General features: G+C 74.7%; 50 protein-coding genes and 1 pseudogene (1 of these 51 cut by a window edge). 30 read left to right on the forward strand and 21 right to left on the reverse strand.

The window, feature by feature from the left end:
* Positions 1 to 49: 49 nt before the first annotated feature.
* Positions 50 to 247, forward strand: coding sequence for a hypothetical protein (locus ACFYWG_RS22640; protein WP_383500330.1), 198 nt, complete (start codon positions 50 to 52; stop codon positions 245 to 247).
* A gap of 511 nt (positions 248 to 758) precedes the next feature.
* Positions 759 to 1,448, forward strand: coding sequence for a helix-turn-helix domain-containing protein (locus ACFYWG_RS22645; RefSeq protein WP_383500327.1), 690 nt, complete (start codon positions 759 to 761; stop codon positions 1,446 to 1,448).
* On the opposite strand, the gene ACFYWG_RS22650 is transcribed toward ACFYWG_RS22645, so the two are convergent.
* The gene (locus ACFYWG_RS22650; protein ID WP_376325335.1) at positions 1,419 to 1,832 is read right to left on the reverse strand and encodes a VOC family protein; all 414 of its coding nucleotides are present in this window, start codon (positions 1,830 to 1,832) and stop codon (positions 1,419 to 1,421) included. The two genes, ACFYWG_RS22645 and ACFYWG_RS22650, sit on opposite strands and share 30 nt — an antisense overlap.
* Before the next feature lie 117 nt (positions 1,833 to 1,949).
* On the opposite strand from ACFYWG_RS22650, the gene ACFYWG_RS22655 reads away from it, so the two are divergent.
* The gene (locus ACFYWG_RS22655) at positions 1,950 to 2,594 is read left to right on the forward strand and encodes a ThuA domain-containing protein (protein ID WP_383500324.1); all 645 of its coding nucleotides are present in this window, start codon (positions 1,950 to 1,952) and stop codon (positions 2,592 to 2,594) included.
* A 198-nt stretch (positions 2,595 to 2,792) separates the two neighbouring features.
* The gene (locus tag ACFYWG_RS22660) at positions 2,793 to 4,400 is read left to right on the forward strand and encodes a carboxylesterase/lipase family protein (RefSeq protein WP_389203117.1); all 1,608 of its coding nucleotides are present in this window, start codon (positions 2,793 to 2,795) and stop codon (positions 4,398 to 4,400) included.
* Here the strand turns inward: ACFYWG_RS22660 and ACFYWG_RS22665 are convergent.
* The gene (locus ACFYWG_RS22665; protein WP_389203119.1) at positions 4,323 to 5,405 is read right to left on the reverse strand and encodes a GNAT family N-acetyltransferase; all 1,083 of its coding nucleotides are present in this window, start codon (positions 5,403 to 5,405) and stop codon (positions 4,323 to 4,325) included. The two genes, ACFYWG_RS22660 and ACFYWG_RS22665, sit on opposite strands and share 78 nt — an antisense overlap.
* Before the next feature lie 130 nt (positions 5,406 to 5,535).
* Positions 5,536 to 6,450: a homocysteine S-methyltransferase gene (gene mmuM / locus ACFYWG_RS22670; RefSeq protein WP_385417582.1), complete on the reverse strand. Its 915-nt coding sequence runs from the start codon at positions 6,448 to 6,450 to the stop codon at positions 5,536 to 5,538.
* 207 nt (positions 6,451 to 6,657) lie between these two features.
* On the opposite strand from mmuM, the gene ACFYWG_RS22675 reads away from it, so the two are divergent.
* Together ACFYWG_RS22675 and ACFYWG_RS22680 are read left to right on the forward strand one after the other, a co-directional pair.
* Complete coding sequence (locus tag ACFYWG_RS22675; RefSeq protein WP_389203122.1) at positions 6,658 to 7,773, forward strand: aminoglycoside phosphotransferase; 1,116 nt, start codon at positions 6,658 to 6,660, stop codon at positions 7,771 to 7,773.
* A 324-nt stretch (positions 7,774 to 8,097) separates the two neighbouring features.
* Positions 8,098 to 9,192 (forward strand): family 43 glycosylhydrolase, encoded by a 1,095-nt coding sequence (locus tag ACFYWG_RS22680; protein ID WP_389203124.1) that lies wholly within the window; start codon positions 8,098 to 8,100, stop codon positions 9,190 to 9,192.
* A gap of 188 nt (positions 9,193 to 9,380) precedes the next feature.
* Here ACFYWG_RS22680 and ACFYWG_RS22685 read toward each other — a convergent pair whose 3' ends face one another.
* The 6 genes and pseudogenes from ACFYWG_RS22685 to ACFYWG_RS22710 all read right to left on the reverse strand — a co-directional run bounded on the left by ACFYWG_RS22685 (position 9,381) and on the right by ACFYWG_RS22710 (position 13,034).
* Entirely contained in the window at positions 9,381 to 9,956 is a 576-nt protein-coding gene (locus ACFYWG_RS22685) for a TetR/AcrR family transcriptional regulator (protein ID WP_383500306.1), read from the reverse strand.
* A 210-nt stretch (positions 9,957 to 10,166) separates the two neighbouring features.
* Positions 10,167 to 10,670 (reverse strand): hypothetical protein, encoded by a 504-nt coding sequence (locus ACFYWG_RS22690; RefSeq protein WP_385417591.1) that lies wholly within the window; start codon positions 10,668 to 10,670, stop codon positions 10,167 to 10,169.
* A 43-nt stretch (positions 10,671 to 10,713) separates the two neighbouring features.
* Positions 10,714 to 11,040, reverse strand: a complete 327-nt coding sequence (locus tag ACFYWG_RS22695; RefSeq protein WP_383500300.1) for a DUF2795 domain-containing protein — start codon at positions 11,038 to 11,040, stop codon at positions 10,714 to 10,716.
* Between the two features lie 209 nt (positions 11,041 to 11,249).
* Positions 11,250 to 11,627, reverse strand: a complete 378-nt coding sequence (locus ACFYWG_RS22700) for a DUF2267 domain-containing protein (protein WP_383500297.1) — start codon at positions 11,625 to 11,627, stop codon at positions 11,250 to 11,252.
* Positions 11,628 to 12,207: 580 nt separating this feature from the next.
* Positions 12,208 to 12,440: pseudogene (locus ACFYWG_RS22705) on the reverse strand (transcriptional regulator); the annotation flags it as partial.
* 63 nt (positions 12,441 to 12,503) lie between these two features.
* Positions 12,504 to 13,034, reverse strand: a complete 531-nt coding sequence (locus ACFYWG_RS22710; protein ID WP_383500294.1) for an STAS domain-containing protein — start codon at positions 13,032 to 13,034, stop codon at positions 12,504 to 12,506.
* 131 nt (positions 13,035 to 13,165) lie between these two features.
* Between ACFYWG_RS22710 and ACFYWG_RS22715 the strand changes: the two genes are divergently transcribed.
* Positions 13,166 to 13,516, forward strand: a complete 351-nt coding sequence (locus ACFYWG_RS22715; protein ID WP_376325365.1) for a helix-turn-helix transcriptional regulator — start codon at positions 13,166 to 13,168, stop codon at positions 13,514 to 13,516.
* Between the two features lie 21 nt (positions 13,517 to 13,537).
* On the opposite strand, the gene ACFYWG_RS22720 is transcribed toward ACFYWG_RS22715, so the two are convergent.
* Positions 13,538 to 14,794, reverse strand: a complete 1,257-nt coding sequence (locus ACFYWG_RS22720) for a D-arabinono-1,4-lactone oxidase (RefSeq protein ID WP_383500291.1) — start codon at positions 14,792 to 14,794, stop codon at positions 13,538 to 13,540.
* Between the two features lie 393 nt (positions 14,795 to 15,187).
* Between ACFYWG_RS22720 and ACFYWG_RS22725 the strand changes: the two genes are divergently transcribed.
* The 5 genes from ACFYWG_RS22725 to ACFYWG_RS22745 all read left to right on the forward strand — a co-directional run bounded on the left by ACFYWG_RS22725 (position 15,188) and on the right by ACFYWG_RS22745 (position 21,757).
* On the forward strand, positions 15,188 to 16,510 hold the full coding sequence (locus ACFYWG_RS22725) for a radical SAM protein (protein ID WP_383500288.1): 1,323 nt from the start codon (positions 15,188 to 15,190) through the stop codon (positions 16,508 to 16,510).
* A gap of 232 nt (positions 16,511 to 16,742) precedes the next feature.
* Entirely contained in the window at positions 16,743 to 18,233 is a 1,491-nt protein-coding gene (locus ACFYWG_RS22730) for a cellulose binding domain-containing protein (RefSeq protein ID WP_389203129.1), read from the forward strand.
* A gap of 197 nt (positions 18,234 to 18,430) precedes the next feature.
* A complete protein-coding gene (gene rsgA / locus ACFYWG_RS22735; RefSeq protein WP_385417604.1) occupies positions 18,431 to 19,537 on the forward strand; it encodes a ribosome small subunit-dependent GTPase A in 1,107 nt (368 codons plus the stop codon).
* A gap of 313 nt (positions 19,538 to 19,850) precedes the next feature.
* Complete coding sequence (locus ACFYWG_RS22740; RefSeq protein WP_385417607.1) at positions 19,851 to 21,266, forward strand: DNA-3-methyladenine glycosylase 2 family protein; 1,416 nt, start codon at positions 19,851 to 19,853, stop codon at positions 21,264 to 21,266.
* Positions 21,263 to 21,757: a methylated-DNA--[protein]-cysteine S-methyltransferase gene (locus ACFYWG_RS22745; RefSeq protein WP_383500276.1), complete on the forward strand. Its 495-nt coding sequence runs from the start codon at positions 21,263 to 21,265 to the stop codon at positions 21,755 to 21,757. The genes ACFYWG_RS22740 and ACFYWG_RS22745 overlap by 4 nt, the downstream gene beginning before the upstream one ends.
* A gap of 55 nt (positions 21,758 to 21,812) precedes the next feature.
* Here the strand turns inward: ACFYWG_RS22745 and ACFYWG_RS22750 are convergent, their stop codons facing one another.
* A complete protein-coding gene (locus ACFYWG_RS22750; protein WP_389203132.1) occupies positions 21,813 to 22,295 on the reverse strand; it encodes a DUF456 domain-containing protein in 483 nt (160 codons plus the stop codon).
* 211 nt (positions 22,296 to 22,506) lie between these two features.
* Between ACFYWG_RS22750 and ACFYWG_RS22755 the strand changes: the two genes are divergently transcribed.
* The 3 genes from ACFYWG_RS22755 to ACFYWG_RS22765 all read left to right on the forward strand — a co-directional run bounded on the left by ACFYWG_RS22755 (position 22,507) and on the right by ACFYWG_RS22765 (position 27,363).
* On the forward strand, positions 22,507 to 24,369 hold the full coding sequence (locus tag ACFYWG_RS22755; RefSeq protein WP_389203134.1) for a protein phosphatase 2C domain-containing protein: 1,863 nt from the start codon (positions 22,507 to 22,509) through the stop codon (positions 24,367 to 24,369).
* A 66-nt stretch (positions 24,370 to 24,435) separates the two neighbouring features.
* Entirely contained in the window at positions 24,436 to 26,178 is a 1,743-nt protein-coding gene (locus ACFYWG_RS22760; RefSeq protein ID WP_389203136.1) for a pyruvate dehydrogenase, read from the forward strand.
* A gap of 219 nt (positions 26,179 to 26,397) precedes the next feature.
* Positions 26,398 to 27,363: a LysR family transcriptional regulator gene (locus tag ACFYWG_RS22765; protein WP_389203138.1), complete on the forward strand. Its 966-nt coding sequence runs from the start codon at positions 26,398 to 26,400 to the stop codon at positions 27,361 to 27,363.
* A 37-nt stretch (positions 27,364 to 27,400) separates the two neighbouring features.
* Here ACFYWG_RS22765 and ACFYWG_RS22770 read toward each other — a convergent pair whose 3' ends face one another.
* Positions 27,401 to 29,056 (reverse strand): helix-turn-helix domain-containing protein, encoded by a 1,656-nt coding sequence (locus tag ACFYWG_RS22770; protein ID WP_389203140.1) that lies wholly within the window; start codon positions 29,054 to 29,056, stop codon positions 27,401 to 27,403.
* Between the two features lie 231 nt (positions 29,057 to 29,287).
* Here ACFYWG_RS22770 and ACFYWG_RS22775 point away from each other — a divergent pair, with 231 nt between their 5' ends.
* Entirely contained in the window at positions 29,288 to 29,911 is a 624-nt protein-coding gene (locus ACFYWG_RS22775) for a hypothetical protein (protein WP_389203142.1), read from the forward strand.
* A gap of 423 nt (positions 29,912 to 30,334) precedes the next feature.
* A complete protein-coding gene (locus ACFYWG_RS22780; RefSeq protein ID WP_376325624.1) occupies positions 30,335 to 30,829 on the forward strand; it encodes an ATP-binding protein in 495 nt (164 codons plus the stop codon).
* A gap of 52 nt (positions 30,830 to 30,881) precedes the next feature.
* Here the strand turns inward: ACFYWG_RS22780 and ACFYWG_RS22785 are convergent, their stop codons facing one another.
* Together ACFYWG_RS22785 and ACFYWG_RS22790 are read right to left on the reverse strand one after the other, a co-directional pair.
* Entirely contained in the window at positions 30,882 to 31,919 is a 1,038-nt protein-coding gene (locus ACFYWG_RS22785; protein ID WP_376325399.1) for a DUF2637 domain-containing protein, read from the reverse strand.
* A gap of 303 nt (positions 31,920 to 32,222) precedes the next feature.
* The gene (locus ACFYWG_RS22790) at positions 32,223 to 33,074 is read right to left on the reverse strand and encodes a (2Fe-2S)-binding protein (protein WP_389203145.1); all 852 of its coding nucleotides are present in this window, start codon (positions 33,072 to 33,074) and stop codon (positions 32,223 to 32,225) included.
* A gap of 189 nt (positions 33,075 to 33,263) precedes the next feature.
* Between ACFYWG_RS22790 and ACFYWG_RS22795 the strand changes: the two genes are divergently transcribed.
* Positions 33,264 to 34,064, forward strand: a complete 801-nt coding sequence (locus ACFYWG_RS22795; protein WP_385417627.1) for a GntR family transcriptional regulator — start codon at positions 33,264 to 33,266, stop codon at positions 34,062 to 34,064.
* Positions 34,065 to 34,378: 314 nt separating this feature from the next.
* Here the strand turns inward: ACFYWG_RS22795 and ACFYWG_RS22800 are convergent, their stop codons facing one another.
* Complete coding sequence (locus ACFYWG_RS22800) at positions 34,379 to 35,143, reverse strand: hypothetical protein (protein ID WP_389203147.1); 765 nt, start codon at positions 35,141 to 35,143, stop codon at positions 34,379 to 34,381.
* Positions 35,144 to 35,309: 166 nt separating this feature from the next.
* A complete protein-coding gene (locus ACFYWG_RS22805; protein ID WP_389203149.1) occupies positions 35,310 to 36,983 on the reverse strand; it encodes a PucR family transcriptional regulator in 1,674 nt (557 codons plus the stop codon).
* A gap of 380 nt (positions 36,984 to 37,363) precedes the next feature.
* On the opposite strand from ACFYWG_RS22805, the gene ACFYWG_RS22810 reads away from it, so the two are divergent.
* From ACFYWG_RS22810 to ACFYWG_RS22830, 5 genes are all read left to right on the forward strand, one after another.
* On the forward strand, positions 37,364 to 38,254 hold the full coding sequence (locus ACFYWG_RS22810; protein WP_383506792.1) for an FAD binding domain-containing protein: 891 nt from the start codon (positions 37,364 to 37,366) through the stop codon (positions 38,252 to 38,254).
* Positions 38,254 to 38,835, forward strand: coding sequence for a (2Fe-2S)-binding protein (locus ACFYWG_RS22815; protein WP_376325414.1), 582 nt, complete (start codon positions 38,254 to 38,256; stop codon positions 38,833 to 38,835). Before ACFYWG_RS22810 ends, ACFYWG_RS22815 begins: the two co-directional genes overlap by 1 nt.
* 2 nt (positions 38,836 to 38,837) lie before the next feature.
* Positions 38,838 to 41,225 carry a xanthine dehydrogenase family protein molybdopterin-binding subunit gene (locus ACFYWG_RS22820; protein ID WP_389203152.1) on the forward strand — a complete coding sequence of 796 codons (2,388 nt, stop codon included), beginning with the start codon at positions 38,838 to 38,840 and terminating at the stop codon, positions 41,223 to 41,225.
* Between the two features lie 202 nt (positions 41,226 to 41,427).
* Positions 41,428 to 42,885, forward strand: a complete 1,458-nt coding sequence (locus tag ACFYWG_RS22825) for an NCS2 family permease (protein WP_389203153.1) — start codon at positions 41,428 to 41,430, stop codon at positions 42,883 to 42,885.
* Between the two features lie 47 nt (positions 42,886 to 42,932).
* Complete coding sequence (locus tag ACFYWG_RS22830) at positions 42,933 to 44,084, forward strand: XdhC family protein (RefSeq protein ID WP_383506784.1); 1,152 nt, start codon at positions 42,933 to 42,935, stop codon at positions 44,082 to 44,084.
* 27 nt (positions 44,085 to 44,111) lie between these two features.
* On the opposite strand, the gene ACFYWG_RS22835 is transcribed toward ACFYWG_RS22830, so the two are convergent.
* Positions 44,112 to 44,552, reverse strand: coding sequence for an SRPBCC family protein (locus tag ACFYWG_RS22835; RefSeq protein ID WP_389203156.1), 441 nt, complete (start codon positions 44,550 to 44,552; stop codon positions 44,112 to 44,114).
* A 94-nt stretch (positions 44,553 to 44,646) separates the two neighbouring features.
* Entirely contained in the window at positions 44,647 to 45,435 is a 789-nt protein-coding gene (locus tag ACFYWG_RS22840; protein WP_385417639.1) for a polysaccharide deacetylase family protein, read from the reverse strand.
* A 104-nt stretch (positions 45,436 to 45,539) separates the two neighbouring features.
* Between ACFYWG_RS22840 and ACFYWG_RS22845 the strand changes: the two genes are divergently transcribed.
* The 3 genes from ACFYWG_RS22845 to ACFYWG_RS22855 are packed head-to-tail and all read left to right on the forward strand — an operon-like array spanning position 45,540 to position 48,309.
* Positions 45,540 to 46,517, forward strand: coding sequence for a glycosyltransferase family 9 protein (locus tag ACFYWG_RS22845; RefSeq protein WP_389203158.1), 978 nt, complete (start codon positions 45,540 to 45,542; stop codon positions 46,515 to 46,517).
* A gap of 17 nt (positions 46,518 to 46,534) precedes the next feature.
* Positions 46,535 to 47,416, forward strand: a complete 882-nt coding sequence (locus tag ACFYWG_RS22850; protein WP_389203523.1) for a glycosyltransferase family 2 protein — start codon at positions 46,535 to 46,537, stop codon at positions 47,414 to 47,416.
* Complete coding sequence (locus ACFYWG_RS22855; protein WP_389203160.1) at positions 47,413 to 48,309, forward strand: glycosyltransferase family 2 protein; 897 nt, start codon at positions 47,413 to 47,415, stop codon at positions 48,307 to 48,309. Before ACFYWG_RS22850 ends, ACFYWG_RS22855 begins: the two co-directional genes overlap by 4 nt.
* A gap of 89 nt (positions 48,310 to 48,398) precedes the next feature.
* Here ACFYWG_RS22855 and ACFYWG_RS22860 read toward each other — a convergent pair whose 3' ends face one another.
* Positions 48,399 to 48,719, reverse strand: a complete 321-nt coding sequence (locus ACFYWG_RS22860; RefSeq protein ID WP_383506769.1) for a DUF3040 domain-containing protein — start codon at positions 48,717 to 48,719, stop codon at positions 48,399 to 48,401.
* A 140-nt stretch (positions 48,720 to 48,859) separates the two neighbouring features.
* Positions 48,860 to 49,768 (reverse strand): polysaccharide pyruvyl transferase family protein, encoded by a 909-nt coding sequence (locus tag ACFYWG_RS22865; protein WP_385417647.1) that lies wholly within the window; start codon positions 49,766 to 49,768, stop codon positions 48,860 to 48,862.
* 94 nt (positions 49,769 to 49,862) lie between these two features.
* Between ACFYWG_RS22865 and ACFYWG_RS22870 the strand changes: the two genes are divergently transcribed.
* Positions 49,863 to 50,705 carry a helix-turn-helix domain-containing protein gene (locus ACFYWG_RS22870; protein ID WP_389203163.1) on the forward strand — a complete coding sequence of 281 codons (843 nt, stop codon included), beginning with the start codon at positions 49,863 to 49,865 and terminating at the stop codon, positions 50,703 to 50,705.
* A 62-nt stretch (positions 50,706 to 50,767) separates the two neighbouring features.
* Complete coding sequence (locus tag ACFYWG_RS22875; protein WP_389203165.1) at positions 50,768 to 51,223, forward strand: VOC family protein; 456 nt, start codon at positions 50,768 to 50,770, stop codon at positions 51,221 to 51,223.
* 22 nt (positions 51,224 to 51,245) lie between these two features.
* Here the strand turns inward: ACFYWG_RS22875 and ACFYWG_RS22880 are convergent, their stop codons facing one another.
* A complete protein-coding gene (locus ACFYWG_RS22880; protein ID WP_376325628.1) occupies positions 51,246 to 52,775 on the reverse strand; it encodes an MFS transporter in 1,530 nt (509 codons plus the stop codon).
* 295 nt (positions 52,776 to 53,070) lie between these two features.
* Between ACFYWG_RS22880 and ACFYWG_RS22885 the strand changes: the two genes are divergently transcribed.
* Both ACFYWG_RS22885 and pntB read left to right on the forward strand, forming a co-directional pair.
* Entirely contained in the window at positions 53,071 to 54,627 is a 1,557-nt protein-coding gene (locus tag ACFYWG_RS22885) for a Re/Si-specific NAD(P)(+) transhydrogenase subunit alpha (RefSeq protein ID WP_383506757.1), read from the forward strand.
* A 6-nt stretch (positions 54,628 to 54,633) separates the two neighbouring features.
* On the forward strand, positions 54,634 to 55,844 hold the 5' portion of the coding sequence (gene pntB / locus ACFYWG_RS22890; RefSeq protein ID WP_376325446.1) for a Re/Si-specific NAD(P)(+) transhydrogenase subunit beta. It continues 223 nt past the right edge of the window; the window shows 1,211 of its 1,434 coding nt (coding positions 1–1,211); its start codon is at positions 54,634 to 54,636; the stop codon falls past the right edge of the window.

A 55,844-nucleotide genomic window follows, 5' to 3' on the forward strand; every position in this document is an offset into this window, starting at 1 on the left:
CCCGCTCTGGAATGATCAGGCCGATCTTCTGAACAGTGAGGTGGGGGACATGGCCGTGGTGGTGCTCCTGGGGGTGCTCGCGCTCGTCGTGGGCGGGTGCGTGTGCGTGGTGTGGGCCGAACGGGGAGGCCCCCGCTGGGTCCGTGTGGTGGCGGCTCTGACGCGGGGCGCGGGCGCGCTGCTGCACACCGCGGGGAAGGGCAGCCGGAGAGGCGGCGGCAGCAGCTCCGCCGACGACGGCGACTAGGACGACGACCGGAAACCCCGCACGCACGGCCCGGCCCCGCCCGCGGCGGGACCGGCGGCGGGGGCTGCTCGCCGGGGGACGGTGGCCGTGGCTTCTCGCCGTGCAGGCCCGGCCCGCCGCTCCCGGCCGTGCGAGGCCCGGCCCTGCGCTCCCCGCCGTGCGAACGGTGGCCGGGGCTGCCCGCCGTGAAGGTTGCCGGGGCTCCCTGCGGCGCGAGGGGTGGCCGGTCACCCGCGGCGCGCATGGCGGCAGGGACTCCCGCCGTGCGAGCGCCGGACCGACCTCCCTGCGCGCGAACGGCGGCCGGGACCCCCTGCCGAGGGGACGGCGACAGGGATCCCCTGCCGGGTGGGTGGCGGCTGGGACCCCGTCGCGTGAGTCGTGGGCCGGCATCCTGCCCCGCGCGCCCGACAGGCATCCCCTGCCAGGTGGGTGGCGGACGGGGCCCCGCCGCGCGGAGTCGTGGGCCGGCCCCCTGCCCCGCGCGCCGCGGCGGTCGTAGGCTTTCGGCGTGTACGCCGAGCGCCCCTCCCGGCTCGCCGGTGCCGTGGTGTGGACGAACACCCCGGCCGACGGCGGTGCGGGGCGCGTGCTGCCCGACGGGTGCATGGACCTGCTCTGGCACGAGGGACGGCTGCTGGTCGCCGGTCCGGACACCCACGCGCACGTCACCGCCGGTGAGCAGGGCGCCTGGGCGGGCGTCCGCTTCTACCCCGGCACCGCGCCCACGCTCCTCGGCGTGCCCGCGCACGAGCTGCGCGACCGCCGGGTGGCCCTCGCCGAGCTGTGGCCCGCCTCGCGGGCGCGGCGCCTGACGGACCTGGTGAACGCCGCCGCCGACCCGGTGAGCGGTCTGGAGGAGGCGGCCCTGGCCCGCGCGGCCGGCACCGGCCCCCCGGACCCGCTGCTGCGGCAGGTCGTCGCCGCCCTGGCAGCGGGCCGTCCCGTCGCCGCCACCGCCGACGAACTCGGCATCGGCGCCCGCCGGTTGCACCGCCGCTCGCTCGCGGCCTTCGGCTACGGGCCCAAGACCCTGGCCCGCGTCCTGCGGCTGCGCCGCGCGCTCGTCCTGGCCCGGGACGGGGTGCCCTTCGCGGACACGGCCGCCCGGGCCGGCTACGCCGACCAGGCCCATCTCGCGCGCGACGTCCGGGAGTTCACGGGGCTGCCGCTAGGCGAGCTGCTCGCCGGAGGAGGGTAGCGGCGCGAACAGGTCCACCCCGTTGCCGTCCGGGTCGAGCACGACGGCGTACCGCTGTCCCCAGAAGGCGTCCCAGGGCTTGAGTTCGCCGCGGTACCCGGCACCCGTCAGCTCCTCGAACAGCGTGTCCACCTCGCCGGGCGCCTCGCAGCGCAGGGCCAGCGAGGTGCGGCCCCCGCCCGCGGGCGGCCGCCAGGAGGGCAGGAAGGAGCGGACCGTCTCCTCGGTGTCGAGCATCAGGCGCAGCCCGCCCGGCAGTTCTGCCTCGGTGTGGGGCTGGTCGCCGGCGTCCTGCGGGAACGCGAACCCGAGCCGGCGGTAGAAGGCGACGGAGGCGGCCATGTCGGAGACCACCATGCCGATGGCGTCGAATCGTGCAGTCATGGGCCCACCGTAGGCAGGGCCGGGGCAGGGGTCTTGAAGGAAACGGACACCCTCCGCGAGCCGCGTCCGGTCCACCGCCGTGCACGGACGGCCCCGCGTCTTCTAGGTTCGGATGCCATGGCTCCCCGACTGCTCGTCCACACCCGCACCACCGACTACCGGCACGAGTCCATCCCGGCCGGTGTCGCCGCCCTGCGCGGCCTCGGCGGCTTCGACGTCCACGCCACCGAGGACCCGGCCGCCCTTGAGCAGCCGCTGGACGCCTACGCGGCCGTCGTCTTCCTCTCCACCAGCGGCGAGATCCTCACCGCCGCCGGCCGGCGGACCCTGGCCGCGTACGTCGGGTCCGGCGGTGCCTTCGTGGGCGTGCACGCCGCGGCCTGCACGGAGTACGACTGGCCCCTGTACGGCGAGCTGCTCGGTGCGCGGTTCGCCCGCCACCCCCCGTACCAGCCCGGCAGGGCCCTGGTCGAGGACCCCGACCACCCGGCGACCCGCCATCTGCCGGCCGTCTGGGACGTCACCGACGAGTGGTACGACTTCCGCACCAACCCGCGCGGCGGGGTGCACGTCCTGCTCACCGCCGACGAGTCCTCCTACGAGGGCGGCGGCATGGGCGGGGACCACCCCCTGGCCTGGTGCCGCGACCACGGCCGGGGCCGCGTCTTCTACACCGCCCTCGGCCACGCCGCCGAGGCCTATGACGACCCGGCCTTCCGCGCGCACCTCCTGGGCGGCATCACCTGGGCGGCCCGGCTGTAGCGCGGCCCCGGCTCCAGCGGCCCGGCCCCGGCTCCAGCGGCCCGGCTGCGCCGCCGCCCGGCTCAGCCCGGCCCGGCCGATCCACCGGCCCGTCACCCGATCAGCCCTCCCCGCCGTCCGGGCGCCGGAATATCGGGCGACACTGAGGTGCTCTGATCATCACGGTGCACCGGAGCGCGGTGAGGAGGCTGGTGGACCATGACGGCAGCCCGGTCGGACCCCGTGGTGCGGACCCCCCGAGGAGCCCTCCGCGGCCGGTACGAGCGCGGGGTCGCGGTCTTCCGCGGCATCCCGTACGCCGCGCCGCCCTTCGGGCCCCGCCGTTTCCGGCCACCCGTCCCCGCCCCGCCGTGGGACGGTGCCCGCGATGCCGGGGCCTTCGGCCCCACCGCGCCCAAGCCGCCGTACTCCGACGCCTTCGCACCGTACCTGTCCGACCCGGAGATCCCCGGCGACGACTGCCTCAACCTCAACGTCTGGACCCCCGATCCGGCCCCGGGGGCCCGTCTGCCCGTCCTGGTCTGGCTGCACGGCGGCGCCCTGACCCGGGGCTCCTCCGCGGTCCCCGTCTACGACGGCCACGCCTTCGCCCGCGACGGCGTCGTCATCGTGTCCGTCAACTACCGGCTCGGCGTCGAGGGATACGGCCTCTTCCCGGACGCGCCGCCGAACCCGGGCCTGCGCGACCAGATCGCGGCCCTCACCTGGGTGCACGAGACCATCGAGGCCTTCGGCGGCGACCCCGGCCGCATCACCCTGTGCGGCCAGTCCGCCGGGGCGATCAGTGTCGGCGCCCTGCTCGCCGCCCCGCAGACCCAGGGCCTGGTCCGGCGGGCGATCCTGCAGAGCGGACCGCCCGAGGCGGCCGACCGCGCCAAGGTGCGGCGGATGGTCCGCCGGATGGCGAACCGGCTGAAGGTGCCCGCCACCGCCGAGGCGTTCGCCGCCGTCGACCGTGACCTGCTGCTGCGCACCCAGGCCGAGGTGGGCCGGCTCAGCAGTCCCGTCGTCGGCGGCCCCGCCTTCGGTCTCGTCGTCGACGGCGACGTCGTCCCGCGCGACCCCCTGGAAGCGCTCCGCGACGGCGCCGCGCCGGGCGTCGACCTGCTGGCGGGCTGGACGCGCGACGAGCACCGGCTGTGGCTGGTCCCGGGCGGCCTGCTCGAACGCGTCGACCGCCTCGGCGCGGTCGCCCTCGCCGGTGCCATGGCCCGCTGCCACTGCGGCAGCGAGGTGCCCCGCGGCTACCGTGCCCTGCACCCCGGCGCCGGAGCCGCCGAGACCGTCGGCCAGCTCGTCACCGACCACCTGCTGCGCATCCCCCTGCACCGCCTGGCCGACGCCCGCACGGAGGCGTCGTACGTCTACGAGTTCGCCTGGCCCTCGTCCCTGCCCGGGCTCGGCGCCTGCCACGCCCTGGAGCTCGGCTTCGTCTTCGACACCGGGGACGTCCCCGAGTCCCGGAAACTGGCGGGGGAGCACGCGCCGCAGGACCTGGCCGACGCGATGCACGGCGCGTGGGTGCGGTTCGCCGCACACGGCGACCCGGGGTGGGAGCGCTGGGACGCCGCGCACCCGGTCCGGGTGTTCGGGGACCGCGCGCCGGGCGCGGACGACCCCGTGGCGTACACGGCGTACGGCCCGCGCGACCGCGAGATCGCCCTCTGGGCCCTCGACACCCGCACGGCTCCCGGCGACCCCCCTGCCGTGCCGGAGACCACCGAGGTCTCACCCGCTCGCCGTGCCGAGCTGCGGTCCGTCATCGGGCGGCTGCGGCGGACCGGGGCGCTGCGGCGCGACGGCTGACCCCCTCGCCCCGGCGCCGAGGTCGACGCCGTGGACCGTGGCACTGCGGCGGACCGTCATGCCCAGGCGCTCGTACAGCGGCAGGGCGCCCGCCGCCGAGTGGGTCCACAGCACGCAGCCGCGCCCGCCCCGCCGGTGGATCGCGCGGAACGACTCCCGCAGCAGCACGCGCGCGAGGCCGCGGCCCCGGTGGTCCTGCCGGACGGCGACACGGTCGATGAACCCCTCGCCGGAGCCGGGGACGTCCAGCGCCAGCACCGCCCCGACCATCCGCCCGCCGGCGAACGCCACCGTGGACAGGGCGGGGGCGAAGTCCGTGCGGTCCACGGTGAGCCGGGCCCACTCGGCGTACGGCTTGCGCCGCTTCTGCCACGCGCCGAAGGCGTCCTCCGTGAGCCGGTGCGCGGCCCGCTCGTCACCGGGCCGGAACGGCCGTACGGTGACGCCCGCCGGCGCGCGGGGGACCTCGGGCTCGGTGGGCAGCGCGATCTGCAGCAGCCACTCGGTGACGAAGGGCGCGTACCCGCGGGAGCGCAGCAGGCGGGCCCCGGCCGTGTCCGCGTCGGGCAGTGACTGCACCAGGCGCGTGCCGCCCGAGGCGCGGGCCCGGGCCTCGGCCCAGGACAGCAGGGCGCTGCCCAGCCCTCGCCCGCGGTGGCCGGGGTGCACGTCGACCGCGCTGCGGGCCCCGCCGTGCACCCACCCCCAGCCCGCCGGGGCCCCTGCCGCGTCCCGCACGAGCAGGGTGTCGCGGGCCGGGTCCAGTCCGGGCCGGGCCAGCTCGGCGGCGATGTCGTCGGCCCCGGTCGCGACGTGGCCGTACAGCGCGCGCTCGCAGACGGCGACCAGGGCGTGGACCGCGCCGACGTCCCCGCCGGTCACCGGCCGGCCCCGGTAGCCGGCGGGCAGGCCCCCGGGCACCGCCGCCGGCGGACCGGAGCGCTGACCGGAGTGCCGGCCGACGTACGGACCGGGGGGCAGACCGGGGCGCGGAAGATCGGGCACGTACGCATCCTGCGCCGCCGGGACCGCCCTGTCGACCGGGCCCCGGTCGAGTCACCGGCCCGTCGTGTCCGGAGGCCGGGGCGCAGCGCAACGCCCCGGCGCGCCGGCCCGCGGCCCGGGCGGAGGCCGCTCAGGCCGGCGCCCCGACCGCCCCCGCGATCTGCCTGACGGTCTCCGGGCCCACCCGGCAGCAGCCGCCGATCAGGCGGGCCCCCGCCTGCTGCCAGGACCGCACCCGGTCGGGGGTGAACGTGGCCTCACCGGTCCAGGAGCGGGCCCGCGCGTCCCAGGTCTCACCGCTGTTGGGGTAGACGACGACCGGCTTGCCGGTGACCCGGGCGGCGGTCGCGGCGGCGGCCTCCACCTCCTGCGGCGCGCAGCAGTTCACCCCCACCGCGATCACCTCCTCCGCCTCCGCGGCCGGCGCGAAGGCCTCCTCCAGCGGCTGGCCGGCCCGGGTGCGCCCGTCCGCGACGGTGTACGTCAGCCAGGCCGGCACCCCGAGGCCGCGCACCGCCCTCAGCAGGGCCGCCGCCTCGTCCGTGTCCGGGACGGTCTCCAGCGCCAGCACGTCCGGGCCCGCGGCGGCCAGGACCTCCAGACGCGGACGGTGGAAGCGCTCCAGTTCGCCGACCGTCAGTCCGTATCGCCCCCGGTACTCCGAGCCGTCGGCGAGCATCGCGCCGTAGGGACCGGCCGACGCCGCCACCCACAGCGGACGGGAGACGCCCGCCCGCCGGGCCGCCTCCCGGGCCGCCTCCACGCTCAGCGCCATGAGCGCGGCGGCCCGGTCACGGCCGATCCCGCGCCGGGCGAAGCCCTCGAACGTCGCCTGGTAGCTGGCGGTGACGGCCACGTCCGCACCGGCCCGGAAGTAGGCAAGGTGCGCCTCGGTGACGGCCTCCGGCCGCTCGGCGAGCAGCCGGGCGGACCACAGCGCGTCGCTCAGGTCGTGCCCGGCCGACTCCAGCTGGTTGGACATGCCGCCGTCGAGGACCACCGTCCCGGAGGCGAGGGCGTCGGCGAGGGCGGGGGAGCCGGTCATGCGGACGACGGTAGTCCACCTCCCGTGCCGGAACCCAGCCACCGGTGTCCGTTAGATGGACGGCTCGTCCGCTGGGTGGGACGTCCTCTCCCGGCCGGTGCCCCGCGGGCGCAGGCCGGGCGGCCGCCGGGCGGGGCGCACGGGTGCTTCCCCGTGGGACCGAGGGGACGCGGGGACACAGCGAGGGCGGCGGCATAGCATCGGGGGATGCCCGAGGTCGCTGCCGCACATGCCGAAGTACGCGAGGTCCTGGGAGTTCCCGCGGACCGGGCGGTGTTCGAACCGCTCACCCACGATCCGCGCGGCGGCGGCACGGCCGGAGTGTGGAGGGTCGGCGCCGGCGGACGGTCGGCCGTCCTGAAGGTGCTGACCCGGACGCGGGAGACGAGCGTCGCCTGGTCCGCGTCGAACGACCCCCGGCACCCGGACTTCTGGCGCCGCGAGGCCTGGCTCCACCGCTCCGGCCTCGCCCGCCTCTGGCAGCCGCACGGCATCCGGGCGCCGCGCCTGCTGGAGTGCGTCGAACGTCCGGACGGCGACGTCGCGCTGTGGCTGGAGGACGTGCGGGGCGAACCGGCGACGGCCTGGTCGCCCGCCCGGCACACCGACCACGCCCACCGCCTCGGCGCGGCCCAGGGGGCGGTGGGTGCGGGGGAGGACGCCCCCTGGCTGTCGCAGCACTTCCTGCGGGACCGCGCCTCGGACGGGAGGGCCGGCGAGGCCCTGCTCGACGACGAGGCATGGCGGCATCCCCGCGTCCGCGAGCACGTCCCGCCGGGCCTGCGCGAGGACATGCTCCGCCTCCACCACGACCGCGCGTGGCTCCTCACCGTCATGGAGTCGCTGCCCCGCGCGTTCTCGCACCTCGACCACCGGCCGGCGCACCTGGTCCGGGACGGCGCCGGTGCGAGTGTCCTGCTGGACTGGGCCTTCGCCGGCGACGGCGCCCTCGGCGAGGACCTCGGCGCCTACCTCCCCGAGTGCGTCCTCGGCCGGTGCCTGCCCGCCGCCGGACTCCCGGGGCTGGCCAAGACGGCGTACGACGCCTACCTGGACGGTCTGCGCGCGAGTGGCTGGCGGGGCGACGAGCACCTCGTCCGGCTCGGTGTGTGCGCGTCGGCGGTGAGGTACGGCGGGCTCGCCGCGGCCCTGGTGACGGGGACGGACGCCGCACGGGCGGGACACGGCACTGCGGGCCTGCTCGCGGCCGGTGTGCCTCCCCGCGAACTGGCCCTGGTCCTGGCGTACGTGGCCGAGCGGGCGGCCGAGGCCAGGATCCTGGCACCGCAGCTCGGGTTCCCGCAGGCGCCCAGCGGCCGCTGAGCCGCCGGGACGCCACGGAAGGCAGGCCACGGCCCGAATCGCCGAGCTGCCGTACCGCGCCGTCGTGGGGTGCGCCGGGACGTCCGGGCATCGACGCACCGGTCCGGCGCCGCGTCCCGCACCCGTGCGCCGGCCCCACGGCCGTTCCCGTCACCGGGTACCCATCCCGGTTCGTCGCGTCCGAGGCGTTGACCTGCTCGTGCCACCCCCTTACCTTTCCAGCGTTCGGAATGGCAGATGCCGTTCGACATATCGACCCGCCCGCGTCAGACATTCCGTCACCGGCCCGTTCCGCTCGTCCCCCACCGAGAGGCAGCCCCCCGCATGAGCCGCGACCGCGACCACGCTCTGCCCGAACCGCCCAGCCGCAGAACCCTGTTGCTGGGCGCCGCAGCCGCCGGCGCCCTCGCCGCCGCCCCCGCCCCGCCCGGCACCGCCGCGGCCGCCCCGGCCGGACGGCCGCAGCCCGCGCCCTTCGTCAACCCGCTGGTCCGCAACCGCGCCGACCCGCACATCCACCGGCACACGGACGGCTTCTACTACTTCACCGCCACCGTGCCCGAGTACGACCGCCTCGTCCTGCGCCGCTCCCGCACCCTGGCCGGGCTGGCCACCGCCGCCGAGTCCGTCCTCTGGCGCGCGCACCCCACCGGGCCCATGGGCGCGCACATCTGGGCGCCCGAACTGCACCGCATCGGCGGCACGTGGTACCTCTACTTCGCCTCCGCCCCCGCCGAGGACGTGTGGGCCATCCGCATCTGGGTCCTGGAGAACGCCCACCCCGACCCCTTCCGGGGCACCTGGGTGGAGAGGGGGCAGCTGAGAACCGCCTGGGAGACGTTCGCCCTGGACGCCACCACCTTCAGCCACCGGGGCCGGCGCTACCTGGCCTGGGCCCAGCACGAGCCCGGCACGGACAGCAACACCGGCCTCTTCCTCTCGGAGATGGCGAACCCCTGGACCCTGAAGGGCCCGCAGGTGCGGCTGTCCACCCCCGAGTACGACTGGGAGTGCATCGGATTCAAGGTCAACGAGGGGCCTTACGTCCTGAAGCGCAACGGCCGCCTGTTCATGACCTATTCGGCCGGCGCGACCGACTCCCACTACTGCGTGGGCCTGCTGACCGCCGACGCCCGCGCCGGGCTCCTGGACCCCGGGTCCTGGTCCAAGTCACCGGTCCCCGTCTTCACCAGCAACGACACGACCAGGCAGTACGGCCCGGGCCACAACTGCTTCACGGTCGCCGAGGACGGCCGCACCGACGTCCTCGTCTACCACGCCCGGCAGTACAAGGACATCGTCGGCGACCCGCTGAACGACCCGAACCGTCACACCCGCGTGCAGAGACTCGGCTGGAAGGCGGACGGCACGCCCGACTTCGGCATTCCCGTCGCCGACACGGCCCCCCTGCGCGGCTGACCGCGGACGCCCCGCTGCTCACCGCCGTGCACTTGTGCACGGCCCGCCGTCAACTGCCTTGCCCGCAGCGTGAGTACGGTTCCGCACCAGGGGAACCCGGCAAGGTGGGCCGCGGTGCCGACCTCGCTCCGCTCCGAGCCCCTGGGGCGCCCCGACCGGAACCGGGGCGCCCCAGGCCCTGCCGGGCCTCAGCCGCCGCGGGGCCAGTTGCCGAGCAGGACGTGCAGGGCGTCGATCGCCCGGTCCCAGGAGGTCTGGACGTCACGGGGCGCGCCGAAGGCGCCGGTGGACTCCAGCGCGCAGTACCCGTGGAAGGTGCTGCGCAGCAGGCGCACGGCGTCGGTGAGGTCGGGTTCCCGGAGGCCGTAGGCGCGCAGCATGCCGTAGGTGACCTCGGCCGTCCGGCGCATCGCCGGGGAGTCGGCGAGGAGTTCGGGGTCGAGGGTGATCTGGGTGGCGGCGTAGCGGCCGGGATGCCGCAGGGCGTACGCCCGGTAGGCGGCCGCGAAGGCGCCCAGGGTGTCCCGGCCGGGTTCGCGGCCCTCGACCGCCGCCGCGATGCGGTCGATCATCTCGCCGCCGGCCAGAAGGGCCAGGCGGGCGCGCAGATCCGCGAGGCCGCGCACGTGCGTGTACAGGCTCGCGTCCTTCACGCCGAAGCGGCGGGCCAGCGCGGAGAGGGTCACGTTCTCCAGGCCCGCCTCGTCGGCGAGGTCGGCTGCGGCCGCCACGAGGCGGTCGGGGGTGAGGCCGGCTCTGGGCATGGGCGTGTCGGGGTGACCTCTCGGGGCGGCCGGGCGGCTGCGGGCGCAGCCGGGGGACGAGCGTAGTACGCGGCCCCGGCGGGCGCGCTCGACGGGCGGGCCCGGTACACCACCCCAACTGTCGGCCCGACGAACAGCACAGGGCACCGCCGCAGCGCGCGCGGTCGCTACGCGGGTGCGGCGCCGGACGTGACCGGGTGAGTGTGCGGGTCACAGCCGGGGCTTGGTCTCCCAGCGGGGACCCATGTCGGGAGTGTCGGTTCCCGCGAGTTCCGTCACCAGGCGGTGCACTCGCGTCAGATCGTGCAGCAGCGCCCGCGTCTCGTGCGGGGGTATGTCCGCCCGCCGGGCGATGTCGTCCAGGAGCACGGCTTCGCCGTCGTGGGCCGCCTGCGATGCCGACACCGCTTGGAACACCCGCTCGTGCTCCTGGGTGTACTCCTGGCGCTCGTCCTCGACGAAGGTCCGTTCCGCGCCTGCCGCCGCCGGGTCCTTGATCGGCTCCTCCGCCAGATCACCGGGCCGCCACTGCTGCTTGCCGCGGTGCTGTGCCGCGATCCGCTCGTCGTGCGTCTCGGAGCCGCGCAGATGCGTCCGCTGCTTGGAGGCACCCGTGGTCGCGTTGCGGGCGCTGGGCCTCTCGCCGGCGGCCGCCGCCTCACGAGCCGCGGCCCTGCGCTCCTCCTCGTTGCCTTCCATCTTCTTGCCGGCCATGGCGCTCTCCCGTCCTCGTGCTCCGCTGTTCCCGGCGTTCGTGTCAGCCGCCGTCCAGTTCCTCCTGGATGGGCGGCTTCGGCGCGTCCCGCAGGTGCTGGGACTGGCCCGGCCTGCCGCCCTTGCGTGCCTGCTGGGCGCGCTGTGCGGGACTCAGGTCGAGATCCGAGGCGGGGTCCACCCGCACCGACCGAGCCACCTCGTCCTTGTTCGCGTACTCGTCCGGCGGGATGGCGCGCAGCGCCGCGACGACCTCCCGCGATCCGCCGCCCGTCCTGCGGGCGGCCTCGACCAGCTCGTCCTTGGTCGCCGGGAAGTCGACGTCCTTGAGGGCGTCCACGACCTCCCGGGCACTCGTGTGGTGTGCCATGGCTCGGTCTCCGTTCCGGTGTGGGGGTCTCGAGGCCGCCGAGTACCCTGGCACCGCTCATCCTTACGCGCTTTGTCCCTTATTTCCGTTCTGCTGGTGAACTGGCTCCGGCGGAGTGCGCGGGTCGCTTGGTGGCGGCGGCGCAAAGCTGACCCTGGTGCCGAGGAGAGCCGCGTCGAGGAGGTCGAGGAGAACGTCATGTCGCCTCGCTAGCCCCCGGCGTCGACGAGCTCGCCGAACTCCGTGGGCAGCTGCGCCAGCACCTGACGGAACTCGCCGTCGCTGACCGCGTCGCGCAGGGTGCTCAGTTCCGCACGCACTCCCTCGCGCGCCTCGTCCGGGCCCAGGCCGGAACGCCGGCTCACCCGGTCGACGAACTCCTCCAGTCCGAAGCCCTCCGCCTCCGGTGTCGGGGCGATGAGGGGTGTCTTCAGCGGCTTGGGCAGCTCCGAGGCTAGATCGTCCGCCTCGCCCCTGGTGAGCCGCTCGGCCAGGGTTGTCAACGTCGCACGGGTGAGGCCCTCCGCCTTGTCCCGGGGGACGTGGGAGCGGCGGGACACCGTGTCGATGAAGGTCTCGTAGTCCATGAGCTGTCTCCTCGTGTTCTTGTCACCGCGGTCCCGAAGGGGAGAACGGCTCTCGTGTCGGGAAGGGCCTCGCCACGCTCCGGTGGAGCGCGGTCCGGCGCAGCCGTTGACGGTCGTCCAGGAAGTCAGCCAGCTCGTCGGCTCGCGATGGTGGCGCGGCATCCGGTCACCCGGGGAGGACGGTCAACGGTCCAGGAGTGCCGATGCATGCCATGGCGCCTCCGCGCGGCTGGACGTTCGGAGCCTCTGCCCGTCGGTCCAGGCTCCCGGCACGGGCAGTCCGCCGCATGCCCCCGGCGGTACCAAAGCCATCGAACGCGTTGGACCCCCCAGTGCAAGCGGCGACAGGGCCCGGCACGGGCGGTGGTCGCCTCCGGCGGACCCCGTGTGTCAACTCTTGCGCCGATAGCCCGGCGGGCGACCCGGTCGCGGAAGGTGTGCCGGCTGATCCGGGACTGACGGGGCGCGGAGTCGCAGCGGGGCGTCGTCGACGCCACTACGGCGTCGGAAGCGTGGCGCGGCTGCGGGGCGCGGTGAGGCGCCTGTCGTTCCGCGGGCCGGCGGACCTGCCGCTTCTCGGGCCCACGGTCTCCGGCGCCCCCAGGCCCCGCGGGCGGCCGCCCGCCGAGTCCTCGAAACCGGCCTCGGTGATCACACGGAGGTCGAGCAGCTCGCCGACGAGCGTGGCGACCGTGCCAGGCTGCGCCCGGTGGCGGCGGCCAACTCCTGGCGGGAGGTGGGTGGCTCGGCGATGGTCTGGCGCAGCACCTCGTAGCGATTCGCGGCGCGGGTGTCGCGTGAGGTGCGCTTCACCGGGTTCCCCACCCCTCCCGGGCAGCCGGGCGGGCCAAGGGTCGGCACCGGCGCGGCGCGAGGCTACGAAGCCGGGGCGAAGGCCGCGACCGTGCCGCGGTCGGGCCGCCGGCGGGCCGTACCGGGTCCGCGGTCGGCGGCGGGGCCCTCGGCGGGCCGGACGATCCGCGGCCGGGGTGCGGCGCGGTCCGGGCCCTGCTGCGGGCCGGTGAACAGGGCGCGGGTGCCGGTGAGGGCGAGCAGCCGCTCGACCGCCGGGCTGCCGGCGCGGACGGTCACCGTCCTGCCCTGCTCCCGGGCACGCTCGCGCAGGTCCCGCAGCACGTACAGCCCGGCGCAGTCGATGAACGCCACGCCGTCCAACCGCAGGTCGATGCCGCTGCCCGAGAGGGCGAGCGCGGCGTGCAGGTCGGGCAGGAGCCGGTGGGCGCCCAGGTCCAGCTCGCCCCGCAGCGTCACCGTCGTCCGGTCGCCGTCCGCGCTGACGTCCAGCTCCGCCAGACAGGCCGGGAGGGCCACCCGCGCGCCGGCGCCCGCCGCCTCCACGGCGGCCGGCCGGGTGCGGGACCCCGCGGCGTTCGCAGGTTCCGGCACGGCCTCGTCCTCCCTCCGCTCGCCTCGTCCTCCGCTCACAGGGTGCCCCTCCGGCCCAGGCACGTCAACCAATACATGAAACAGAGTGCGTGTTTTTGAGTGCGTGAATGTTCTGTCGCTAGAGTTGAGGCATGGACGGAGTGCCCGAACCCCACACCGGATGGACGTTCCTCACCAACCACGCGCGCGTGCTGGCGGTGATCGCCGACAACCACAGCGCCCGCATCCGGGACATAGCGGCCCACTGCCGGCTCACCGAACGGGCCGTGCAGAAGATCATCGCCGACCTGGAGCAGGACGGATACCTCTCCCACACCCGGGAGGGGCGCACCAACACCTACCGGATCGAGCCCGGCAAGGTGCTGCGCCACCCGGCCGAGGCCGGCCTGGGCGTGACCGTGGCGTCCCTGCTGTCCCTGCTGGTCCAGGACGAGGCCGACCGGGCCCCCGCCGCCGGCGACCGCCCGCACGCCACCGCCTGACCCCCAGTCCCAGCCCCAGTCCTAGCCCTCGGCCAGCACCTCCCGGACGAAGGCGTTGGCGAAGGTCCCCCGGGGGTCCAGCTCGCGGGCCAGGGCCCGGAAGTCGGCCATGCGCGGGTACAGCCCGCCCAGGGCGGACGCGGGAACGGTGAACACCTTCCCCCAGTGCGGCCGCGCCCCGTAGGGGGCCAGCGCCTCCTCCACGCTCCGCACCACCGGCAGCACCGCCGGGGTGTCCGCGACCCAGGTGAAGTGGACCGCGACGGTGTCCCGGCCGTACGAGGGGCTCAGCCACTGGTCGTCACCGGCCACCGTGCGCACCTCGCAGGTCTGCAGCACCGGGGCGACGGCCTCCCGGATCGCGTCGAGCGCGTGCAGCATCTCGACGGCGTGCCCGCGCGGCAGCAGGTACTCCGACTGCAGTTCCGTCCCGCTGCTCGGCGTGAACTCGGCGCGGAAGTGCGGCAGTCGCTGGTGCCAGGGCCCCGGCGTGCCGAACTGCTCGGTGCAGTTGACCGCCGGCATTCCCGGCACCGGGTGCATCTTCTCCGTGGCGGGAGCGGCCCAGGGGAAGGCGGGCAGCGGCTGGTCGGTGCGCCGCTTGAGCCACACCTGGCGGAAGCCCGGCTCCCGCCAGTCGGTGAAGAGGCTGACGCTGTGGCCCGTGGCCATGACCGTCTCGAAGGTGCCCGCGTCCATCCCCCGGAAGGGCAGTTCGGTGAAGACGTGCTGCTCCACCTCGTAGGCCGGCTCCAGGTCCAGGGTGAGCGCGGTGACGACCCCGAGCGCGCCCAGCGAGGTGACGGCCCCGCCGAAGCGCTCCTCGCCCCGGCCCATGGTCACCGCCGAGCCGTCGGCGGTGACCAGTTCCACCTCGCGCACGGGCGCCGAGAGCGGGCCGTTGAGCACGCCCGAGCCGTGGGTGCCGGTGGCGACCGACCCGGCCACGGAGATGTGCGGCAGGGACGCCATGTTGGGCAGCGCGAGGCCGTGTGCGTGCACCTGCCGGGCCAGTTCGGCGTAGCGCACGCCACCGCCGACCCGGACCGTGCGGGCCGCGGCGTCGACGTCCACCTCCGCCGGCAGGGCGGCGAGCGACAGCAGTACGCCCTCGGGGCCCGGCTCGGCGATCCGGTTGAACGAGTGGCCGCTGCCCAGCACCCGCACCCGGTCGCTGTCCGCGACCAGTGCGCGCAGGGCGTCGAGCGAGGGCGGCCGGTGCAGCTCCTTGGCCGCGTAGGTGATGTTCCCCGCCCAGTTGGTCACGGTCCCGTTCATCGCGTCGTCCTTCCCCGAGGCAGCAGGGGGCGGTAAGCCCTCGCCGGAACCTACCCCGGCCGGATCCGATCGCGGCAGGCGGCGGCCGGTCCTGCGGTCGTCACCGCGCAGCAAGCGGTTTCCGCCCGGGTCGCGGGCCGCCGCGCAGGCGATGCCCCGAGCCGTAAGATCCCCCTCGCGTCAGCGTCAGCGTCTGCGGGCAACGGGTGCCCCTCGGCCCTGACCGACCCCTGCGCCGGCGACTGGGCGACACTGGAACGCGAAGCCTGACGCAGCCCGTGCGGAACCGGGGAAACGGGGCATTCTCCCGGCTCGGGGGGACCCGGTACCGGGCACGCACGCCGATGGGCATACCGTGAGGAGTCGTACGTCCGCACCGGGAGGAGAGACGGGATGGGCAGCCGAACCGCGCTGGTCGAGGATCTGATGGAGCGGTTCCCGCACGTACCGCGGGAAGCCGTCTTCAAGGAGGACCTGCTGCGCGGCGGCGTCGCCTTCGACCCGTCCGCGCTCAGCGACAACGAGGGCGGCGAGGTCAAGCCGAAGTCGTACTTCATCTTCTCCTTCGACCACGGCACGCTGCCCGAGCTGGGGGAGGCCGCGCTGCGCCGCCCGCCCGAGGAGATCATCCTCACCGGCGGCCCGTACGACCTGCGCCGCACGGTCGTCTCGGTGCGGGTGAACCCCGCCTCCCCCTACCGCGTCGCCGCGAACGAGGACGGCGTGCTGGGCCTCTACCTCGACGGCAAGCGCATCTCCGACGTCGGGGTGCCGCCGATGCCCGAGTACTACCGGCACACCCTCGCCAGCGGGAAGTCCGTCATGGAGGTCGCCCCGACCATCCAGTGGGGCTACCTGATCTACCTCACGGTGTTCCGCGTCTGCCAGTACTTCGGCGCCAAGGAGGAGTGCCAGTACTGCGACATCAACCACAACTGGCGCCAGCACAAGGCCGCGGGCCGCCCCTACACCGGCGTCAAGGACGTGGAGGAGGTGCTGGAGGCCCTGGAGATCATCGATCGCTACGACACGGCGAAGGCCTCCACCGCGTACACCCTCACCGGCGGCGCCATCACCAAGACGGTCTCCGGCCGCGACGAGGCCGACTTCTACGGTCATTACGCCAAGGCCATCGAGGAGCGCTTCCCCGGCCGCTGGATCGGCAAGGTCGTGGCCCAGGCGCTGCCGCGCGACGACGTCCAGCGCTTCAAGGACTACGGCGTGCAGATCTACCACCCCAACTACGAGGTGTGGGACGAGTACCTGTTCAAGATGTACTGCCCCGGCAAGGAGCGCTACGTCGGCCGCGACGAGTGGCACAAGCGCATCCTGGACTCGGCGGAGATCTTCGGCGCCCGCAACGTCATCCCCAACTTCGTGGCGGGCGTGGAGATGGCCGAGCCCTTCGGCTTCAAGACCGTCGACGAGGCCATCGCCTCCACCACCGAGGGCCTGCGCTTCTTCATGTCGCACGGCATCACGCCCCGCTTCACCACCTGGTGCCCCGAGCCCACCACCCCGCTCGGCAAGGCCAACCCGCAGGGCGCGCCGCTGGAGTACCACATCCGGCTGCTCCAGGCGTACCGGCAGACCATGGAGGACTTCGGGCTCTCCTCGCCCCCCGGCTACGGCCCGCCCGGCGCCGGCAACGCGGTGTTCTCCGTCAGCTCCTTCATGGACAGCCTCCCGGCGGACGAACCCACCGCCGTTCCATAACACTTCGATGACACCGCCCCTCCGAACGGTGCGGCGGTGAGTCGACAGGGCGGACGCGCACGTACGGCACCGGTGGACGGGACCGAGGGGCGCGGCCGCCCTGTTCTCACATCTGAACAGGGCGCTTGTCAGTTGTGCGGGAGGCGTGAAAAGCTCGGGCCCTGCCGCGAGGTTCCCCCCAACTCCTTTGCCGATGTGGTGAGTTGATCTCGCTTGTGGATGCAGGAGACACATGCCCGACCTGCCGACCCCTCAGGACGCCACCGAGGCCGCGCTGTTCTCCGAGTGCTGGGACGCGGTCCTCGCCTACGCCGACCTGTGCACCTCCGGCTCCACCGCCGCCGCACAGCTCGCCCGGGAGGCGTTCGCGCTCGGCATCCGCGAGGCCCGCGAGGCCGAAGCCGGCCCGGTCCGCGGCACCGGCCGCCGCCACGCCCGGCTGCCCCGCATCCCCCTGCTGCTGACCGCCGTCCGCACCACCGCCGCCGCCTGGGAGGACGCCGGGCAGGGCCACAAGCTCGACCCCGACCTGCGGCTGTGGCTCCACTCCGACAAGGCCGCCCGCTACACCGGACCGCCCCTGCAGCGCCCGCTCGCCCTGCGCGGACTGCGCGACCTGCAGCAGGCCGACGCCGAACTGCTCTGGCTCGCCGAGGCGGAGGCACTCCCGCTGCCCACGGTCGCCCGCCGCCTCGGCCTCGACCCGGCCTCCGCCGCCGAGGAACTGCAGCAGGTGCGCACCCTGTTCCGGGACCGCTGCCACCGCAACCACCTCGACACCCCGATGGACGCCCGCTGCCGCAGCTACGCCCGGCTCCTGGACGCCGTCACCCGCTCCGCCGCCGCCGACACCCCCGGCGACCTCTCCCGCCACCTCGCCACCTGCGTCGAGTGCGCCGAGGCCGCCGCCTGCCTGCGCCTGCACGGCGGCGGACTGCCCGGGGCACTGGCCGGCGGGGTGATCGGCTGGGGCGGCCTCGCCTACCTGGAGCGCCGCCGCCGCGCCGCCGAGGTGCGGCTCGGGGCCGGCCGCCCGGGCCCGCCCGACACGGACCCGCACGAGGGGGCGCAGAAGGCCCGGGTCGCGCGCAACGGGCTGCTCGTCGCCGCCGTCCTGGTCTCCGCCCTCGCGCTCGGTGTGACGCTGATGCCGTTCGGCGGCTCCGGTGAGGACCTCACCGCCCGCGGCGACGGCGGCCGCGAACCGGTCGCCGACCCCCGCCCGTCCCTGCCCTCCGCCCCCTCGCTGCCGCCCGCGACCTCCCAGCCCTCCGGCACGGCCCGTGTGGGCACGCGCGCGCCGGACGCCCCCCGCTCCCCGCGGGGCGAGAAGCGCCGCACCGGGCCGCAGGGCACCGCCTCGCCCACCGAGCGCGCCACGCCCCGGCCCGAGCCGAGTCGGCCGCCCGCCTGCCGGGTGGCGTACGACCTGGTCAACCAGTGGCCCGACGGCTTCCAGGCCACCGTCACCGTCACCAGCGCCCGGCCCCTGGACACCTGGCGCGTGTCCTGGTCCTTCCGCGACGGGCAGCAGGTCGGCCAGATGTGGGACGCCGCCGTCTCCCAGGACGGCTCCCGCGTCACCGCCACCGCCGCCGACTACAACAAAGCCGTGCCCGCGGGCGGCGAGCTGAGCTTCGGTTTCCTCGCCTCCTGGCGCGGCACGAACTCCCCGCCGTACGGCTTCACGCTGAACGGGCACGCCTGCGCGAAAAGCGGTTGACGCGGCCGGGCCGTCACGGGATACGGTGACGCCGGTCGCTGCCGCAGGCGCAGGACCGATCGAGGAACGAGGAGGTGTCGACCGATGGCTGTCATTGCGACGAGCGCTGCCCGCATCCAGTTCATCACGTCCATCTCCACGGCCACCGGCTGAGCCGACCAGCGTCGCGCCGGGGCCGCCCTCGAAAGGGTCCCCCCTTGACTTCCAGCTCCACCTCCACCGTCTCCTCCGCGCTCGCTCCCTACGGCTGGGACGACGCCTGGGCGGACGCGTTCGCCCCCCACGCCGCCGAAGGGCTGCTGCCCGGACGCGTGATCCGGGTCGACCGCGGCCAGTGCGACGTCGTCACCGCCGGCGGCGTCCTGCGCGCCGACACCGCGTTCGTCACCCCGCACGACCCGCTGCGCGTCGTCTGCACCGGCGACTGGGTCGCCGTCGAGCCCGGCGGCAACCCGCGCTACGTGCGCACCTGCCTGGAGCGGCGCACCGCGTTCGTCCGCTCCACCTCCTCCAAGCGCTCCGAGGGACAGATCCTCGCGGCCAACGTGGACCACGCCATCGTCGCCGTGTCCCTCGCGGTCGAGCTCGACCTCGGCCGTGTCGAACGGTTCCTCGCGCTGGCCTGGGAATCGGGTGCGCAGCCCGTCGTCGTCCTCACCAAGGCCGACCTCGTGCCCGACCCCGTCACGCTGTCCCACCTCGTGCAGGACGTCGAGACCAGCGCGCCCGGCGTGCCCGTGGTGCCCGTCAGCGCCCTGGACGGAAGTGGGCTCGACGTGGTCAACGCCCTGGTCGGGGGCGGCACGTCCGTGCTGCTCGGCCAGTCCGGCGCGGGCAAGTCCACCCTCGCCAACGCGCTGCTCGGCGCCGACGTCATGGCCGTGCAGGCCACCCGCGACGTCGACGGCAAGGGCCGGCACACCACCACGACCCGCAACCTGCTCCTGATGCCCGGCGGTGGCGTCCTCATCGACACCCCCGGACTGCGGGGCGTCGGCCTCTGGGACGCCGAGACCGGTGTCGGGCAGGTGTTCTCCGAGATCGAGGAGCTGGCCGGGCGGTGCCGCTTCCACGACTGCGCCCACGAGGCGGAGCCGGGGTGCGCGGTGCTGGCCGCCGTGGAGGACGGCGACCTGCCCGAACGGCGCCTGCACAGCTACCGCAAGCTGCTGCGGGAGAACCAGCGCATCGTCGCCAAGACCGACGCCCGGCTGCGGGCGGAGATCCGCAAGGACTGGAAGCGGAAGGGGGCGATGGGCAAGGCGGCCATGGAGGCCAAGCGCGGCCCCCACTGGCGCGCCTGACCGCCCACCGGCAGCTCCCGCCCCGACGGGGCACCGGCTGGCCCGCCCCTGGCGGCGGGCCAGCGGCCCGCCGTGGCATCGGCTCGCCGTGGCATCGGCCCGTTGCGGCACCCGCCGCGGCGCCGGCCCGGCGGGCCACCCGCTGTCCGGCGGATCACCCGCTGTCCGGCAGGCCGGTCGCCGTCCGGCGGACGGGTGACGCGTTTCGCCCATCGGCTGCCGAGGGGTTCGCCCCGGCAGACGGCAGACGGCACACAGACGCCATGTCCGATTCCCGCCAGCGGCGGGGCCGCCGGCAGCGGAGACTGGAGGGGTGAGCGAGCAGAGAACGGACGAGGACACCAGGTACGAGGCCGTGCGCAGTCGCGACGCCCGGTTCGACGGCGTGTTCTTCTTCGCCGTCGAGACGACCGGCATCTACTGCCGGCCGAGCTGCCCGGCCGTCACCCCGAAGCGGGCCAACGTCCGGTTCTTCGCCACGGCCGCCGCCGCACAGGGCTCCGGCTTCCGGGCCTGCCGGCGGTGCCGCCCGGACGCCGTGCCCGGCTCCGCCGAGTGGAACGTGCGCGCGGACGTCGTGGCCCGGGCCGTGCGGCTGATCGCCGACGGCGTGGTCGACCGGGAGGGCGTCACCGGACTCGCCGCCCGCCTCGGCTACAGCGCACGGCAGGTGCAGCGCCAGCTCACCGCCGAACTGGGCGCCGGCCCGGTCGCCCTCGCCCGGGCCCAGCGGGCCCACACCGCGCGCGTCCTGGTGCAGACGACCGGACTGCCGATCACCGAGATCGCCTTCGCCGCCGGCTTCTCCAGCGTGCGCCAGTTCAACGACACGATCCGGGCCGTGTACGCCGCGACCCCGAGCGACCTGCGCTCCGCCGCCCCCCGCGGCGGGCACGGCCACCGCACGGCCGGCCCGGACGCCGGCATCCCGCTCCGCCTCGCTCACCGCGGCCCTTACGCGTCCGGTCCCGTCTTCGACCTGCTCCAGCGCGAGGCCGTACCCGGGGTCGAGGAGATCAGCGGACCGCCCGGGGCCCGCACCTACCGGCGCACCCTGCGGCTGCCGTACGGCACCGGCATCGCCGCCGTCGCCGAACGCACCGGCACCGCCCGGGCCGCGTCGGGCGCCCACCCCGGCGGCTGGCTCGACGCCCGGCTGCACCTCACCGACCTGCGCGACCTGACCACCGCCGTGCAGCGGCTGCGGCGGCTGTTCGACCTGGACGCCGACCCCTACGCCGTCGACGGCCGCCTCGGCGCCGACCCGCGCCTCGCCCCGCTGGTCGCCGCCCGCCCCGGCCTGCGCTCGCCGGGAGCCGCCGACCCCGAGGAACTCGCGGTGCGCGCCCTGGTGGGACGCGCGGAGGCCGAGCGGCTGGTACGCCGGTACGGCAAGGCCCTCGACGCCCCCTGCGGCGGCCTCACCCACCTGTTCCCCGAACCCGCCGTCCTCGCCGGGGCGGAACCCGGAGGCGCCCTCGGCGCGCTCACCGCCGCGCTCGCCGACCACGCCGTCCGCCTCGACCCGGGCGCCGACCGGGAGGCCGCGCAGGAGGCCCTGCGGTCCGTGCCCGGACTGGACGCCCGTACCCTCGCCGAGATCCGCGCTCGCGCCCTCGGCGACCCGGACGCCGCCCCGCCCGGGCTCGACGTCCCCGACACCTGGCGCCCCTGGCGCTCGTACGCCCTGAACCACCTGCGCGCAGCAGGGGAGTGGGAGATCCGATGAACCCCCCGGCCTACTGGACGAGCGTCGCCAGCCCGCTCGGGCCGCTGCTCCTGACCGCCGCCCCCTCCGGCGAACTCACCTCGCTGTCCGTGCCCGGGCAGAAGGGCGGCCGGGAGGTGCGCGACGACTGGCGGCGCGACCCCGGGCCCTTCCGCGACGCCGAGGAGCAGCTCGCGGCCTACTTCGCCGGCGACCTGAAGGAGTTCCGCCTGACGTGGCGCACCGAGGGCTCGGCCTTTCGGGAGAAGGTCTGGGCCGCACTGGACGACATTCCCTACGGCACGACCGCCACCTACGGGGAGATCGCCGCGCGCATCGGGGCGCCCCGGGCGGCGGTCCGGGCCGTGGGCGGGGCGATCGGCGCCAATCCGCTGCTGGTCGTACGGCCCTGCCACCGGGTGATCGGGGCGGGCGGCGCGCTGACCGGGTACGCGGGCGGGCTGGACCGCAAGGTGCGGCTGCTGACGCACGAGGGGTTCCTCGGAGCCTGACCGGCCTCCTCGCGGCGTCCGGGGAGGGCACCGGGCTCCCCGGTGGCGGGCCGGTTCAGCCCCAGATCACCGCGCCCAGCCAGGCCGCCGCGATGAGCTGGCAGGTGAACAGCTCGACCAGGATGCCGGAGCCGCCCGAGCGCAGCACCGTGCGCAGGGCGGCGACGGCATCGGCGTGACGCCCCAGCCGCATCCGTTCGAAGAGGTAGATCCCGCCGAGGAAGCCGGGGATCGCGCCCAGGACCGGGACGAGGACGAACCCGAGGAGGGAGCCCGCGCCGGCGTACGCCAGCATGAGGCGGGTGGTGCCGTCGGAGCGCAGACGGCGGGGCGGCAGCGCCCAGCGCACCGCCTGGGAGAGCAGCAGCAGGGCCGTCGCCCCGACCAGGACCCACCAGGCGACGGGCTGCGGATCCTTGAGCGCCCACCACAGGACCGCGGCCCACACCAGCCACGACCCGGGCATGGCGGGCAGCAGCACGCCGCACAGTCCGAGCAGGATGACCAGCCCGACCAGCAGGAGGTCCCACACGCCCATCTGACCAGACTGCCGGAAGCCGGGAGAACGCGCAGGTCAGCAGGGTGACGGTGCGCCACTCCCGCAGGTCAGCGGCCCGGGCGGCCCCGGAGCCCCGTCATGGCACAGCCGTTCTACCGATCACCCGACGTGCCGGTCGCGGCGGGTCGGCGGGCCGGTTTTTTCCACAAGCCCCGTTTTCATCCGGCTGGTGCGGTGAACAATCGGGGGCATGAGTCAGCAGGGGGGAAGGCCCACCGGTCACGAGGACGACTGGTGGAGGCAGCTGTACGAGGACTCCACCGACGACACGGGCCCGGCACCGGCCCCGGATTCCCTGGACGACCGCTTCGCCTCGGCGGCGGGGGCGGTGACCGGACCGCCCGTCGTCCCGTCGCCCCGGGCGGGCGCCGACGACCTGCCGGCCCCGCCGCGCGCCCCGTGGGAGCCACCGCCGTCCCGCCCGCCCGGCCCGGTCACCTTCCCGACGGCCGGGCACCAGCAGGACCCCACCGAACCCGCGGCAGCGTCGGGGGATCCGACCTCCGCGGCGCCCCCGCCCGCAGCAGCACCACCCGCATCCCCGGCCCCGCAACCCGCCGCGCCCCCGGAGCAGGCCCCTGCCGCTCCGCCTCCCGCCCCGGGGATGCCCTCGGCGCCACCGCCCCCGGCGGCCCCGCCGGCCTGGCCGGCCCGTGCCGGGCACCCGCCGACGGTGGCGGACACGCCCTCCGTGCCACCTCCGCCCGCGGATCCGCCCTCCGCGCGGCCTGAGCAGCCTGGCCCCGTCCCGCCGCCCGCACCAGCGGCGTCCCAGGGCTCCGTCCCACCGCCCGCACCACCGGTGTCCCAGGGCTCGGTTCCGCCGCCGGCACCACCAGAGCCCCGAAGCCCTCTCTCCCCGTCCGCGCCGCCGCAGCCCCAAGGCCCCGGCTCGGTGCCGTCCCCACCGGGAACTCCCGGCCCCGGCTCGGTGGTGCCGCAACCCGAGCCCCCCGGTCCCGGCTCCCCGGCGGAGCCGTACCGGGCGGTCGGGACCGTGTCCGTGCCGCCGGTTCCCGCCGAGCCGCCGCCGGACGCGGTGGTGGCACAGTGGGAGCCCCGCATCGAGCGGCCCGCCGGGACCCCCGGGCCCCGGGGCCACGTCGGCTCCCGGCCGCCCACCTACGACGCCGAACCCACCGCCCTGCCCGCCGCCGACCCGGACGACCTCGGCGACCTCGTCGCGGACACCGTGCTCGACGGCGCCCGCTACGGCACCTGCACCCTGCGGGCCGTGTCCGTGCGGGGCGACTCGGCGCGGTACCGGGGCGAGCCCCGGCGCGACTCCCTGCTCACCGCGCGGTTCGGGACGGGGGAGCAGGCGCTGCTGCTGGTGGCGATGGCGACCGGGGCCCGGGCCACGCCGGGCGCGCACCGGGCCGCCGCCGAGGCGTGTCACTGGATCGGCCGTGCGGTGGGCCGCAGTCACGCCCGCCTGGTGGAGGACATCAGGGGCGGCCGCCGGGGCGATCTCAAGTCCGGGCTGCACCGCCTGACCGACCGCAGCCTCGGCAGACTCCGGGCCGGCGCCGGCGAACGGGGCGTCGCACCCGAGGAGTACGCGGCCAGTCTGCGCTGCCTGCTGCTGCCGGCCGACCCGGCCTGCCGCACCCGCGTGTTCTTCGGCGTGGGGCCCGGCGGGCTGTTCCGACTGCGGGAAGGGCAGTGGCAGGACATCGAGCCGCAGGTCGCGGACGTCCGGGGCGAGGCCGTCCTGGGCTTCGGATCGCCGCCGCCCCAGATCCCCGAGGGCGACCGGCTCACCATGGACCTCGGCCTCCCCACCCCGCCGAGCCCGTACGAACCGGCCCCGGAACCGCCTCGCGAGCCGTTCCGCTTCCGCACCTCCGTCGCCCGCCCGGGCGACACCCTCCTGATGTGCAGCGGCGGCCTCGCCGACCCGCTGCGCGGTGAGCCCGAACTGGGCGAGTACCTCGCCGAGCGGTGGTCCCTCCCCGAGCCGCCCGGCCTGGCCGCGTTCCTCGCCGACTCCCAGGTGCGGGTCAAGGGTTACGCGGACGACCGTACGGCCGCGGCGGTGTGGGAGGCGTGAGCGCGCGGCGTGTGAGGTGATGGAACCCGGAGGGATCCCAGGGAACCGAAGGGGCAGACGAGAACCATGGCCAAACAGAACGTCGCGGAACAGTTCGTCGACATCCTGACCCGCGCCGGGGTCAAACGCCTCTACGGAGTCGTCGGCGACAGTCTCAACCCCGTCGTCGACGCCGTCCGCCGAAACTCCGCCATCGAGTGGATCCACGTCCGGCACGAGGAGACCGCCGCCTTCGCCGCGAGTGCCGAGGCCCAGATCACCGGCTCGCTCGCCGCCTGCGCCGGTTCCTGCGGCCCCGGCAACCTCCACCTCATCAACGGCCTCTACGACGCCCACCGCTCCATGGCCCCGGTCCTCGCCCTGGCCTCGCACATCCCCTCCAGCGAGATCGGCCTCGGCTACTTCCAGGAGACCCATCCCGACCGGCTGTTCACCGAGTGCAGCCACTACAGCGAGATGATCTCCAGCCCGCAGCAGATGCCGCGGCTGCTGCAGACCGCCATCCAGAACGCCGTCGGCCGCAGCGGTGTCAGCGTCGTCACGCTGCCCGGCGACATCGCCGACCTGCCCGCCCCGGAGAAGGCCGCCGAGACCGCCCTCGTCACCTCCCGGCCCAGCGTGCGCCCCGGCGACGCCGAGATCGACCGGCTGGTCGAGATGATCGACGAGGCCGGCAAGGTCACCCTCTTCTGCGGCAGCGGCACGGCCGGCGCGCACGCCGAGATCATGGAGTTCGCCGGGAAGATCAAGTCCCCGGTGGGGCACGCCCTGCGCGGCAAGGAGTGGATCCAGTACGACAACCCCTACGACGTCGGCATGAGCGGACTGCTCGGGTACGGCGCCGCCTACGAGGCCACCCACGAGTGCGATCTGCTGATCCTGCTCGGCACCGACTTCCCGTACAACGCGTTCCTCCCCGACGACGTGAAGATCGCCCAGGTGGACGTGCGGCCCGAGCACCTCGGCCGCCGCTCCAAGCTGGACCTCGCGGTGTGGGGCGACGTACGGGAGACGCTGCGCTGCCTCATCCCGCGGGTGAAGGAGAAGAAGAACCGCCGCTTCCTGGACCGGATGCTCAAGAAGCACGCCGACGCGCTGGAGGGGGTGGTGAAGGCCTACACCCGCAAGGTCGAGAAGCACACGCCGATCCACCCCGAGTACGTGGCGTCCGTGCTGGACGACATCGCCGACGACGACGCCGTGTTCACCGTCGACACCGGTATGTGCAACGTCTGGGCCGCACGCTACATCTCGCCCAACGGCCGCCGCCGCGTCATCGGCTCCTTCTCGCACGGCTCCATGGCCAACGCCCTGCCCATGGCGATCGGCGCGCAGTTCACCGACCGCAGACGGCAGGTCGTGTCGATGTCCGGCGACGGCGGCTTCTCCATGCTGATGGGCGACTTCCTCACGCTGGTGCAGTACGACCTCCCGGTGAAGGTCGTCCTGTTCAACAACTCCTCGCTCGGCATGGTCGAGTTGGAGATGCTGGTCGCCGGGCTGCCCTCGCACGGCACCGCCAACACGAACCCGGACTTCGCGGCCGTGGCCCGTGCCTGCGGCGCCCACGGAGTGCGGGTCGAGAAGCCCAAGGATCTCGCCGGGGCGCTCAAGGACGCCTTCAAGCACAAGGGCCCGGCCCTCGTCGACGTCGTCACCGACCCCAACGCGCTGTCCATCCCGCCGAAGATCAAGGCCGAGATGGTGACCGGGTTCGCCCTGTCCGCCTCGAAGATCGTGCTGGACGGCGGCGTCGGCCGCATGCTGCAGATGGCCCGCTCCAACATCCGCAACGTGCCCCGGCCGTGAGGGACCGGCCCCCCGCTCCGCGGTCCGGCCGGGACGCCCCGGGACGGGCCCCCGGCACCTGACATCTGTCAGGACCGGCGCGGGCGGCACCCTCCTAGTCTGGCGGAGCGGGAGCAACCGCCCCGCCGGACCGGGAGCGGGAAGCGCCGTGCCGCTGTGCGTCCCCACGGCCGCGGCAGCGACCGGCCGCCGTCCCGGCCGTTCGACGAGGGAGGGATCATGACCGCGGTCGGTGAGGTCCGTGGGACCGTCCCGGTGGGCATCGGCTCCGCGGCGGAGCCCAGCATCCACCAGTTGCGCCTGTTCCTCGTCCTCGGGGAGACCCGGCACTTCGGGCGTGCTGCCGCGTCCCTCTTCATCAGCCAGTCCGCGCTCAGCCAGCAGATCCGGGGGCTGGAGAACCGTCTGGGGGTGCGGCTGTTCGACCGCACGAACCGGACGGTCGATCTCACGGACGCCGGACGGACGCTGCTTCCCGTGGCCCGCGCGGCGGTCGACGCCATGGTCCAGCTGCGGCGCACGGCTCAGGCGCAGGTACGGCGTCTCTCCGGCCGGCTCGTGGTGGGGACCGTCGGGGCCGAGGCCGCCATGCCCTACACCCACGCCGTGCTGCGGGCCCTGCGGGAGGACCATCACCCGCAGCTGACGGTGGATCTGGTCACCCTCAACGCCCACCGCTTCGCCGCCGCCCTGGAGCAGCGGGAGGTCGATGTGGTCTTCCTGCGGCCTCCCGTCCCGGAGGGCATCGAACTGCACCGGCTGGCCGGCGAGCCGCGGGTGGCGTGCCTTCCGGCCGACGACCCCCTGGCCGCGCTGCCCGGCATCACGCTCGCTCAGCTCGCCGGCCGCCCCGTGGTCGACTGGCCCGCACCGACCCCGCGCGAGTGGCGGGACTTCTGGGCCGCCGATCCCCGGCCCGACGGCAGTCGCGTGCGGTACGGGCCCGTCGTCACGGACATGGAGACGCTGCTGCACACCGTGGCCCGCGGAGAGGCCATGTGCTTCCTGCCGGCGGCGGCCCGGGACCTGTTCCCCCGGCCGGGCGTGCGCTACGTCGACGTCAGGGACCTGCCGCGGTCCACGGCGGCCCTCGCCTGGCTCACCGAGCGCCGCGACGAGCCCGCCGTCGCCGCCGCCCGGCACGCCGCCCGGGCCGCCACCGGCGGCGTCGGATTCCGCCGCTGACACCCGCTCGGCGGCCCCGTGGCCGGCCGGGCGGTGGCTAGCGGTAGGGCGCCCACGTGCGGGCCGAGGTGTCGTACAGGTAGCGGGGCAGGCCCTTCAGGGCGCTGGTGCGGAACGGCCGGCCGTGGTCGTCGATCCGGACCGTGCCCCTGCGGCCCTGCGAGGACCAGTCCAGCTCCAGGTACCAGCGGCAGTCGCACGACCGGGTTCCCGCCGTCACCAGCAGCACCTCGGGGTCCCGAGCGGAGACCCGGTAGGGCATGCGCACCGCCGGGATCGGCGTCCCCGCGTCGCTCCCGGCGACCGCGCGGGCGATGGGCCGGTCCTTGTCGAGGTCCACGTCGAAGGAGCGCGGGGTGAGCGCGCCTCCGCAGCCCTGATTCATGGCGAAGGCGTTGCCCTTGACGGGGGTCGTGCGTCCCACCACCCGCACGCGCAGGTCCTCCAGCACGACGGCCGTGTCGGTCCGGCCCTGCACCGACAGCCGGACGAGCGTCTCGCCCGCGTGCACCGCGCCCTGGGAGGCGGCCCAGGTGCCCGCGTCCTGCGGCACGGGGGGCGGCGGGACCTCGGACGGCGGTTTGGCGACCACGTAGTCGTGTCCGCAACCGTGCTGCCACGCCTGGGAGTCGGCGGACCAGGTGAGGGGCACGGCGGCGGGGGTGCCCTTCTGCGAGGGCGTGCCGGCGCGGGCGGACGGCGAGGGGGAGGTCCGGTCGTCCTTCCTCCCCTTCTTCTTCCCTCCCTTCTCGGCCGCGGTGGGGGGCGCGGACCGCTTCGGACCGGGGGAGCCGCCGGGCGAGGGGGACGAGCCGTGCGGCTCCTTCCGCCCGGTCGGTTCCGGCCCGGGGTCGGCCGGGGCGGCGGCACGGGTCCGGTCGTCGGCCGCCGCGCGCCGCCCGTCGGGCAGCGCGGCGATACCTCCCAGGACCGCCAGCAGCGCGCCGGCGGCGGCGATCCCGGCGGTGAGGCGCCTGCGGCGGTGCCAGGGGCGGCGGGGGAGCGGCGCCCCGGCGGACGACAGGGCCACGGCCGTCGTCCCGGCAGCGAGAGCGGCCCCTTCCGGGCCCTCGCCCCGGTTGACGGAGGAACCCGGCTCGTGAACCGCGCCGGCGCTCGACGGGGCGCCCGGATCCCGCTGCGCGCCCGCACCCCGCGCCGCTCCAGCGCCCGGCGCGGCGCCCGCACCCTCGGCTGCGCCCGCGTCCTGTGGCGTCCCCGCGCTCCGGGCTGCGCCCCCGCTCCGCGCCGCTTCGGCGTGCCGCGCCGGGCCCGCCGCACCGCCGACCACCTCTGCGGAACCGTCCGCCTCACCACTGCTGGTCGCCGAGCCGTCCGCCTCTCCCTTGCGCGTCGCCGGACCACCCGATTCCGCACCGCTCCCGGCCGAGCCGTCCGCCTCCGTGCCGGACGTCGCCGTGCCGCGTGGGCGCTGGCGGGCCGCTGCCGCGAGGAGCCAGCGGCGGTGCAGTTCCAGGCGCTCCTCGGCGGTGGCCCCGCACAGGGCCGCGAAACGCTCCACGGGAGCGAAGTCGACCGGGACCGCCTCGCCCGCGCAGTACCGGTGCAGCGTCGAGGTGTTCATGGCCAGGCGGCGGGCCAGCGACCCGTAGCTGCGGTCCGTGCGCTGTTTCAGCGCCCGCAGCAGCGCGGCGAACTCCCCGACGTCGTCGACGTCCTTGTGCACCGACACCGTTTCCCCGTCCTGACGGTCCGACCGGGCCCGGGACGGCATCCCAGGCACCTCATGTATCTGCACGTCAGAAGGGCTGGGATGGTTCCACCGTGCCGGATCGGCCGCCGGCTGTTGCGTCCACCCGGTGCGACCGCTGATGCTTTCGGTGCCGCACCGGGCAGGGCCGGGCCGAGAAGCCCGCTGCGCGGCGGCACCGACCATCCACGCATTCACCCACGGGGGACACCCATGCCCAAGCACGTCCGAGCCAGCGCGCTCACCGCACTCACCGTCGCCGCCCTCGCGGCGGGCACGGTCCTCACGGCGCCCGCGGCGGGTGCCGCGACGCAGGCCGCCGCGCCGAAGTTCCTGTCGGCGTCCCAGCTGCCGCCCCACCCCAGCTCCACCTGGACGGCCGGCCCGGTCACCGAGGGCTTCCCGGAGGGCCTCGGCACCTGCGTCAGCACGGAGGGCGTGCCGTCCTACGAGTACCACTACCGGGAGTTCCACACCGACCTGGACGCCAGTGCCGTGCAGCTGACCGTCGTGGCGGACACGGCCACCCTGGCCAAGGCCCTGGCGAAGCACTACGACGACCTGATCCGCACCTGCGCCGACCGCATCGAGCGGAACGACCCCGACACCGCGGCCGAGGGGCGCTACTACGGCAAGCTGCCGGTCGAGGAGGGCGCCACCGTCCGGGGTCTGCACACCGAGACCTCCTGGGGCGCCAACGACGTCTCGCTGCTGTCGGTCGGCCGCGACGGCAGGACCGTCACCGTCGTGCAGTGGGGGCAGCTGGGCGACTTCGGCGGCGCCCCGGTGAGCGCGTTCAAGAAGACGACGACCACCGCCGTCAACAAGCTGTACTGACGCGCGCCACCCGGAGAAGGGGCCGTCCTCCGTCACGGGGGTGGGGAGGACGGCCCCGGAAGGGCCGCGGCCGGGCACGGGAACCGTCGTACTTCAGCCAACTTCCGGCGAGTGCCGCCGCGCGGAGCCGGCCCTCTCCTCCCGTCCCCGCGCACACCTCCGACGCCGGCCGGCCCGGGGCCGGTCGTCCGATCGGGGGCGGTCAGCAACCGTGCGGAGACCCTGACCGGCCGGCCTCTTGACCCCTCGCCCTCCTCCGGTGTACTGCCCGGCCGCCCGCAGGCCGGTGCCCCGCCCTCGTTCCGGTGGCCGAACACCCGGCCGTCGGGGGCCGGGCATGACTGGCGCGTGCCCGCTGGGGCATGGATCCCCGTGAACGTGTTCGACCAAGGGGGAACCGACATCGGCGCGCGGGCGGGGGCCATGGAGAGGCAGGCACGGGGAGGCGGTCACGCGGCGACGGGGGCCGTCTCCGTGAGATCCGAGGGGGACGACGCGCAGGAGGCCGCGGAGCGGGAGCCGGAGCCGCAACTGCACCGCAGACTCGGGCGGGCGGACCTGCGGGCCGTACCTGAGGCCCGCAGGGCCCTGCGCGAACTGCTCGGGCAGTGGGGCAGGTCACCGGGACGCTCCGACCTCCCCGACATCGCGGAACTGCTCACCAGCGAACTGGTCACCAACGCGATCGTCCACACCGACCACGACGCGGTCCTCACGGCCACCGTCGGGCCCCGCGGACTGCGCGTGGAAGTGCGGGACTTCGTGGCCCGCCGGCCCCGGGTGCGCGTACCGGTGCCCGACGAGGGCACGGGCGGGCGCGGCCTGTTGCTGGTGCAGTCCCTGGCGGACGACTGGGGGGTACGGCCGCACGAGGTGGGCAAGTCGGTCTGGTTCGAGCTCCAGGCCCGCGCGGCGTGAACGCCGAAGGGGGCGCGGCCCGCAGGCCGCGCCCCCTTCCGGTGCCGTCACGTCAGCCGAACTGCTGCTCCAGGTCCTTGAGCTTGCGCTCCAGGGAGTCCAGGCGCGGCAGCGCCTGCGTGTCGTCCTCCGCGGTCAGGTCCACCGTCAACGGGTCGCTCCCCTGGCGAACCGGCTGCAGGGAGGGACGCGAGCGGACGGGCAGCGGGTCCGGCGCTATGGCAGGCTCCGCGGAGGCCTGCGTGGAGGCGCGCTCCACCTGCACCTCCACCTGCCGGCCGCCGCCGCGGCCGAAGTGCCCGCGGTGCCCGCGGCTGATCGCCTTCAGCTGCGCACGCTCCATGCGCTGCTGGTCGCGCCGCCGCTGACGGGCCTCGTCCTTCTTGCGCTTGTCGTCACGCACCTCGTCCACCGCCTCGTCCAGGCTGCGCACACCCTCCAGGAGCATCAGCGACCAGGCGCGGTAGGTCTCGCGGGGAGCGCGCATCCAGCGCACGATACGGATCTGCGGCAGCGGACGCGGCACCAGGCCCTGCTCGCGCAGGGCGGCGCGGCGGGTCTGCTTCAGCGCGCGGTCGAAGAGGACCGCCGCGGACAGGGACATGCCGGCGAAGAAGTGCGGAGCGCCCGCGTGGCCGATGCCCCTGGGGGCGTGCACCCAGTTGAACCAGGCCGCGGCGAAGGCGAACGTCCAGACGAGTATCCGGGAGCCGAGCGCGGCGTCGCCGTGGCTGGCCTCGCGCACCGCGAGCACGGAGCAGAACATGGCCGCGCCGTCCAGGCCGAACGGGACCAGGTACTGCCAGCCGCCCGTCAGGCCGAGATTCTGCTCGCCGAAGCCGACCAGTCCGTGGAAGGAGAGCGCGGCGGCGACGGCCGCGCAGCAGAACAGCAGGACGTAGGAAACGGTGCCGTAGATCGCTTCCTTGCGCCTGCGGCGTTCCTCGCTGCGCTCCCAGGAGTCGTCCGCGCTCGTGTCCTTGACCGAGGAGCGCTTGCCGCGCGCGAGCACCGCCACCGCCGCCAGCATGCCCAGCAGGAGCACGGCGCCGGGAAGCAGCCAGTTCAGCGATATGTCGGTCAGTCTCATTCGGGGGTCCCTTGCAGTGGGATAGGGCGTAACGCCCGCCATAGTGGCCCAATCCCGTCAGCCCTCAGGGGGTTTCGGGGCAAGAGGCCGCCAAGGAAGTGCAAGGGGATGCCCAGGGCGGCGTTCTGCTCGAACTGCCGCTTGAGGAACGGGAGTTGAGTTCGAACAAGACTACCCGTACGAGCGGTTCTCCGGAAAGTTCCCGCCACGTGTGAGGAGATTGTGCATCACCTGGAGGCCGCGGTGGCTTTCCGTGGTGATGATCTTACGGGTTCTCCGGGCATGGTCCTGCCCGACGGAGCGTCAGCCCGCGGTGGTCAGCAGCTTGTTGACCCGGTCCGCTTCACAGGTGCGGGGGCAGGTGGCGCAGGTGTCCTCGGGGCGCAGGGTGTAGAACATGCAGCAGCTCGCCCGCTCCCGGGTGCGCAGGGGCTCACCGCCCGGCCCGGTCAGCTCCCGGAAGGCCGGTGTGCCGACGTACGGCTTAACCGCTCCCGGCAGCAGCAGCTCCAGCTCGCGCACGGCCCGCCGCTCCTCGATCTCGCCGAGCTGCTGCGCGACGTACCAGACGCCCTCGACGATCTCGTCCGTCGCCATGCCCCACAGGGCCCGGCCGCGGCGCCGCATCCGGGGGCCGAAGCCGGCCAGGACCGGTTCCATGTGCGCGGCCACGGCCGACCGCACCTCCGCCCGCAGCGCCTCCTCGTCCGGCACGACGCGGGCCCCCGGCAGGAGGGCCGCCTCGTCGCCGGGCAGGCAGGCGAAGCCGGCGGGACGGACGGCCAGGTGCCCGAGGGGGTACCCCGCGGCGGTGCGGTCGTACGAGACGTGCGTCACGGGGTAGTACGGGACCCTGCGCTGCAGGAACCAGGGGGCCGTGATCAGCAGGCAGGCGGGCCAGGAGTAGCGGTGCAGTCCGAAACTCGCGACGACGTCGGGGCGGGCGCGCTGCCCGTAGTCCCGCTGGACCTGCTCCTCGTCCCAGGCCAGGAACGCGTCGAGCGCGGGGCCGGCGGCCGCGAGGTCGGCCGCGGCCGCCCAGCCGGCGCCCCGGGGGAGCTCGTCGCCGGGCGCCAGTTCGGTGACCGCGAGCCCGGGGAGGACCTCCGCCAGACGTGCGTAGGCGCCGGAGACGGCCGAGCGGGGCGCGCGCATGTGATCACCGATCCGTCCGGGTCGAACAGGTTCTTGAAGGTAAGGCTTACCTTACCGAAGATCCCGGGAAAGGGAACCGCGGATGGGAACTGGGGGCCGGTGCGCTTATGGTGCTTGACGGGCGAGCAGCAACCCGCCGTAATGACCCCAAGTACCGATACGTCACCGACACGTCCCGAGGAGGACCTTGTGAAGCAGGGCACGCAGGGCTCCGCCGGGACCGGAATGCCCCGTCCCCACCCGGCCGCGGCGGCCGGCGGGACCCGCGTGCCGCGGCAGGCCGGGGCCGTGCGCGGTGAGCACACGCACAGCGAGCCGCCCGCCCCGGGTGCGGATGCCGCGCGGCCGCGGCCGGTCGTGCAGCGGGCCTCGGTGCGCGGGCAGGTCCTCGACGCGCTGCGCGCCGCGCTCGTGGCCGGGGACCTGCGGCCCGGCGAGGTGTACTCGGCGCCCGTGCTGGGGGAGCGCTTCGGTGTCTCCGCCACGCCGGTGCGCGAGGCCATGCAGCAACTGGCCCTGGAAGGCGCCGTCGAGGTCGTGCCCAACCGGGGGTTCCGGGTGGTCGAGCGCGGGGCGCGCGAGCTGGCGGAGCTGGCCGAGGTGCGGGCGCTGATCGAGGTGCCGGTGCTGCTGCGGCTGGCGCGCACGGTGCCCGCGGAGCGCTGGGCGGAGCTGCGGCCCCTGGCCGAGGCGACGGTGCGGGCCGCGTCCTCCGGCTGCCGGGCGACCTACGCGGAGTCCGACCGTGCCTTCCACCGGGCGGTGCTCTCCCTCGCGGGCAACGGCCAGCTCGTCCAGATCGCCGAGGACCTGCACCGCAGGGCGCAGTGGCCGCTGGTCGGGGGCGGGCCGGGGATGCGCGGGCGGGCCGACCTGGTGGCGGACGCGCACGAGCACACGGCGCTGCTGGACGCGCTCATCGCCCGGGACCTGGAGGTCGTGCGAGCCCTGGCCGGCGAGCACTTCGCGGGCGCGTCCGGCACGGGCTGAACTCACGCGCGCCCGCACGGGCAGAGCGGCACCGGCAGGGGCGGACCGCGCGGGCGGAGAGGTCGAGCGCGCGTACGGACCGGGCGGAGGCGCACCGGCACGGGCGGGCGCCCGCAGGGACCGGTGGACGGGCGCGCGCGGGCTCACGAGTGGACGCGCCGGGGGTCCGGTGGTTCCGGCCGGCGAGGCGCGTACCGCCGCACTCACGCCCGCGTGCGGGCCCCCGGCACCTCCCCTTCCGGCGCACGGCGGTGCGGACCCGCAGGCAGCTCCGGCGCCGACCCGCGACCGTGAACCGCCCCAGGGGTGCCGGCTCAGGCCGTCGCCGCCGGGGGCAGGGGGGTCAGGTGGCGGGCCAGCCAGGTCGGGACGCCGCCGAGCAGGCGGAACAGGCGGCGGGCCTCCTCCCGCAGGCGGGACGCCTCCGGCTCGGTCTCCGCCTCGGCCAGGGACACCAGCGCGGGCGCCGTGCCCACCAGGTAGCCCAGCTCCTCACGGATCCGCAGCGACTCCGCGAACCCGTGCCGCGCCTCCGCCAACTCGCCTTCGCGCAGGGCGAGTCCGGCCATGTGCCGCCAGGTGAACGACAGCAGCAGCGGGTCGGACTGGGCCGTCGCCCCGGCGTGGGCGCGGCGGTAGGCGGCGCGGGCGGCCTGGGGCGAGCTGGTGAGGTTCTCGGCGACCAGCCCGCGGCGGAAGTCGAGCAGGGCGCGCTGCGGTGCCCCCGGAGGGACCAGCGCCGCCGCCCGGCCGAGCGCGGCGCGGGCCTCGTCGGCCCGGTCGCGCACCGCGAGCACGGTCGCCGCGTAGGCCAAGTACCCGCGTTCACAAGCGGCCGCGCCCCGCTCGTCGTCGCTGTGGGCCAGCGCCTCCGCCGTGCGCAGCGCGTCCTCGGCCTCCTCCCAGCCCTGCTCGGTGTACAGGCACCGTTCGACCAGCAGGGCCGCGCGCTGGAGCGCGGCCGCCGGGGTGGCCGGCAGCAGCAGTGCGGCCGCGTCGGCCCAGCACCCGCGCGAGCGCAGCCGCCATACCGCGGTCTGGAGGGGATCGTCACCGGCGGTCGTTCCGTTACCAGACATGGCGGTATGCGCCACGTTGCCCTCCCCGAGCACGCCATCGAGCTGTTGAGTGGTGGCGGCATCTCAGCACGAATCGGCGGGCCGGGCCAAGAGGGCGGGTGAAGGATTTCACAAAGTCGTGGGACGCGGCGCCGGCCCCGAAGCAGGGGCCGCGGACGCCCTTGTCTCAGCTCATCCGCAGTGCCAGGAAGAAGTCGAGCTTGTCCTCCAGCCGCGACAGGTCACGCCCCGTCAACTGCTCGATGCGGCCGACGCGGTAGCGCAGCGTGTTGACGTGCAGGTGCAGACGGGTGGCGCAGCGGGTCCACGAACCGTCGCAGTCGAGGAAGGCCTCCAGGGTCGGGATCAGCTCGGCCCGGTGGCGGCGGTCGTAGTCGCGCAGGGGGTCCAGGAGGCGCGCGGTGAAGGCGCGGCGGACGTCGTCGGGGACGAACGGGAGCAGCAGGACGTGCGAGGCGAGTTCCTGGTGGCCGGCGGCGCAGACCCGGCCCGGCCGGGCGGCGGCCACCCGGCGGGCGTGCCGGGCCTCCTCCAGCGCGCCGCGCAGGCCCTCCGCCGAGTGGACGGCCGCGCTGACCCCGAGGGTGAGCCGGCCGTCGCCGTCGAGCCCGGCCGCGAGCGGGTCGCGCACCGACTCCAGCAGCGCGTCGGCGAGCACGCCCGCCCCCGGCCCGTCGTGCTCGGCCGTGACGGCGGGGAGCGGGACCAGGGCGATGGCCTCCTCGCCGGTGTGGGCGACGGCGATGCGGTCGGAGGGGTCCGGCCCGGCGGACGCGGGGTCGACGAGGATCTCCTCCAGCAGGGCCTGCGCCACCGGGCCCGCCTCGCTCTCCTCGCCGTCCCAGTCGACCCGCGCCACGACCACCTGCCAGTGCGGGGCCGCGCCCAGGCCGGGCAGCAGCACCGGGGCGGCCACCCGCAGCCGGGCGGCGATCTCGCCGGGGGCGGCACCCGCCTGGACCAGCTCCAGCACCTCCTGGGCGAGGCGGCGGCGCACGGTGCGGGCCGCGTCCCGGCGGTCCCGCTCGACGGCGATCAGCTGGGTGACTCCGTGCAGCAGGTCCAGGCGCTCCTCGGCCCAGTCACCGGCGTCCGCCTCCACGGCCAGCAGCCAGTCCGACAGCGCGCTCTCACGGACGTCCCGGGCGGGCTGCGGAGGGCGGCCGGTGGAGCGCACGGGGAACAGGGAGTAGGTGGTGGCGCCGAGGACGACCCGGTGGGGGCCGCGGCGGCCGGTGCGGGTGGCGGTGAGGTGCTCGCCCGCGAGCCGGGCGCACGCCTCGGCCGGCAGGGCGGCCCCGGCGGTCTTGGATCCCGCGATCAGGCGGCCGGTGGGGGAGAGGACCCAGGCCCGCAGGTCGAGGTCGGAGCCCAGCAGGTCCAGGACCACGTCGGGGCCGCCGCCCGCCGGGCCCGACGTCATCATCCGGCGGTGGCGGTCGACCACCGCCGCGAGGTCCCCGGCGCGCTCGCCGGAGACCTGCCGCACGACGTGCTCGGTGATCGTCGCGAAGGCCACCGACTCGTGCACGGCCAGGAGCGGCAGGCGGTGCCGGGCGCACGCCGCGACCAGGTCCTCCGGTACGTCCCCGAGCTCGGCCTCGCCCGCGGCCAGGGCCGTCACGCCCGCCTGCACCAGGATCCGGACGAACGGCTCCGAGTCGCCGGCGTCCCGGCGCCAGGCCAGACCCGTCAGCACCAGCTCGCCGCCCGAGAGGTAGCGGCTGGGGTCGCGCAGGTCCGTGGTCATGACGCCCCGTACGGTGCGGTCCAGCTCGTCCTCGCCGCCGAGCAGCTTCAGGCCCAGCGCGTCCGTCTCCAGCAGTGCGCGCAGCCGCATTCTCGTCGCCGCCGTTCTTTGTCTCGAAAACTATGGTGGATCTGCAGGGGGCGCCCTCGCGGGGCGCCTGTTCGGCGGGGTGGGTGAGCAGGGCTCGCCGCCTGGGAACCGGGTCCCGGTGGTGTCCCAGGTCACGCGGCGGTGTCGCGCGTTTCCACAGGAGAACGAGGAGGTTTCGGATGGCCTCCGTTCATACGAATCTACAAGATGCCCGCCGTGGCCAGCCAACTCCTTCATGGTTTCCGTGACTGACCCCGTCGGAGCACCGCGCTGTGTACTGAGGCCACTACGCGTAAACAGCACATGAACGAGCCGGGACCGCCGCACACGGATTGGCTCAATCTGAACGCCCCACGAGAAGACGAAGAAGAGAGCCGGTCATGGACTTCCTTCGCCCCGCCAGCTGGGAGGATGCGCTCGCCGCGAAGGCCGAGCATCCCACCGCTGTGCCGATTGCGGGTGGCACCGACGTGATGGTCGAGATCAACTTCGACCACCGCCGGCCCGAGTACCTCCTCGACCTGAACCGCGTCGGCGAGCTCTCCGAGTGGGAGGTCGGCGAGGAGAGCGTGCGGCTGGGTGCCTCCGTGCCCTACACCAGGATCATGGAGAACCTGCGCGCCGAGCTGCCGGGCCTCGCCCTCGCCTCGCACACCGTCGCCTCCCCGCAGATCCGCAACCGCGGCGGTGTCGGCGGCAACCTCGGCACGGCCTCCCCGGCCGGCGACGCCCACCCCGCCCTGCTGGCCGCGGGCGCCGAGGTGGAGGTCGAGTCGGTGCGCGGCAGCCGCCTCATCCCGATCGACGCGTTCTACAAGGGCGTGAAGCGCAACGCGCTGGAGCCGGACGAGCTGATCCGCGCGGTGCACGTGAAGAAGGCGGACGGGCCGCAGCAGTTCTCCAAGGTCGGCACCCGCAACGCCATGGTGATCGCCGTGTGCGCCTTCGGGCTCGCGCTGCACCCCCGGACGCGGACCGTGCGCACCGGAATCGGCTCCGCCGCGCCGACCCCCGTTCGGGCCAAGGCCGCCGAGGAGTTTCTGAACGCCGCGCTGGAGGAAGGCGGCTTCTGGGACAACGGCAAGATCATCACTCCGTCGGTCGCCAAGCAGTTCGCCGACCTGTGCTCCGCCGCCTGCAACCCGATCGACGACGTCCGGGGCACGGCGAGCTACCGCCGCCACGCGGTCGGCGTCATGGCCCGCCGCACACTGACCTGGACCTGGGAGTCCTACCGCGGCGACCGCCGCCTCACCGAGGGAGCTGCGTGATGCGCGTCAACTTCACGGTCAACGGCCGTCCGCAGGAGGCCGACGACGTGTGGGAGGGCGAGTCCCTGCTGTACGTCCTGAGGGAGCGGCTCGGCCTGCCGGGCTCGAAGAACGCCTGCGAGCAGGGCGAGTGCGGCTCGTGCACGGTCCGCCTGGACGGCGTGCCGGTGTGCTCGTGCCTGGTCGCCGCCGGGCAGGTGGAGGGCCGCGAGGTCGTCACCGTCGAGGGGCTCGCCGACCACGCCAGGCAGCGCGCCGAGGGCGGCTGCGCCTCGGGAGCCTGCGGCACCTCGCTGCAGGACGCCCAGGGATGGCAGGCCAAGGGCACCGACTCGCAGACCGGTGAGGGGACCGAACTCGCCCCGATCCAGCAGGCGTTCATCGACGCCGGCGCCGTCCAGTGCGGCTTCTGCACCCCGGGGCTGCTGGTCGCCGCCGACGAGATGCTGGAGCGCAACCCCAACCCGACCGACGCGGACATCCGCGAGGCGCTGTCGGGCAACCTGTGCCGCTGCACCGGCTACGAGAAGATCATGGACGCGGTCCGCCTGGCGGCCGCCCGGCAGTCGGAGGCGGTCTGATCGTGTCATCCCCCAGCGGAACCCCCACGAAGATCACCCAGGGCACCCCGACCAAGGGCGGCATCGGCGAGTCCACGCTGCGCCCGGACGGCACCCTCAAGGTCACCGGCGAGTTCGCGTACTCGTCCGACATGTGGCACGAGGACATGCTCTGGGGCCAGATCCTGCGCTCCACCGTCGCCCACGCCGAGATCGTCTCGATCGACACCGCCGAGGCCCTGGCCACCCCCGGTGTGTACGCCGTGCTGACGTACGACGACCTGCCGACCGACGTGAGGAACTACGGCCTGGAGATCCAGGACACCCCGGTCCTCGCCCACGGCAAGGTCCGCCATCACGGCGAGCCGGTCGCCCTCGTTGCCGCCGACCACCCGGAGACCGCCCGCCGGGCCGCCGCGAAGATCAAGGTGGAGTACCGGGAGCTGCCCGTCGTCACGGACGAGGCCTCCGCCACCGCCCCGGACGCGATCCTCGTCCACGACAACCGCGACGACCACCACAGCGGTCACGTCCCGCACCCGAACATCGTGCACCGCCAGCCGATCGTGCGCGGGAACGTGGCCGAGGCCCGCGCGCGGGCCGACGTGATCGTCGAGGGCGAGTACACCTTCGGCATGCAGGACCAGGCGTTCCTCGGCCCCGAGTCCGGCCTCGCCGTGCCGGAGGAGGACGGCGGCGTCCACCTCTACATCGCCACCCAGTGGCTGCACAGCGACCTGCGCCAGATGGCGCCCGTGCTGGGCCTGCCCGAGGACAAGGTGCGCATGACGCTGTCCGGCGTCGGCGGCGCGTTCGGCGGCCGCGAGGACCTGTCGATGCAGATCCACGCCTGCCTGCTCGCCCTGCGCACCGGCAAGCCCGTCAAGATCGTCTACAACCGCTTCGAGTCCTTCTTCGGGCACGTCCACCGCCACCCCGCGAAGCTGTACTACGAGCACGGGGCCACCAAGGACGGCAAGCTCACCCACATGAAGTGCCGGATCGTCCTGGACGGCGGCGCCTACGCCTCCGCCTCCCCGGCGGTCGTCGGCAACGCCTCCTCCCTGTCCGTCGGGCCGTACGTGATCGACGACGTGGACATCGAGGCCATCGCCCTCTACACCAACAACCCGCCCTGCGGCGCCATGCGCGGCTTCGGCGCGGTCCAGGCGTGCTTCGCCTACGAGGCGCAGATGGACAAGCTCGCCGCGAAACTCGGCATGGACCCGGTGGAGTTCCGCCGGCTCAACGCCATGGAGCAGGGCACGCTCATGCCCACCGGCCAGCCGGTCGACTCCCCGGCCCCCGTCGCCGAACTCCTGCGCCGCGTCAAGGCGATGCCGATGCCGCCGGAGCGCCAGTGGGAGTCCAGCGAGGGCGCCGACGTACGGCAGCTGCCGGGCGGACTGTCCAACACCACGCACGGCGAGGGCGTCGTGCGCGGGGTCGGCTACGCCGTCGGCATCAAGAACGTCGGCTTCTCCGAGGGGTTCGACGACTACTCCACCGCCAAGGTCCGCATGGAGGTCCTCGCCGGGGAGCCCGTCGCCACCGTGCACACCGCCATGGCGGAGGTCGGCCAGGGCGGCGTCACCGTCCACGCCCAGATCGCCCGGACCGAGCTGGGCGTCACCCAGGTGACCATCCACCCGGCCGACACGCAGGTGGGCAGCGCCGGTTCGACGTCCGCCTCCCGGCAGACGTACGTCACCGGCGGCGCGGTGAAGAACTCCTGCGAACTCGTCCGCGAGAAGGTGCTGGAGATCGGCCGCCGCAAGTTCGGCAGCCACCACCCCGCCTGGGCGACGGCCGAACTGGTCCTGGAGGCCGGCAAGGTCGTCACCGACGGCGGCGAGGTCCTCGCCGACCTGGTGGACGTCCTGGAGGACGAGACCGTCGAGGTCGAGGCGGAGTGGCGGCACCGGCCGACCGAGCCCTTCGACCTGCGCACCGGGCAGGGCAACGGGCACGTGCAGTACTCGTTCGCCGCCCACCGCGCCGTCGTCGAGGTCGACACCGAACTCGGCCTGGTCAAGGTCGTCGAACTGGCCTGCGCCCAGGACGTCGGCAAGGCGCTCAACCCGCTGTCGGTGATCGGCCAGATCCAGGGCGGCACCACCCAGGGCCTCGGCGTGGCCGTGATGGAGGAGATCGTCGTCGACCCGAAGACGGCGAAGGTCAAGAACCCCTCCTTCACCGACTACCTGATCCCGACGATCCTCGACACGCCGACCATCCCGGTCGACGTGCTCGAACTCGCCGACGAGCACGCCCCGTACGGCCTGCGCGGCATCGGCGAGGCCCCCACCCTGTCGTCGACCCCGGCCGTGCTCGCCGCGATCCGCGCGGCGACCGGGCTGGAGCTGAACAGGACGCCGGTCCGCCCCGAGCACCTGACCGGCACCCCGTAAGAGCTCTCCGGGCGGCGCACGGGAACGTCACACTTCCGCGCCGCCCGGAGATCCGGGCACCGCACCGCTCGCGGTCCCGGGAACCGACTGATCGTTCGTCTCGGGCCGTCCCCCGGGTCGTGCGGCCGAAGCACCTTCCCAAATCCCGCGCGTCGTCACGACGAGCCGCGGGTGCCCCTGTGAACCTTGGGAGTAGGCCCACATGACCCAGCAGTCAGTAGAGCCGAGGACCACAGCCGACGACGCGGGCGAAGGCACCCGCGTCCCGGCCGGCAGGTCCTGGCTCGACCGGTACTTCCACATCTCCCACAGAGGGTCGACCGTCGCCCGCGAAGTGCGCGGCGGCATCACGACCTTCATGGCGATGGCGTACATCCTCCTGCTCAACCCCCTGATCCTGTCCGGCAAGGACGCGGCCGGGAACACGCTCGCCCAGCCGGGCCTGATCACCGCGACCGCGTTCGCGGCGGCCCTGACCACCCTGCTGATGGGCTTCGTCGGCAAGGTGCCCCTCGCCCTCGCCGCGGGCCTGTCCGTCTCCGGGGTCCTCGCCTCCCAGGTCGCGCCCGAGATGACCTGGCCGCAGGCGATGGGCATGTGCGTCATGTACGGCGTGGTCATCATGCTTCTGGTGGTGACCGGCCTGCGCGAGATGATCATGAACGCGATCCCCCTCGCCCTCAAGCACGGCATCACCATGGGCATCGGCCTGTTCATCGCCCTCATCGGGTTCTACAAGTCCGGGTTCGTGCACCAGGGCGAGGCCACCCCCGTCACGCTCGGCCCGGCGGGCGAACTGGCCGGCTGGCCCGTGCTGCTCTTCGCCGGCACCCTGCTGCTGATCTTCATGCTCCAGGCGCGCAACATCCCGGGCGCCATCCTCATCGGCATCGTCAGCGGCACGGTCGTCGCCGCGGTCCTGAACGCCGCCGGGGTCGTCGACCCCGAGCAGTGGGCGGGCGGCGCACCGGAACTGCACGGCAGCGCCGTGTCCATGCCCGACTTCTCGCTCTTCGGCGACGTCGAGTTCGGCGGCTGGGGCGAGGTCGGCGCGATGACCGTCGGCATGATCGTCTTCACGCTGGTGCTGGCCGGGTTCTTCGACGCGATGGCCACCATCATCGGCGTCGGCACCGAGGCGAAGCTCGCCGACGACAAGGGCCGGATGCCGGGCCTGTCCAAGGCGCTGTTCATCGACGGGGCCGGCGGCGCGATCGGCGGTGTGTCGGGCGGCTCCGGCCAGACGGTGTTCATCGAGTCGGCCACCGGGGTCGGCGAGGGCGCCCGCACGGGACTGGCCTCGGTGGTCACCGGCCTGTTCTTCGCGGCCTGCCTGTTCTTCACCCCGCTCACCGCGATCGTGCCGCAGGAGGTCGCCTCCGCCGCCCTCGTCGTCATCGGCGCCATGATGCTGATGAACGCCCGGCACGTGGACTGGGCCGACCGGGCCACCGCCGTCCCGGTGTTCCTGACGGTCGTGCTGATGCCCTTCACGTACACCATCACCACCGGTGTCGCCGCGGGCGTCATCTCCTACGCCGCCATCAAGACCGCCCAGGGCAAGTGGCGCGAGATCGGCGCCTTCATGTGGATCCTCACGGCGGTGTTCCTCGTGTACTTCGCCCTCAACCCGATCGAGAGCTGGCTCGGCGTCCACTGACGCCCCGCCCGAGTCCCGACGCGACAGCCCGAAGGAGACCGAGACACATGCTGGACATCGCCGAGGAGCTGAACCGGTGGGTCGAGCAGGGCCGTGACTTCGCCGTGGCCACCGTGGTGGCCGTCGGCGGCAGCGCGCCCCGCCAGCCCGGCGCCGCGCTCGCGGTGGACGCCGACGGCACGGCGATCGGCTCGGTCTCCGGGGGGTGCGTGGAGGGCGCGGTCTACGAGCTGTGCGAACAGGCGCTGCGGGACGGCGAGACCGTCCTGGAACGCTTCGGCTACAGCGACGACGACGCCTTCGCCGTGGGCCTGACCTGCGGCGGCGTCATCGACATCCTGGTCACCCCGGTCCGCGCCGCCGACGCGGTGCGGCCGGTGGTCGCGGCCGCTCTCACCGCCGCCGCCGCAGGCCGGGCGGCGGCGGTGGCGCGGATCGTCTCCGGTCCGCGCGAACTGACCGGCCGGGCCCTGCTCGTCCGCCCCGACGGCTCCACCACCGGCGGTTTCGGGGCCCACCCGGAGCTGGACCGCACGGTCGCCGCCGAGGCGGCCGCCTTCCTGGACGCCGGCCGCACCGGCACCCTGGAGATCGGAGAGCAGGGCTCTCGCTGCGGAGCACCGCTCACCGTCCTGGTCGAGTCCTCGGTCCCCGCCCCCCGCATGATCGTGTTCGGCGCGATCGACTTCGCCTCCGCCCTGGTCCGCGTCGGCAAGTTCCTCGGCTACCACGTCACCGTGTGCGACGCGCGGCCCGTCTTCGCCACCCGGACCCGGTTCCCCGAGGCCGACGAGATCGTCGTCGACTGGCCCCACCGCTACCTGGAGAGCACGCAGGTCGACGCCCGCACGGTGCTGTGCGTCCTGACCCACGACGCCAAGTTCGACGTGCCCCTGCTGAAGCTGGCGCTGCGCCTGCCGGTGGCGTACGTCGGCGCCATGGGCTCCCGGCGCACCCACCTGGACCGCAACGCCCGCCTGCGCGACGTCGGCGTCACCGACCTGGAGCTGAGCCGCCTGCACTCGCCGATCGGGCTGGACCTCGGCGCCCGTACGCCCGAGGAGACGGCCCTGTCGATCGCCGCGGAGATCGTCGCCGGGCGGCGCGGAGGCAGCGGTGTCCCGCTGACCGGGGCGCACACCCCCATCCACCACGCGCCGCAGTCCGAGGCGGTGGGCCGGATCGGCTCGGTGGCCTGACCCCCGGCCGCGGCCCGCCCCCGCCCGTCAGGGCAGCCGGAGCAGGTGGTTCACGGTCCGCCCGAAGACCTGGCGCGCCGAGAGCCGCAGGACGCCGTCGAAGAGCGACGGCACGAACCGGACGCGGATCTCCTCGCGCCACAGCACCCGCGTGCGCCCGCCGGGGCCCGGCCGCACCTCCAGCTCGGCCCAGCCGAGCACCACGCCGCCGCGCTTGACCAGCCGGCACCTGCCGGGGCCGCCGTCCACCGGCGGCTCCCACACCGTGACCTCCATCGGGTCGTCGAAGCCCAGCGGTCCGACGCCCGAGCGGGCCACGACACGCGTGCCCTCGCGCGTCGGTCCCGGCGGGACCGTCCGGACCACGGTCAGCGGCACGGTCGCACCGTGCCGCTCCCACCGCGTGATCCGCCGCCACGCCTCGTCGAGGGGGAGCGGCACCGTGCGCTCGAGCAGGAAGTTCGCCACACCCCGATCGTAGGGAACCCGCGCCGCCCACCGTCCCGGTCGGGCCCCCTTCACCCGGTCGGCCCAGCACCGGCTCCGCGGGGCCGGCCGCCCGTCAGCGGTAGACCTGCCCGGGCTCCGCCCTGCCCGGGGCGAGCAGGTGGGGGACCGTCACGAACACGTAGCCCCGTTCCTTCAGGGCGTCGATGATCCCCGGTACGGCCGGCACCGTGCCGTCGTAGATGTCGTGGAGCAGGATGATGCCGTCCCGGGACGACTGGCGCAGGACGCGGCGGGTGATCAGGGCCGGGTCGGTCGTGGTGTAGTCCTTGGCCGTCACGCTCCACAGCACCTCGGACAGCCCGAGTTCGCGGCTGATCTCGTGCACGGTGTCGTCGGTGCGGCCCTGCGGCGGCCGCATCAGGGTGGGGCGCCGGCCCGTGAGGCGCTGTATCTCCTCGTTGGGGCGGCGCAGCTCCTCCCGTATCTCCTCGGGGCTCAGCTCGGTCAGTATCCGGTGGCTCCAGGTGTGGCTGGCCACCTCGTGGCCCTCGTCGGCCATCCGCCGCACCAGGTCCGGGTACTTCTCGATGTGCCGCTTCCCCAGGAGGAAGAAGGTCGCCGGGACCTGCTTCTCCTTCAGGATGTCCAGCAGCCGGGCCGAGTGCTCGCTCGGCCCGGCGTCGAAGGTCAGGGCGATGCATCTGACCTCGCGGCAGTCCGCGACGCCGATGCGGGCCGCCTGGGTGCCGGAGGCTCCCTGGGCGCGGACGGCGCTGGGAGCGGTGGTGCCGGGCCCGGAGCAGCCGCTCAGCGCGGCGGCCAGGGCCGCGGTCACCGCGAGCGTCCCGAGGCGCCGGAACGAGGTCCCCGTTTTCGTCGTCTTCTTGGTCGGAGAAGGCATGCCGGGACTATACATGTCGTGTATACATGCCGTTTATAGTGCGTTCGCACACCCGATGGCCGACTGCGCGGGCGTACCCAGGAGCCGCACGGCAGGCTGCTGGCATGACACCGGACACGGCAGCCGCGCCGACGCCACCGCGTCTCCTCGTCCTGCGCGCCCTGGGCCTCGGCGACCTCCTCGCCGGCGTCCCCGCCCTGCGCGCCCTGCGGCGGGCCCACCCGGACCACGAGCTGACCCTGGCGGCCCCCGCCGAGCTGGCCCCGGTCGCGCGGGCGACGGGAGCCGTGGACCGGCTGCTGCCCGCCTCCGCGCCGGGCCGCGAGGTCCCGCGCTCCCTCGACTGGAGCGGCCCGCCCCCGGACGTCGCCGTCGACCTGCACGGCAACGGACCCCTCAGCCACCGGCTGCTGGCGGACCTGCGCCCCGCGCGGCTGCTCGCCTTCGCCCACCCCGACACGCCGGAGATCGACGGGCCGACCTGGTACGCCGAGGAGCACGAACGCGACCGCTGGTGCCGGCTGCTGCGCTGGTACGGCCTCGACGCCGACCCGCGCGACCTGCGCCTGCCCCCGCCGCGCACCTCCTCGCCGGCGCCCGGCGCGGCCGTCCTGCACCCCGGCGCCGGCTCGCCGGCCCGCTGCTGGCCCGTCGAGCGGTACGCGGCCGTCGCGGCCGGGCTGCGCGCCCGCGGCCTGCGGGTGGTCGTCACGGGGGGCGCCGACGAGGGCGACCTCGTGGCGCGGCTGGCCAAGCAGGCGGACCTGGCCGACACGGACGTGTTCGGCGGCGGCCTGCCCTTCGGCCGGCTGTCCGCCCTGGTCGCCGCCGCGTCCTGCGTGATCAGCGGCGACACCGGCGTCGCCCACCTCGCCGCCGCCCACGGCACACCGTCCGTCACGCTGTTCGGGCCGGTCGCGCCCAGTCGCTGGGGCCCGCCGCCCGACCCCCGCCACCGCACGCTCTGGTACGGGCCGGAAGGCGACCCGCACGGCCGCCGCCCCGACCCCGCCCTGCTGCGCATCACACCCGACGACGTGCTGCGCGCCCACGGTGAACTGCCAGGAATCGCGAGGTCGTGAGCGGGCACCCGGCCACGATGAACGTCCAGCACCCGGAGGCATGCCGGGTCGGCATCGTCATCGCGACCCGCAACCGCTGCGGGACCCTCGCCGAGAGCCTCGCCCAGCTCCTCGCCCTCCCGGAACGGCCCCGCGTCCTCGTCGTGGACAACGCCTCCACCGACGGCACGCGCGCGATGCTCGCCCGGGACTTCCCCGAGGTGCGCCTGCTGGCCCTGCCGCTCAACCACGGGGCCCTCGCCCGCACCCACGGCGCCCGCGTTCTGGACACCCCCTATGTCGCCTTCAGCGACGACGACTCCTGGTGGGCGCCCGGCGCGCTGAGCCGGGCGGCACAGCTGATGGACGCGCACCCGCGGCTCGGCCTGATCTCCGCCCGCACGCTCGTCGGTCCCACCGCCCGCCCCGACCCGCTCAACGAGGTCCTCGCCGGCTCCCCCCTCGGTCCGGCCGACGACCTGCCCGGCACCCAGGTCCTGGGCTTCCTCGCCTGCGCCTCGGTGGTCCGCCGCCACGCCTACCTCGACGCGGGCGGCTTCCACCGGCTGCTGTTCTTCGGCGGTGAGGAGACCCTCCTCGCCTACGACCTGGCCGCCCGCGACTGGGGCGTCAGCCACTGCCCCGACATCGTCGCCCACCACCACCCGGCGACCGGGCCCCGCGCCGGCCGCCCGGTCGTCCAGCGCCGCAACGAGCTCCTCACCGCCTGGCTGCGCCGCCCGGTGCCGTACGCGCTCGCCCGCACCCGCGCCCTCGCCGCCGAGGCCCGCCACGACGAGCGCGCCCGGCAGGCTTTGCGCGCCACGCTCGTCCGGCTGCCGGCCGCCCTGCGCGCGCGCCGGCCCCTGCCCCCGCACGTCGAGCGGGCCGCGCGCCTGCTGGAGGAAGTGGCCGCATGACCGACCCCCGCACCACCGTCGTGGTCATCACCTACAACCGGCGCCGCGAGCTGCTGCGCACCCTGGACCACCTCGCCCGGCTGCCCGAACGCCCGGCGGTGATCGTCACCGACAACGGCTCCGCGGACGGCACCGCCGAGGCCGTGGCCCGCCACCACCCGCAGGTCCGGCTGCTGCGGCCGGGCCGCAACCTCGGCGCCGTCGGCCGCAACCTCGCCATCCGGCAGGTCGGCACACCGTACGTCGCCTTCTGCGACGACGACTCCTGGTGGGCCCCCGGCTCCCTGACCGGCGCGGCCGACCTGCTCGACGAGCACCCGGGCCTCGGCACGGTCACGGCCCGCATCATCGTCGAGCCGGACGGCGTCGACGACCCCATCGTCGAGGAGCTGCGCCACTCGCCCGTCCCCGGTCCGCCCTGGCTGCCCGGACCGGCCCTCGGCTCGTTCCTGGCCGCCGCGACCGTGCTGCGCACCGACGCCTTCCGGGCCGCGGGCGGATTCCACCCGCGGCTGTGGCTGGGCGGCGAGGAGGAACTGCTGGCCGCGGACCTGGCGGCGGCGGGGTGGTGGCTGACGTACGCGGACCACCTGGCGGTGCACCACCACGCCTCGGTGGTGCGCGACGCGACCCTGCGCCGTACCCACGGCATCCGCAACACCCTGTGGTTCACCTGGCTGCGCAGGCCGGCCGGTCCCGCCCTGCGCCGGACGCTGAACCTGGCCCGCACGGTCCCGCGGGACGTGGCCTCCCTGCGCGCCTTCGCCGAGGCCGCCGCCGCCCTGCCCTGGGTCATGCGCGAACGCCGGGTCCTGCCCCGCGAGGTCGAGTCCCGCCTGCGCCTGCTGGAGCCCGCGCAGCGCGCCTCCAAGGCCCGGCGCTACACAGGCTGACCCCGCGGCGCCGAATGAGCGGTGCCCCGCGACGGCGCGGGCCCCGGCGTCGCGCACGCGGGTCCGAGCGGCGCAGGGCGGGGCGCCGGTCAGCCGCCGCACCAGCGGCACATGAGCCGGAACGCGGCGAACAGCGTCAGCGGCCACAGCGCGGCGAAGGCCCAGATCACACCCGGCTCGGAGGTGACGATGCCGGCCACCATGAGGGCCACCGACACCGCGAGCAGCACCAGCACGCTCCACCCGCGGGGGCGGTAGGAACCGGCACGGGCCAGGATCCGGGTGAGGCCGGGACGGCGGTCCAGCCGCCCGGTGCGCATCCGGCGGTCCAGGCGGCGGTCGCGGCGCAGGACGCGCTCCATCTCGTCGAGGATGCGCTGCTCGTTCTCGGGAAGTCGGCCGATGGACACGCGCTTTCTCCTTCCGGACGGCCGGACCGCCGCCTCCCGGGAGCGTGCCGCGGGCGTGCAGGCGGGACGTCCGGGCGGGACGTGCGGGCGGGGGACGTGCGACGGGGAACGTACAGCGGGTGCCCCGGGACTCCCGGAAGCTAACCGCGCACGGGCCGGGCCAGTGCCTCGACGAGCCGGTCCGCGCTGTCCGGCGCCGCGCCCTCCCGGAAGCCGTCACGGATCTGCCGTGCGGTCACCCGCCCGCCGGTCAGGCACCAGTCCCACCAGCGGTCCAACTGCCGTACGTCCAGCCGCTCGGCGGGCACCAGCGCGGGCCAGCCGCAGGCCCGGGCCTGCGCGCCGAGTTTGGCCCCGCCCTCCACCGGGTCCACGGCCAGCACGGGAGTGCCGACCCGCAGGGCGATGACCAGCCCGTGCAGCCGGTCGGTGACGACCAGGTCCAGCTTGGCCAGGACGGACTGCAGTTGGGCGGGCGTGGCGCTCAGGTGCCAGTCGCGGGTGTCCAGCCGGGTCTCCAGCTCCAGCCGGGCGCAGTCCTTGGCGGCCAGCCAGCGCGTCACCTCCTCGGCGACCTGGCCGTGCCGCCGCAACGCCCCGTACTCGTGCTGGCCGTGGGTGAGGATCACGCCGACCACCGGCCGCGCCGGCACCTGCGGGGCGCGGGCCGCCAGGTCCTCGACCGGCTCGCGGTCCGGCGCGTCCCGGGGCAGCACCCGGTGGAAGCCGGTCACCGCCGGACCGTCCGGGTCGATCACCGAGGTGCCCACCGCGATCCGCACACAGTGCGCGAACCGCCGGTGCAGCTCCTCCACCTGCGGGCCGTGCAGCGGACCGCAGACGAACACCAGATGCGTGTAGTCCGCGGGCCGCAGCCGGTCCAGATGCAGCGCCTCCGGCCGGAAACCCGGGCTCCAGGCGATGTCGTACGGGATGCCCGTGCCCCTCAGGACGTCCTCCACCCGGCGCAGGGCGAGGACGTCCCCGGCGGTGGCCTCCCCGTCGGGGAAGCTGAACCACCCGGTCAGCAGCACTCTGCGCGGTCGCATGCCCTCTTGTGTCTGCACACGCCCTGAGTGCCCCGCCCGCCACCAGAACATTCGGGACAAAACGTAAAACGCGTGCCCGCCGTAGGCTGGACCCGTGTCCGGCACGCCGCAGCGGACGCCGGTCTCCCTCACGGTCCGGCCGTCGACGCCCGCCCTGGCTCCCCTGATCGGGGCGATGGGCCACGCCGAGGGCCGTTTCGCGCACGCCGCCGAACTGGCCCTGCCGACGGGCGGGGCGCAACTGCTGGTGAACCTCGATCGGGACGCCCTCACCCGCACACCGCTGCACGGCGCCGGGCGCAGCACCGGGGGCGCCGCCGTGCACGGGCCGTGCACCGGGCCGGCCGTGATCGACCCGGCGCAGCAGCGCGCCGTCCTCTGGGTGGCCTTCCGCCCCGGGGGACTGAGCCCCTTCCTGCCCGTCCCCGTCTGCGAGGTGCGCGACGAACTGGCCGGACTGGACGACCTGTGGGGCGGCGACGGCGCGGTCCTGCGCGAGCGGCTGCTGGAGGCCGTGGCCGCCGGCGGCCCGCCCGCCGGACTGCGCACGCTGGAGACGGCCCTGCTGGAGCGGTCCCGGACCCTTGCGGCGCCCGACCCGGCCGTCCGCCGCGCCGCGTTCCTGCTCGACCGGGGCACACCCGTGGCCGAGGTCGCCGACCGGCTCGGCTGGACGGCGAGGCGGCTGACCCGCCGGTGCGCCGGGCACCTCGGCGTCCCGCCCAAGCGGTACGCGCGCGTGCGGCGCTTCCAGCGGCTGCTGCGGCGCGTGAACGCCGGGCAGGGGCCGCCGGACTGGGCGGCGCTCGCCGCGGACTGCGGCTACCACGACCAGGCCCACCTGATCCACGAGTTCCGTGCGCTGGCCGGTATCACGCCGGGCGCCTACGCCCCGCGCTCGCCGGGGGAGGGCAACCACGTACCGCTCCCCGGGTGAGGCGCGCGGGGACGGCCGTTTTCTACAATCCACGGTCCCGGCGCGCACGTCACGGTGAAGGCATGACCCACGCAGGCGGCAAGCCCGCCCCCACCCGCTTCCACCCCCGGCTCGTGGTCTCCGACGGGCCGCGAGCCGTCGACTTCTACCGCACCGCGCTCGGCGCCGAGGAGATCGAGCGGTACACCGGCCCCGGGGGCCGCATCGTGCACGCCCTGCTGCGGCTCGGTGACGCGCTGATCGCCGTCAAGGACGCCGGCGACGGCGACCCGGCGCCGCCCGACCTCGGCGGCACCCCGGTGATCCTGGCGCTCGAGGTGTCCGACGCCGACGCCGTCGCCGAGGCCATGCTGCGCGCCGGGGCGAGCGTCGTGCACCCCGTGGCCGACCAGCACTACGGGCAGCGCGGCGGACGCCTGGCCGACCCGTTCGGGCACCAGTGGATGATCTCCCATCCCATCGAGGACCTGACGCCCGATCAGATCCAGCGGCGCACGGACGAGTTGTTCTCCTCCTGAGGCGGTGCCGCCCCCGGGTGGCTCAGGTGCGGCCCGCGACCGGTTCCTCGACCGGGGCCTGCGCTTCCACCTTGCCTCCCGGGTGGCGCAGGGCGCACAGGAAGGCGAGGCCCAGGGCGACGGCCATGCCGTAGAACACCCACTGGTTGGCCTCGGCGAAGTCCATGCGGATCGCGGACATCGCGTCCCGGGTCGCCTCGGCCGCGGGACCGGTGCCGGTGGGCGGCCGGGCGTCGCCGTTGCCGGTGACCGACTCGGTGACGTCGCGCGCCACGCTCTCCGCCGTCCCGGCGGGCACGCCCCGGGACTCCAGGGTGCCCGTCACGTTGTCGGTCGTCGCGTGCGTCAGCATCGTGCCGTAGATCGCCATGCCCACGCTGGCCGCGAAGTTGCGCACCGTCTGGGTGATGCCGGTGACCTCGCCGTAGGAGGTGCCGATGGCCCGGTTCACGGCGTCCGTCGACGCCGGCGCGAGGATGAAGCCGACACCGGCCCCGGCCAGTGCCGCGTAGAGCCACTGGTCGTGCATGGTCAGGTCGGTGAGTTCGCCCGCCCAGAGCGCGAACCCGACGGCGCCCACCACGCCGCCCAGCTTCAGGGCCGGCCGCGCGCCCTTCTTGTCGAGGATCCGGCCGCCCCACTGGGAGGCGATCGCGAAGCCCACGAAGACGTACAGCAGGTAGAGCGCCGCCTGGTTCGGCGAGGCGCTCAGCGACACCTGCGCGTAGACGGAGGCGAAGAAGAACACCGGGACGAACGCGAGCATCGCGAAGAACAGCACCAGCGCGTCGACGCTGAACGCCTTGTCGCGGAAGACCCGCAGGTCGATCAGCGGGTTCTCCACCCCGCGTTCGTAGCGGACGAACCCGGCCAGCACCGCCAGGCCCCCCGCGATGCACACCCAGGTGGCCCAGCTGTCCCAGCCCCAGGAGAACGCCTGCTGGAAGCCGAGGACGCTCAGGCCCATGCCGAGCGCGATGAGGACGGCACCCGGCACGTCCAGCGTGCCGGACCGCCGCCGGTCGGGGACGTGCGCGAGGGCCGTCAGCACCAGCGCCACGATCGCCACCGGGACGTTGACCCAGAACACCGCCCGCCAGGTCCAGTTGGTCAGCCAGCCGCCCAGCAGCGGGCCGACGGCCGTCAGCGCACCGGTGATGCCGAAGAACAGGGCCAGGGCGCGCCCGCGCCGCTCGACCGGGAACACGGCCACCACCACGGCCAGGGCGGCGGGGAACAGCAGCGCCGCGCCCAGCCCCTGGGTCGCCCGGAAGACGATCAGCCAGGCCTGTGCGGCGCCGCCCTCGGGGACGCAGCCGCACAGCACCGAGGACACCACGAACACCAGCGTGCCGACGACGACGACCCGGCGCGGCCCGTACAGGTCCGCGAGCCGCCCGCCGAGCGCGAAGAACGCCGCGAGGGCCAGCAGGTAGGCGTTGACCACCCACTGCATCCCGGAGGAGGACAGCCCCAGTTCGCGGACGATGTCCGGCGCCGCGATCGACACGATGGTCTGGTCGATGAAGGTCATGGCGACGGCGAACATCATCGCCGCCAGCGCCAGCGCCTGCCTGGGCGCTGCCGGGGAGGAGGACGCGGTCCCGCGTCCCGGGCTCACGTTGCTCACCCGTTCAGTCTGCGCCCGCGGGAAACATGCCGCATCACGGGGCATCTGACGCCTCTTGCGTCACGGCAATACCGCCGAACGGGCCTTCCTGCAAGCCCTCGGACGTGTGAATACGGCCTCCCCGGCCATGTGACCGTGGTCCGCCCCGGATACCGCGTCGACCGTGCAGGATGCGGGCACCAAGGAGGACAGACGCACAGACGAGGAGAGGCAGACGATGGTTCCAGCGGAAGCTGAACCGCAGAGGATCGGCATTCCGGCCGAGTCCACTGCGGGCGAGACCAGGGTGGCGGCCACACCGGCCACCGTGGGCAGACTCGTCGCGCTCGGATACGACGTGGTGGTCGAGCCGGGAGCGGGAGCCCCGTCCCGCTTCTCCGACGCCGCCTACGAGGAGGCGGGGGCCCGCCTCGGCGATCCGTGGCAGGCGGAGATCGTGCTCAAGGTCAACGGCCCCTCCCGCGAGGAGACCGCGCGGCTGCGCGACGGGGCGACCCTGGTCGCGCTGATCAGTCCCGCGTTCAACCCGGAGCTGGTCGACGAACTGGCCCGGCGGCCCATCACCGTGCTCGCCATGGACGCCGTGCCGCGCATCTCCCGCGCCCAGTCCCTGGACGTCCTCAGCTCGATGGCGAACATCGCGGGCTACCGGGCCGTGGTCGAGGCCGCGCACGCCTTCGGCCGCTTCTTCACCGGCCAGGTGACCGCCGCCGGGAAGGTGCCGCCCGCGAAGGTCCTGGTGGCGGGGGCCGGCGTGGCCGGTCTCGCGGCGATCGGCGCCGCCCGCAGTCTCGGCGCGGTCGTCCGCGCCACCGACCCCCGGCCCGAGGTCGCCGAGCAGGTCCGCTCGCTGGGCGGGGAGTTCCTCAGCGTCTCGACCGAGCAGGAGGTGAGCAGCGACGGCTACGCCAAGGCCACGTCGGAGGACTACGACCGGCTCGCCGCGCAGCTCTACGCCGAGCAGGCCGCCGACGTCGACATCATCATCACCACCGCCCTCATCCCGGGCCGGCCGGCGCCGCGGCTGATCACCGCCGAGGACGTCGCGCGCATGAAGCCCGGCAGCGTCATCGTGGACATGGCCGCCGCGCAGGGCGGCAACGTCGAGGGCACGGTCGCCGGAAAGGCCGTCGTCACCGACAACGACGTGACGATCATCGGCTACACCGACCTGCCCGGCCGGCTGCCCGCCCAGGCCTCACAGCTGTACGGCACCAACCTCGTCAACCTCATGAAGCTGCTCACGCCGGGCAAGGACGGCCGTCTGGTCCTCGACTTCGACGACGTGGTGCAGCGCTCGATGACCGTGGTCCGCGACGGCGAGAAGACCTGGCCGCCGCCCCCGGTGCAGGTGTCCGCCGCCCCGGCCCCCGCCGCCGCGAAGGACACCGCGGCCGCCGCCCCCGAGGCGACGGCGAAGCCCGCCCGGCCCGCGTGGGCCTCCTACGCCCTCGTCGCCGCCGGGGCGCTCGCGCTGTTCCTCGTCACGGCCTTCTCCCCGAGCGAACTCCTCGGCCACTTCACGGTCTTCGTCCTGGCGATCGTCATCGGTTTCTACGTCATCGGCAACGTGCACCACGCGCTGCACACCCCGCTGATGTCGGTCACCAACGCCATCTCCGGGATCGTCGTGGTCGGCGCGCTGCTGCAGATCGGGCAGGGGGACACGGCCGTCACCGTGCTGTCGTTCGCCGCGATCCTGCTGGCCAGCATCAACATCTTCGGCGGTTTCGCCGTGACCCGCCGCATGCTCGGCATGTTCTCGAAGGGCTGATCAGGGATGACCACAGACACGGCCGCACAGGCCGCCTACGTCGTCGCGGCGCTGCTGTTCATCCTCAGCCTCGCCGGCCTCTCCCAGCACCGGACCTCGCGTTCGGGAGTCGTCTGGGGCATCGCGGGCATGGCCGTCGCGCTCGCCGCGACCGTCGGTCTCGCCTCCCGCAGCATCACCGCCACCGGGCTGGTGCTGATCGTCGTCGCCACGGCCGTCGGCGCGGGCATCGGCCTGTGGCGGGCCCGGGTCGTCGAGATGACCGGCATGCCCGAGCTGATCGCCATCATGCACAGCCTCGTCGGCCTGGCCGCCACGTTCGTCGGCTGGAACGGCTACCTCGACGTCGACGCCGAGCTGTCCGGCTCGCTGCTGGGCATCCACCACGCCGAGGTGTTCATCGGCGTGTTCATCGGCGCCGTCACCTTCACCGGCTCGGTCGTCGCCTACCTGAAGCTCTCGGCGCGCATCGCCTCCCGCCCGCTGACGCTGCCCGGCAAGCACGTGCTGAACATCGGCGCGCTGGTCGCCTTCGTGGGGCTGACCATCGCGTTCGTGGCACGCCCGAACATGGGCCTGCTCATCGCGGTCACCGTCGTCGCCCTGGCCCTCGGCGCGCACCTGGTCGCCTCCATCGGCGGCGGCGACATGCCGGTGGTGGTCTCCATGCTGAACAGCTACTCGGGCTGGGCGGCGGCCGCCTCGGGCTTCCTGCTCGCGAACAACCTGCTCATCGTCACCGGCGCGCTGGTCGGCTCCTCCGGTGCCTACCTGTCGTACATCATGTGCAAGGCGATGAACCGGTCCTTCATCTCCGTCATCGCCGGCGGCTTCGGCACCCCGGCGGCGGCGGACGAGGAGGGCGAGCAGGGCGAGCACCGGGAGATCAGCGCGGAGGAGACCGCCGAACTCCTCGGCAACGCCTCCTCGGTCATCATCACGCCGGGCTACGGCATGGCCGTCGCCCAGGCGCAGTACCCGGTGGCCGAACTCGCGCGCAAGCTGCGCGAGCGGGGCGTCGAGGTGCGCTTCGGCATCCATCCGGTCGCCGGCCGGCTGCCCGGGCACATGAACGTGCTGCTCGCCGAGGCCAACGTGCCCTACGACATCGTCCTGGAGATGGACGAGATCAACGACGACTTCGCCGCCACCTCGGTCGTCCTGGTCATCGGCGCCAACGACACGGTCAACCCGGCCGCCACCGACAACCCGTCCAG

The sequence above is a fragment of the Streptomyces sp. NPDC003456 genome (assembly GCF_042878735.1).
Lineage (GTDB): Bacteria > Actinomycetota > Actinomycetes > Streptomycetales > Streptomycetaceae > Streptomyces.

Coding starts and splice junctions, on each gene's coding strand:
- ACFYWG_RS22720 (WP_383500291.1), bottom strand. CDS start 14,794: ATGAACGGGACCGTGACCAACTGGGCGGGGAACATCACCTACGCGGCC.
- ACFYWG_RS22725 (WP_383500288.1), top strand. CDS start 15,188: ATGGGCAGCCGAACCGCGCTGGTCGAGGATCTGATGGAGCGGTTCCCG.
- ACFYWG_RS22810 (WP_383506792.1), top strand. CDS start 37,364: ATGGACTTCCTTCGCCCCGCCAGCTGGGAGGATGCGCTCGCCGCGAAG.
- ACFYWG_RS22745 (WP_383500276.1), top strand. CDS start 21,263: ATGAACCCCCCGGCCTACTGGACGAGCGTCGCCAGCCCGCTCGGGCCG.
- ACFYWG_RS22750 (WP_389203132.1), bottom strand. CDS start 22,295: ATGGGCGTGTGGGACCTCCTGCTGGTCGGGCTGGTCATCCTGCTCGGA.
- ACFYWG_RS22850 (WP_389203523.1), top strand. CDS start 46,535: ATGAACGTCCAGCACCCGGAGGCATGCCGGGTCGGCATCGTCATCGCG.
- ACFYWG_RS22865 (WP_385417647.1), bottom strand. CDS start 49,768: ATGCGACCGCGCAGAGTGCTGCTGACCGGGTGGTTCAGCTTCCCCGAC.
- ACFYWG_RS22815 (WP_376325414.1), top strand. CDS start 38,254: ATGCGCGTCAACTTCACGGTCAACGGCCGTCCGCAGGAGGCCGACGAC.
- ACFYWG_RS22830 (WP_383506784.1), top strand. CDS start 42,933: ATGCTGGACATCGCCGAGGAGCTGAACCGGTGGGTCGAGCAGGGCCGT.
- ACFYWG_RS22680 (WP_389203124.1), top strand. CDS start 8,098: ATGAGCCGCGACCGCGACCACGCTCTGCCCGAACCGCCCAGCCGCAGA.
- ACFYWG_RS22700 (WP_383500297.1), bottom strand. CDS start 11,627: ATGGACTACGAGACCTTCATCGACACGGTGTCCCGCCGCTCCCACGTC.
- ACFYWG_RS22765 (WP_389203138.1), top strand. CDS start 26,398: ATGACCGCGGTCGGTGAGGTCCGTGGGACCGTCCCGGTGGGCATCGGC.
- ACFYWG_RS22885 (WP_383506757.1), top strand. CDS start 53,071: ATGGTTCCAGCGGAAGCTGAACCGCAGAGGATCGGCATTCCGGCCGAG.
- ACFYWG_RS22760 (WP_389203136.1), top strand. CDS start 24,436: ATGGCCAAACAGAACGTCGCGGAACAGTTCGTCGACATCCTGACCCGC.
- mmuM (WP_385417582.1), bottom strand. CDS start 6,450: ATGACCGGCTCCCCCGCCCTCGCCGACGCCCTCGCCTCCGGGACGGTG.
- ACFYWG_RS22775 (WP_389203142.1), top strand. CDS start 29,288: ATGCCCAAGCACGTCCGAGCCAGCGCGCTCACCGCACTCACCGTCGCC.
- ACFYWG_RS22790 (WP_389203145.1), bottom strand. CDS start 33,074: ATGCGCGCGCCCCGCTCGGCCGTCTCCGGCGCCTACGCACGTCTGGCG.
- ACFYWG_RS22685 (WP_383500306.1), bottom strand. CDS start 9,956: ATGCCCAGAGCCGGCCTCACCCCCGACCGCCTCGTGGCGGCCGCAGCC.
- ACFYWG_RS22640 (WP_383500330.1), top strand. CDS start 50: ATGGCCGTGGTGGTGCTCCTGGGGGTGCTCGCGCTCGTCGTGGGCGGG.
- ACFYWG_RS22840 (WP_385417639.1), bottom strand. CDS start 45,435: ATGCCTTCTCCGACCAAGAAGACGACGAAAACGGGGACCTCGTTCCGG.
- ACFYWG_RS22875 (WP_389203165.1), top strand. CDS start 50,768: ATGACCCACGCAGGCGGCAAGCCCGCCCCCACCCGCTTCCACCCCCGG.
- ACFYWG_RS22855 (WP_389203160.1), top strand. CDS start 47,413: ATGACCGACCCCCGCACCACCGTCGTGGTCATCACCTACAACCGGCGC.
- ACFYWG_RS22780 (WP_376325624.1), top strand. CDS start 30,335: ATGGAGAGGCAGGCACGGGGAGGCGGTCACGCGGCGACGGGGGCCGTC.
- ACFYWG_RS22800 (WP_389203147.1), bottom strand. CDS start 35,143: ATGTCTGGTAACGGAACGACCGCCGGTGACGATCCCCTCCAGACCGCG.
- ACFYWG_RS22785 (WP_376325399.1), bottom strand. CDS start 31,919: ATGAGACTGACCGACATATCGCTGAACTGGCTGCTTCCCGGCGCCGTG.
- ACFYWG_RS22650 (WP_376325335.1), bottom strand. CDS start 1,832: ATGACTGCACGATTCGACGCCATCGGCATGGTGGTCTCCGACATGGCC.
- ACFYWG_RS22660 (WP_389203117.1), top strand. CDS start 2,793: ATGACGGCAGCCCGGTCGGACCCCGTGGTGCGGACCCCCCGAGGAGCC.
- ACFYWG_RS22845 (WP_389203158.1), top strand. CDS start 45,540: ATGACACCGGACACGGCAGCCGCGCCGACGCCACCGCGTCTCCTCGTC.
- ACFYWG_RS22715 (WP_376325365.1), top strand. CDS start 13,166: ATGGACGGAGTGCCCGAACCCCACACCGGATGGACGTTCCTCACCAAC.
- ACFYWG_RS22880 (WP_376325628.1), bottom strand. CDS start 52,775: ATGATGTTCGCCGTCGCCATGACCTTCATCGACCAGACCATCGTGTCG.
- ACFYWG_RS22695 (WP_383500300.1), bottom strand. CDS start 11,040: ATGGCACACCACACGAGTGCCCGGGAGGTCGTGGACGCCCTCAAGGAC.
- ACFYWG_RS22805 (WP_389203149.1), bottom strand. CDS start 36,983: ATGCGGCTGCGCGCACTGCTGGAGACGGACGCGCTGGGCCTGAAGCTG.
- ACFYWG_RS22690 (WP_385417591.1), bottom strand. CDS start 10,670: ATGGCCGGCAAGAAGATGGAAGGCAACGAGGAGGAGCGCAGGGCCGCG.
- ACFYWG_RS22675 (WP_389203122.1), top strand. CDS start 6,658: ATGCCCGAGGTCGCTGCCGCACATGCCGAAGTACGCGAGGTCCTGGGA.
- ACFYWG_RS22730 (WP_389203129.1), top strand. CDS start 16,743: ATGCCCGACCTGCCGACCCCTCAGGACGCCACCGAGGCCGCGCTGTTC.
- ACFYWG_RS22655 (WP_383500324.1), top strand. CDS start 1,950: ATGGCTCCCCGACTGCTCGTCCACACCCGCACCACCGACTACCGGCAC.
- ACFYWG_RS22755 (WP_389203134.1), top strand. CDS start 22,507: ATGAGTCAGCAGGGGGGAAGGCCCACCGGTCACGAGGACGACTGGTGG.
- ACFYWG_RS22825 (WP_389203153.1), top strand. CDS start 41,428: ATGACCCAGCAGTCAGTAGAGCCGAGGACCACAGCCGACGACGCGGGC.